The following is a 57,671-nucleotide window of genomic DNA, read 5'->3' on the forward strand; positions in this document are numbered from 1 at the left end:
CGATAACAACCGTCTCCTGCAGCCACAGGCCGTCTTCTTTGGAGAACCAGATCGTAAACTGAAGCAAAAACAAGCCGCACAACAGCACCGTAACCCGATGCGGCCAATCGTGAAACAACAAGCGCTTCCACCAGGCAAGCGGTTTTTCGTTCATCATCTCCCACCTCCCAACTGGAAAGGCAGCTCCGACAAATGCTGCACCGCATAACAAACGATGCCGCGGGACTTGAGCTGCTTGACCCAAGCTTCCCTGCGGGCGGCATCCGGGTTGACCCACAGATGGCAGGGTTTCATTTGCTGCTGCTTGAGCCAGACAAGCAGCTCAAGCATGCCATCCCCCGAAACCGGACTGATCAGCTTAATGAAGCTGCCCGGCGCAAGCATATGGATTTTCTCCATCAGCACCTGCCGCGCGCCGTATACTCCGTCCGCCTCCACATCAATGAGATGCTGCATTACGGCATGGTACTGCGCCTGCCCCGGTCTCGGTTCAAAATACTTATCGTCCGCCCCGCAGGAAATAAGCCCAAGAGCCAGGCCGCGATGAGCGCCGTACTGGAACATCGAGGCGGCCGCCGAAACCGCCAGCTCGAACGGATCGGGATCCTGATAAGACCGCAGACTGCGGTCCAGAAACAAATAGGTCTTGGGAAGCGATTCCCGCTCAAACTCCTTCGATTTCCAGGTTCCGGTCTTGGCGGTCGCATTCCAGTGAATCCGCGAGAGCCGGTCTCCGTAAATGTATTCGCGGACACCGTTAATTTGTGTGGTTTCCCGCGCGGCACGTGTCGTCGAGGATTGGTGATTGGTTCCTTTAACCATCTGATGAAACTGCTGCCATTCCCGTATGGGCACGGTTTGCGGAAGAACAGAGATGCTTTGAGGCAGCTCAAGCTCTCCCTTATGCTCGAACAACCCAAACACGTCCTCGGTTACGCATTCCGTGGTCCCGAACACATAGTGCCCGCGGCGCATCGCCGGCGTTTTGTACTCCCATTGCGCGCGTCTTTTCCAATCGGGCACAACCGTCGCCTCAAACGTCAGCTCCCGGCCGCTTTTATGAACTAATCGATCCTTGACGAACAAGTAAGGCATCGGCCAAAATCCCGGGATTTGCAGCTGGATTGTCACTTCAAGGGTGCTGCCGGCTTCGATCGTCGTTCCGAATTCGTTGTGCTTCAGCGTCCGGATTCCTTTCGTGCGCTTGATCCCGCTCCACTGGCCGAGCAGCAAATAAACGCTGAGTATAAATATGACAACAAACAGCATCAAGGCCAGCTTTCCGCCCTGAAACAGCAAAAATCCCAGGCTGCCCAACAAAACCGAGAGCACGGCCCAGAGCTTGCGGCTGGACCCCGAGCGTCCCGCCAGCTTAAAAGCGAAAGAAGGTCTCAGCATATTCACTTCTCCAAACGTACCGGCACTTTCACCTGTTGAAACACCGATTGCAGCACCGACGATACGGTGACCCCTTCCATCCGTGCTTCCGCCTGCAGGATCATCCGGTGTCCAAGCACATAAGGCGCCAAAAATTTAATATCGTCCGGAAGGACGTAATCTCTTTGCTGAAGCAAAGCGAAGGCTTTGACCGCCTGCACCAGCGCCAGCGTCGCACGCGGGCTCGCTCCCAGATAGATGGACGGATGTTCGCGGGTCAGCCGGATAACGGATACCAGGTACCTTGCCACCGCTTCATCCAGATGAACCTGCTTCACTTGCTCTTGAATGGCCAAAATCTGCTCCACTTCCGCAACAGGCTCCAGAGCATCCAACGGGTGGGATATGCTTTGGGATACGATCATTTTCGTTTCCGTTTCCGCATCGGGATAGCCGAGACTGAATTTCATCATGAAACGGTCCAACTGGGCCTCCGGCAAAACATAAGTACCCTCGAAATCGATCGGATTCTGGGTTGCCAGCATCAGGAAGGGTTTTGGCAGATCATGGGACTCTCCATCCACCGTAATATGCCTCTCCTCCATCGCTTCCAGCAAGGCGGACTGCGTCTTGGTCGTTGCCCGGTTGATTTCATCGACAAGCAGGATGTTGGTCATGATCGGACCCGGACGGAACAAAAACACTTCCTCCTTGGGATGATAAATGGAAACGCCTGTAATATCGGTAGGAAGGAGGTCGGGGTTGCATTGGATGCGGCGATATTGGCCGCGGATCGATTTGGCGAGCGCTTTGATCAGCACGGTCTTGCCTGTGCCCGGCACATCCTCAAGCAGCACGTGGCCCCCTGCCAGCATCGCGGTTAAAAGCAGCTGAATTTCTTCTCTTTTTCCGAAAATGCAGGATTCCAAATTTGCCTGTATCCGCCTAATCGCCAGTATATCTTCTCTGATCATCGTCTCCATCGTCCGGCCTCCTTAATAAGTCTTAACTAAGCATGAATTAAATTTATTACGCAAATAAAGAGCCTAAGGTTCTACAAAATCGTGTCGATTTAACAAATGAAATCAAATTGTAATGCTATTGTAACAATTGTAACATGTGCACAAAATACAAGAGACTTACTTCCTATTGTACAGGAATCAGGAACCGGAGTACACGTATAAAAATGATTTTGAATGATGGCAAAAAAGCCCCGAAAACCTCAGGGCCGGGCGTTGGCGCCGCGCGCTTCCAAGGTTCTCGGAGCTTCCGTCTCCGCTGCCGCCGTTATCCTTGCGGCTTGAATACGAGGGCGGCCAGGAATGAAAAAATGATGGCCGCAGAAATCCCCGCGCTGGTTACTTCAAAGATGCCCGTGATGATTCCGACTGCGCCATGCGTTTTCAATTCGCTCAGCGCTCCGTGCACAAGGGAATTGCCAAAGCTGGTAATCGGCACGGTAGCCCCGGCGCCGGCAAACTCGATAAAGCGTTCATACAAGCTTTTGTCGCCGATCTGAATGCCGTCCACGATGGCTCCGGCTACCACCAAAGTGGTCATGGTATGCGCCGGCGTCAGCTTCATGATATCCATCATCAATTGCCCCAGCACACAGATCGCCCCGCCGATGAGAAAAGCCCAGACAAACTGCATCCAATTCATGCTAATTCACCTCGCTTTCAATCGCTACCGCGTGTGCAATGCAGGGAATGCTCTCCCCCTGCTGAAACGAAAGCGGGGAGAGCAGCGCTCCCGTCGCAACGATCAGCACCCTTTTCAGTTCTCCCTTTTGGATCCGTTTCAAGACGTGACCGTAGGTTACGGTAGCCGAGCAGGCGCAGCCGCTCCCTCCCGCTTGGACGCTTTGCTTTTCCAAATCGTACATCATCAGACCGCAGTCGTAGTAACGGGTCTGCTTGATCGGCACCTTATGCTTTTCCAGTAATTCGCATGCAATTTCATAGCCTACACTCGCCAGGTCGCCTGTTAAAATCAAGTCATAATAGCCCGGCTCCCGTTTGAAATCACGGAAATGTGACTGCAGCGTATCGACGGCCGCCGGGGCCATCGCCGCACCCATATTAAAAGGGTCCTTGATCCCCATATCAATGACGCGCCCGATCGTAGCTCCTGTTACGACCGGTCCCTTGCCCCGGTTCCCCACAACCGCACAAGCCGCTCCCGTAACCGTATATTGGGCGGTGGGAGGCTTCTGCGAGCCGTATTCCGTAGGGTAACGAAATTGCTTTTCCGCGGTACTGTTGTGACTGCACGTTCCCGTTAACACTTGATAGCCATAGCCCGAATCCACGATCATGGAAGCCAAAGCCAATCCCTCCATCGAAGTAGAGCAAGCGCCGAAAATACCGAGATAAGGAATTTGCATCGTCCGCACGGCAAAACTGTTGCTGATGATTTGGTTCAACAAGTCGCCGCCGACATAAAATTGAATATGCTCCTTGGTCACCCCCGCATTCTCCAATGCAAGCTGGGCAGCTTCTTCCAGCATTTTTTTCTCGGCTTTTTCCCAACTGTCTTGTCCGAGCTTGGTATCGGCATGCACAATGTCGAATTCGTTTCCCAGCGGTCCGTTGCCTTCATCCGGCCCTACGATGGTCGCCGTTCCCATGATGACCGGACGCTTCTTGAACTCCCAGCTCTGATATCCCTTTAGCATTTAACGGCCCTCCATTCCAAGAATCAAGTGAATAAGGCCGATGACGAAGGCCGACACGGTTCCGAATACGATAACAGAGCCGGCCAGCTTGAACATGTTTCCGCCGACACCGAGCACGTAGCCTTCGCTTTTATGCTCCAAAGCCGCAGAACATATCGAGTTGGCAAAGCCCGTCACAGGAACGGCGGACCCGGCGCCCGCCCATTGGGCGATTTTATCGTATACCCCAAAGCATGTCAGCAAAACCGAAATGAAGATGAGCACGGCGGCCGTCGGGTTGCCAGCTGTTTTCTCTGTGAACCCGAACCACCGGATGAACACTTCCATTATTCCTTGGCCGATCAAGCATATAAAGCCTCCGACCGCAAAGGCCCTCAGGCAATTTTTCAGCACCGGCCGGGCCGGCTCCCGCTTTTTGGCAAGCTCTTGGTATTCCTGCTGCGTCCAGGTCAATTTCTTCATTTTCGATTTGGTGGTCATTTTCGCATCCCCCTTTTCTGTTCAGCGTTTCAATAACGGTTCGACCTGCCCGATAATGTCTTTTATTTTCTCCATACCTTGTTCATACATTCGTTTTGCCTCTTCGTTTGTCGTAGACAGCCCGAACAACGCCAGATCCGCTTCGCACTTTTTTAAAGTAGCCAGCAGCAGCGGCTTTTGATTCATTGGCGGAACCTTCAGCATATCGTCGTATAAATCAACATACAGCTGACCATACGAATCCACTTGTCCGACAAACACATTTTCCAAGGTAACGCCTATTTTCTCCAATTCCGTTTGAAGCCATTCCCGGCTGAGCCCTGCCGTAGCCAAAGGCTCGTCCCTGATTTTCCCGTCAATAATGACCGTCTGGCTTTCCCGCTGCGGCGCAACCCGAATGCCCAAATGCTGCGGAGTCAAAGGCTGTTGTTCCTGCTTTAACAAAACGCTGAGATCCCCGCTTGGCTCAAGAACGGCAAACTCCGCATCAGCCACGTTAAAGACACCTTTGATCCGCAGCTGCTCCAAAAGCTCATCGGCGGTATAACGTTCTTTTTTCAAATTGTCTTCCATAATTTTTCCATCCTTGATCATCACGGTTCCGGTGCCGTCGAACCATTTCCGCAGCAGGTTACTTTTTAAGGCAAGGATTTCGAGGATATAAGGAATGGAAAACCAGACTAAAAGTCCCATCACGCCGTACATAAAAGGCGATTCGAGATCAATGGACATAAATCCGATCAGTTCACCAAGCGCAATACCGAGTATGTATTCGAAGTAGGTTAACTGAGAAATTTGCTTTTTGCCAAGTATACGGGTGATTAAAAATAAAATCGTAATGGCTCCTGCCGAACGGATCGCGATATGCGCCCAATCATGCAATGGATTCTCTCCCTTTCCGGTGGTTAAAACGTAACGTTTCAATTATTTGCCGAAATCCCTTTTGTTATTAATAGGAGTTTTTTTACATTCATAAATCCTCAAGACTGAGCCATATTATTTTTTGTGGAGGTGATATCAATGACCGTTGCATCCCAAGTAAAGACGACGCTGGCATCCCTCAAGAGCGCGCAAGCAAGCCTTGAAAGCTTTGCGTTAGAGACGCAAAATCAGGAAGCCAAGACGCTGTTTGAAAATTGCGCCCAGCAAACACAAGCGATTGTGGATCAAGTCAGCTCACGCGTGCAGCAGCTTGAAAATGAAGAGCCGCAATATAAAGGATTCTAAAATCATACAGCCCGGTCCACCCTAAAGCGGATCGGGCTGTTTCTTCGTCAGAGCGTCTTCTCTTTCCGGTCAATACAGCAGCAAAAGGGTGATCACCAGCAGTAAAAAAAGCAAGATAATCAGCAGCACGGGCATGGACTGATCCATAGTTGACGCCCCCCGTCCGTGAAAAATTTTGGAGGTTACTCTATGGTATGCCTTGCGGCAGCAATTGCGACATCATTCGCCCATCGCTTTGGCTGAAGAAAATTTAACCCCGTCCTTTTAGGTAAAAAAAGAACCCCTTTCGGAGTCCCTTTTCAATGGTTGCCCGGTATGACCCGCTGATTTGCCCGTCGCAGCCCTACCTGACCTTTTACCGTTAAGCCTGCTACTCCCGAATAATCACCACGGTGCCCAGCGGAATATGTCTGAACAGCCATTCGACATCTCTGTTATGCATCCGAATACAACCCGAAGATGCGCTGCTGCCGATCGAATACGGCCGGTTGGTTCCATGAATACCATAGGTATAGCCGCCCGTTCCCGGCACATTAATCCCCATCCACCGGCTGCCGAGCGGATTGCGCGGATCGCCGCCGGGGATTCGCTTGCGCACGTACCATGGCTTGACGATCTTGGTGACAATATGAAAGCGCCCTGTAGGAGTGAGCTGCTTTGTCCGGCCGGTAGCGACAGGAAAGGAATACGCAACCCGTCCGTTCAGAACTACGGTCAACCGGTTCGAGGTCTTATTGATGATCAAATAGACGCCTTCTTCTGCCAATCCATCCGTTATTTCGATTTTGGTCTTGTCCGATTTCGGAGCCGCGGCCAGCGGCTGTGCCAAGAGGGAGGCCGACAAGGTCAGCAGGAATAGCATGAAACAGAGTTTGAAGCCGCACGCTATCTTTCTCAAGCTGCTCATCCTTACGTTTAAAATATAATGCACGGGGTTCGTCTTATTATGCCTTATCCGAACCTGCCGCTATTCGCACGCACCGTTTTTTCTCCGAATCGACCGATGGGCAAGCAAAAAAACAAGCCGTCTTTGCGGCCAACCGCAAAGACGGCTTGTTTTACAACTTTGGAATGACGATGGATTATGCAAATTCATGCGGAACTTTGCGTGCTACCCCTGTATCCACTGCCGCCTGAATGACTTTTCTTCTGACAACCTCAACCACACGGTTATTGAACACGCTTGGGATAATATACTGCTCGTTCAGTTCGGCGTCCTCTACAATAGACGCGATCGCATAGGCGGCCGCCAGTTTCATTTCCTCGTTAATGATGGTAGCCTGGCAATCCAATGCACCTCTGAAAATCCCCGGGAAGCACAGCACATTATTCAACTGGTTCGGGTAATCGGATCTTCCCGTAGCCATGACGCGTACATATGGCTCCGCAATTTCCGGTAAAATCTCCGGAGTCGGATTGGCCATCGCAAAGACAATCGGGTCTTTGGCCATTTTTTTCAAATCGTCTACCGTAATCACGCCGGGACCGGACAAGCCGATAAATACATCCGCCCCTTGCATCGCGTCGGATAACGTTCCCGTCACATTGTCGGGATTCGTATTCTCCGCATACCATTGCAGCATGGGGTTTTCGTATGTAGCGTTGCGGTTGATAATACCTACGGATCTCGTCGCACCGACGATATGCTTGACTCCGGCCGCGATCAGCATTTTCGTGCAAGCCACGCCTGCCGCGCCGACTCCGCTGAACACCACTTTAATGTCAGAGATTTGCTTGTTCACAATTTTCAATGCGTTGATCAATCCCGCCAGCATCACCACGGCGGTTCCGTGCTGGTCATCATGAAAAACAGGAATATCCAGTTCTTTTTTTAATCTTTCTTCAATTTCAAAGCAGCGCGGCGAGGAAATGTCCTCCAGGTTAATGCCTCCGAACGCCGGTGCGATCGACTTCACAATCCTGATGATTTCTTCCGTATCCTTCGTATCCAAACAAATCGGAAAGGAATCGATATCCGCCATTTCTTTAAACAGCATCGCTTTACCTTCCATCACCGGCATCGCGGCAATCGGACCGATATCGCCCAACCCGAGTACAGCGGTACCATCGGAGACGACCGCCACCGTATTCCGCTTGATGGTTAACGAATAAGCCTTGGAAGGATCTTCATGAAGCGCCATGCATACACGGGCTACACCCGGTGTATATACATGGGACAGATCATCCCTGTTTTTAATCGGAACCTTCGAACGAACTTCAAGCTTTCCTCCCAAATGCATCAGGAAGGTACGGTCGGATATGTTGACGATTTTAATCCCCGGCACGTTGCGAACGTTTTCAATCAATTCAGCCTCGGTTTCTCTGTTTGAAACGGACACCGTGATATCTCTGATCGTTTTTTGTTTGCTTCGGTTCACAATATCTACGGCAACGATTTCGCCGCCTTTTTCATGAATTGCATTAGCGATTTGAATGAATGCTACGTTGGGTTCCAGCTCCATTCGCAAAATAATTGTATAACTTCCGCTTGTCTGACCACTCATTCTTCATTTCTCCTTTCGATATAGAAAATCCTAATGCAAACTATGAAATCAAAAATAGTTAAATTTATGCATTATTTCACAGTCTAATTACATAATGAATGTGTGTCAACGATATTTATATAAATGTTTTTTATAAATCTTTTTTTCATATGTGAAAACCAGTTTCGCATTTGTGCAAGAAGCATCGAAAAAGCTCTGCCGCAAGCAAATCCCCGCGCATCATCGGTAAGCTCAGGGCCCTCCCGTCTCTTAACCGAACCGTTCCACCTCTTCCAGAGACGGCAGCGCGGCAATCGCCCCCACTTTCGTACAAACCATGGCTCCCACTTTATTGGAGAAGGCAATGATGCTCTTCCACGCTTCAAAGTTGTCGCACAAAGCATGCGGGTCCTTCGCGGACGCCAGTTGAAACAAGGTTGCGCCCACAAACGAGTCTCCGGCACCGGTGGAATCGACAGACTTGATGGCGACGCTCGGAATCACGGCGTGCTGCCCGGCGGCGGAAAGCAGCGTCCCTTCCTTCCCCAGCGTGACGGCAATGACGCGCGCCCCCCATTGATGCATGTCCCGCACGCCCTCCAGCCTATCTTCTTGCCCGGTAATCAGACGCAGCTCCTCGTCGCTCACCTTAACGAAATCGGCTTGTCCGATCCCTTTGCGCGAACGCTCGATGAATTCGGCTTCTCTTCCCTGCCACAGATTGGTCCGGAAATTCGGGTCGAAAGAGACGAATATTCCGCCTGTTTTGGCCTGATCGATCAGTGCAAAATAGGTTTCGAGGGATTCGCCGCCAAGCAGGGCTGTTGCCGAACCAAAATGCATCACACGCGCTTTGGATATGTACTCCAGATCCACATCGGCTATGGTCAGCCGCTCATCGGCGCCGCGGTAAAAGACAAAGTCCCGCTCCCCGTTCTTCTGCAAAGAAACGAAAGCCATGGTCGTTTTCACCGTATCGTCTTTGGAAATCATCCGCGTAACGACGCCGGCCTGATCGAGCACCTCGATCAGAAACCCGCCGAACGGATCGCTGCCTACTTTGCCGACAAACGCCGCATTTCCCCCCAGCTTGGCGACGGCCGCCGACACATTCGCAGGGGCTCCGCCGGCTTGCTTGACAAAATTAGCGCCTTTCTTTAAATCGACATCAATGTCTGTACAAAAAAAATCGATTAAAAGCTCTCCTACACAAACGACAAGACCGGCTTGAACCATGATCACAACTCCCCTGTTTTCATCAGAATCATCTTCAAAGCATCCATGCTTTAAACCTTTTAAGGCGAACCTTTGACCTCATGCTATCACGCCAACCCTATTTTTGTAAAACCTCTTTGCTCCCGATAAGCGCACCGGACACGAGTTGTGCCCTGAAGCTGAACAGCCGAGGGGTCAGGCCACCCTTCGGCTGTTTGCTTTAACGCTGTACATCGGCCAAGCACACCGCACGTTTTACCATCCAAGCGCTTTCTTGCCGGCTTCGAGCAGCGTGATAATGCGGTCCACATCATACACGCTGCCGCGCCACGTTCCGCCGCTGGCCCCTTGGAGCGCCGCCCACAAGCGGGTATCGTCCGGCAGACCGGGGTCAGGGGCGAGACCGGGATGAGGCGATCGCCGGGCCAGCACCTCGGCTCCTTCCTCGGGCGTATAGAAGGTGTCCCCTTCGCCGACAAAATGCAGGCTGCCCTGCAGCCGTTCGCGGTCAATCACGACTTCAATCCAGTCGCCGTCCCGCAGCTTGCCGATCGGCCCGCCCGCAAGCGCTTCCGGACCTACATGGCCGATACAGGCGCCGGTGGATACACCTGAGAATCGCGCATCCGTAATCAGCGTCACATGCTTTCCGAACGGCAGATGCTTCAACGCGGAAGTCAACTGGTACGTCTCTTCCATTCCCGAGCCGATCGGGCCGCGGCCGATCAGCACCATAATATCGCCGGCCACAATGCCTCCGGTCTTGATGGCCCGGATGGCATCCCGTTCAGCAGTAAACACCTTCGCCCGCCCTTTATGGCGATAAACGCCGCCGGGTCCCACAACCGTCGGATCGATGGAGGTCGATTTAATGACGGAGCCCTCCGGCGCGATATTTCCGGTCGGGAACGTGACGGTGGACGTCATTCCGTGGGCCCGTGCCTGCTCCGGACTCATGATGACCTCATCGGGCCGGATCCCGTCCAATTGCTGCAGCGCCTCGCGCACCTTTGCCCTCCGCTCTGAGGTCTCCCACCAATCGAGCACAGTCCCCAGCGTCTCGCCCGTTACGGTAAGAACCGATTCGTCGAGCAAGCCGAGCTTGCGCAGATGCAGCATGACCTCAGGCACCCCTCCTGCCAGAAACACCCTGACCGTCGGATGGTACACGGGACCGTTCGGCAGAACGCTGACCAACCTCGGCACATCGCGGTTGACACGGTCCCAATCCTGAACGGCAGGGATAGTGCAGCCGGCCGCATGAGCGATGGCCGGAATATGCAGCAGCAGGTTCGTGGAGCCGCCGAAGGCCGCGTGGACAACCATCGCATTGCGAATGGCCGCATCCGTGACGATGTCGCGTGTGCGCAGCCCCTTCGACTCCAGCGTCATGACGGCGCGGGCCGACTGGCGGGCGAGCTCATGCCAGATCGGCTGACCGGACGGAGCAAGCGCCGCGTGCGGAACAGTCAGTCCGAGCGCTTCGGCGACGACTTGTGCCGTAGCGGCCGTACCCAGAAACTGACAGCCCCCGCCGGGCGTCGCACATGCCCGGCAGCCGAGATCCGCCGCATCCTCCAGTGACAGTTCTCCATTCGAGTATCGCGCCCCGATCGTTTGGATTTTACCGGCATCCTCCCCGTTTGAAGGAGGCAGTGTCACTCCCCCGGGGACAATGATACATGGCAGCTCGCGCATGGCTGCAAGAGCCGTCAGCATCGCCGGCAGGCCCTTATCGCAGGTAGCAATGCCGATGACCGCTTTGCGTGTGGGAAGCGAACGGATCAATCTGCGGAAGACCATAGCGGCGTCATTGCGATAAGGCAGCGAGTCGAACATCCCCTCGGTGCCCTGACTTCTTCCGTCGCACGGATCGCTGACATACCCTGCGAACGGCACTCCGCCGATCTTCCGGATTTCATTGGCCGCATCCTGCATCAGCAGCCCTACTTCCCAATGGCCGGTATGGTACCCGAGCGCAATCGGACGGCCGTCCTCCGCACGAATCCCTCCCTGGGTGCTGAGCAGCAGCACCTGCTTGCCGTTCAGTTCGGACGGCTTCCAGCCCATCCCTACGTTTTGCGTCAGCCCGAACAGATTCCCGCTCGGCTCATGGAGCAGCATGTCCGGCGTCAGTGGAAGCGTACCTTGAGGGCCTTGAGCATGTGTATGAAGCCGGTATAATTGTTCGCCTTGAGTTCCCATGATAGATGTCAATAATTCACTCATGTCATTCTCTCCCTTTTGCCACCGGACTTTTACCCGGTTATTGTTTTATATTATAAAACTTGGTTTTATAATATAACTAAAAAGAAACGGGTCAAGCTTATACAAGCTTGCCGCCCGCGTGTTCACTTGAGCATGACGCCGTATCCCATCCGCTCGGAAAGCTCTTCGACGGTCTGCAGCAGGAGCTTGACGTACTCCTCTTTATCCTCATCCGTCACTCTCGCTTTGAGCATCGATACGCTGATCGCCGCAATCACTTCCCCCGAATGGTCCCTGACCGCCGCGGCGATACAGAAAACCCCAGGCTCGTTCTCCTGATCATCCGTAGCATATCCCCGCTTTCTTACACGCTCCAGTTCCTGTAAAAAAGCCTCTTCGGTCCGGATTGTTTTCTCCGTGTGCTTTTGATATTCGTACCCTTTAAGAATGGAGCGGATCTGCTCCGGCGATTTAAAGGCAATAAGGGCTTTCCCTACGGCGCTGCAGTGCAGTGGAATGCGTCGGCCTATACGGGAATACCGTATGACGGCTTTATCGCCTTCCACCTTATCGATGTAAACGCCTTCTTTCCCGTCCAGAATAACCAGATGGGCGGTTTGCCCTGTCGTTTTGGAAAGCTTCTGCAAGAAAGGATTGGCCGCCTGCCGAATATCCAGGCTTTGGACCAGCCGGCTGCTTCGCTCCAGCAGCTTCATCCCTAACCGGTATTTGCCGTTATCCGGATTTTGTTCGATATAATGATATTCCTGTAATGTTTTTAACAAAGAATGAACCGTGCTTTTATGCAAGTCCATCCGGCTGCTGATTTCTGTGATCTTCAATTCTTTATGGTATTCGTCGAACAGATCCAGAATGCGCAGCGCTCTCTCGACCGACTGAATGATCGGCAAAGGATGGACACCCCCACTTCTTTGGAGTTGTAACTCAGGTTTATTCTACTATATCGGATGGAGCGTTCACCAGCAAGACTTATTTTTCAGTCCGCTCCGGAAACCGGGGCCGAAACGGGCCTGTCCTCCTCCTGCCGCGGTCTGCCCAATCGTGTACGAAAGGTATGCCAATGCCATGACAGCTTCTTCCCTCCGCTTTATGTTATTGTTTCACCGAATACCACCGTCTGTCAATAGATTATCGAAATGACCGCGGCACGGCGGATCCGATTTTTTCAGCCAACGTTCAATTATAATCGCCGCTGGGTATTGTCCAAATTGAAAAAAGCCGACAGTTCCGAAGTCCGTTCCGGAAATATCGGCTTCCAGGCGCTTCTCGCGGAATGGAAGACTCCTGTTAGGTATTGAAGGTCTTTTTATGGCATATCCGCTGCTGTCATCCGGGTTTGAACATAAGCATTCGATTTGGCTACGATATGACCCTTGGAATCCTCGACCACAATCTCCAGCTTCCAGGGAAACTCCGCCTCCGTCTCCGGCTCGACAATAGCCGTCAATTCATGTTTATCGGTCCATGCTGTCTTCACCGGTTTATCATTGATATGCAAGATACTATTATGCGGCAGATCTCTGCCGGTGATTTTGACAATCCGTTCCCGGCCGGTTTCATTCACATGAACATGATCAATCTGCAGATCGCCAAAGCCTAAAACATAAGCCGGGTCTTTAATGGTGTTTTTCCAATCGCCATAGCCGTATTGTTTTCCGAACAGAATATCGTACTGCAGCTTTTCATATTCCTTTAACGCCTCCTCGTCGATTCCCATTTGCGGATAGTAATTTTTGGGAGGAATCACGGGAGTGTGCTGAGCGAGCCGATACAAATAATCGGTATAATAGCTGCCGGGTCTTTGCGCCAGCTTCAGCACATAAGGCCCCAGAAATGATGGACTCATATTTAACTGTTCCTTGTGCTCCGGCAAATAATTGTTCCATACAAGAACCGGAACACGATACATTTTGTCAAGAAAATTCGGGTCGTTCTCCTGCAAATAGCCGCAGTCTTTATACGCTTTGTAGTTATCCCCGAGACTTGGCAGATGATCGCCGAAGAAAACAATGATCGTCGGCTCTCCCTTTTGCTCATAGTGCGTCACCAAACGCTTAAGCATATCGTCCGCACCCAAGAGCCCTTGCGCATACGTTTCAATAAGACCCTTGGACTCTCCGGTCACTCCGGTCACCTGAATCGTATTTTCCTTGAACTTCCCGGGGGAATAGTGGTAATGGTTCTCCATCGTATTGGCAAAAACAAAATCGGGTCCCGGCGTCTCATCGCTTGATTGAATGATATATTTGGCCACAGCCCGGTCGGCTATATAAGGTCCCTCGTAATCCGGTTCAAAAAATTCCTGCGAAATATATTTGGAGAAGCCGAAATGGTTGTATACGTTCTTGCTGTTGTAAAACCAGCTGTGAAACGGGTTGATCGCCGTAGCTTCATACCCCTGACGCCTCAAAATGCTCGCAAGCGAATCGGTTGCTTTATGGATATATTGGTTATACGGAATCGAGCCCTGCGGCAAAAAGCGCATCGAATTGCCCGTCAGCACTTCAAATTCCACATTTGCGGTCCCGCCGCCATACTGTGGGGACAGCAGGGTGCCGCTTGTATACTTTTCGACTAACGAATGGTAGAACGGCAGAGGATCCCGACTAAACTTCAATCCCTCAACCCGGGTGATGTCCCAGAACGATTCGCTCAAAACGATAATAATATTAGGCTTGACGTCCCCCGCCTGCGTTACCGCAGGAGTGACGCCCGAGGCAATCGACCGAATGGAGGACTCATCGTACCCCTTCGGCGCTTTCAGGAAAAGATATTTTAAATTCATCATGGTCGTTAACAAAAAGCCGTTGGTTTTTACATTCAGCGTTTGGTCGTATGCGATATTTTTGATCTTTGCCAGCCTGGTTAACGAGAGCTCTCCGTCGTTATAGATAGAAACCAGCAGCAAGGCGGAAATCAGCCCCATCGCAACCCGCTGCTTTCTGCCTATCTGAAGCGCTGTCTTCGAAAGCTTGTAAAGCAGCAGAATGCTGATCACAAAGAATAGAATGAACCCGGACATGACCGTAAAGCTCAGCAGACCGCCGAGATACGGTGTCATATCTTTCGTTTCGCTGGCCAACAGCAAATCCCATGGCAAAAAAGGCACGCCCAAAATTTCCAGTTTAATTCCGCTGATCAGCCCGAAAGCTAAGCATAATGCGGCTATGAGCCAAAACGAAAGACGTATGCTGCCCGTGAGCGCCGTTAGAAATAGCAATAAGCCTAAAACAATCAAGGTATTGAGAAGCAGCTCCGGGACCGCATCGAAAGTCCATCCGAAGGCATCCAGCCATTGGCCGCGGCTTAATAGCTCTACCAAAAATACAATCCAAAGAGAACATAAAAGCAGGGGCAGACGGCGCACCGTAACAAGCCCGTATCGACGAAGTGAAAGTTGCAGTTCTCCCATGTTTTCCCCACTCTTTTGGAAATATTAATGTTTTGTAAATTCCATGCAATAGTATAGCACAATTTATTCTTTTTGGAGCTTGCTCCGGCTTAATTTTTTTGGTTGCGATGAAGTCATTTGGTATAATGGGGGGGAGCCAGGAAATGGTTTGATCCTGCTATCCAAAATTCTAATCAATCGGAGGAAACTTATGGATACGTTTATGTACTATAATCCGACCCGACTTTATTTCGGTAAAGATACAATGGAGCATCTCGGTACGCAAATCCCGCCCATCGGCAGGAAGATTCTGCTTGTTTACGGGGGAGGCAGCATCAAGAAAAACGGGGTTTACGATGAAGTCATGCGCCGGTTGAACGGTTTTGATGCTCACGTGCATGAATTAAGCGGCGTCGAACCAAATCCCCGATTGACCACTGTACAAAGAGGGATCGACCTCTGCCGAAAAGAAGGGATTGATTTCATTCTCGCCGTTGGCGGGGGCAGCGTCATCGATTGTGCTAAAGCCATTGCCATTGGCGCCAAGTTTAAAGGCGATGTATGGGATATTATTACACGCAAGGCGACGGCTGAAGAAGCCCTGCCTCTCGGTACGGTGCTTACTTTGGCGGCCACCGGATCGGAGATGAATTCGGGTTCCGTTATCACCAATTGGGAAACGCAGGAAAAGTACGGTTGGAGCAGTCCGCTGGTGTTCCCCAAATTCTCCATCCTCAATCCCGAGTTTACTTATACGGTGCCCAAAGACCAAACGGTTTACGGGATCGTCGATATCATGTCGCATGTGATAGAACAGTATTTCAACCATACCGGAAATACCCCGGTCCAGGACGGGTTTTGTGAAACCATTCTCCGTACCGTGATCGCCACAGCGCCCAAGCTGCTGGAAAATCTGAAGCAGTACGAACACCGCGAAACGATTCTGTACTGCGGGACGATGGCTTTAAACGGCACGCTTGCCATGGGAATCCGCGGTGACTGGGCTACCCATAACATTGAGCACGCCGTGAGCGCCGTCTACGACATTCCGCACGGCGGAGGATTGGCGATTCTTTTCCCTAACTGGATGGAACATGTGCTGGATGAAGGCGTCTCACGGTTCAAGCAATTCGCCGTTAATGTATTCGGGATTGATCCCCAGGGCAAGAGCGACCGCGAAACGGCTTTGGAAGGCATTCGGGCACTTCGTTCCTTCTGGTCCTCCATCGGCGCACCCAGTCGGCTGGCGGACTATGGCATCAACGCAGAGAAGTTGGAGCTGATGGCGGACAAAGCGATGGCCAGGGGCGTGTTCGGACACTTCAAATCCCTCGACCGTGAAGATGTCCTTGCGATTTACCGCAAATCGTTATAAAACAAACGAGAAGGCTGCTAACCGGCTTGGGCAAGTGCGGTGCAGCCTTCTTCTTTGATTGACTCCATTGGCTCGGGTGCCGAATCGCTTTAAACTATCTGAATTATCCGGGATATACGCTCAGGCCGAGCAGCGGCCAATAGAAGAAAGCGGCAAGCATCGTAATCAGGAAAAGAAGCAGGGTGATCCAACTGCCGACGACCAGATAATCCTTCCCCGTGTAATATCCCATAGCAAAGGTAGTCATGCTGCCGGCAGATTGGGTCGGGATAAAATAACCGATGCTGCTGGCCGCTACGCAGAGCATCCCGAGCCAGAGCGGATTCAGTTCGCTTCCGGCGGCGAACGTCAATGCCACGGGAAGCAAGGAAGCCACCATGGCGGTATAGTTGGTAAATCCGATTCGAATAAGAATAAAGGCCGTCATCATGGCAGCGGCGAGAATGGCTGCCGGCAGATCCGCCAATAAGCTCGTGGCCAAACCGGAGGCCCATCTTACCACGCCGCTTTCATTGAGAGCATCCGCCAGCGCAAAGCCGGCGGCAAACAACAGCGGAACTCCCCAATCCACCTTGCCCATCGCTTCTTTCCAGGTTAATAATTGAATGCCTGGAATGAACAACAGCGTGACCACCAGAACGCCGGTCAGGGCTATCGGAAGATGGTGCAAACTGCCGGTCATCCAAAGAAGCGCAAGCAGCAGATAGAGTGCAATCAGTTTCTTCTCCGCTGCAGTCATAGGGCCGAGCTTCTCTTTTTCCTGTCTGAAAAACCGATCGCTCCCGGTCAATACGGCTGTTTCGGGCGGAAATAAATAAAGGAGCAGCATCCACATAGCGGCGAGAACAACGACGACAATCGGCATCATCAACAGCATCCAGTCTACATAACTCCACCGATGACCTAACATGGAGTCAAATAATCCTACGGCATAAATGGAGCCCCCGGCTCCCGTAAGCAGACCGATCGTGCTGACATAGGGTACGAAAGTGACGGTGAGGAGCACTAATTTCCCGAAATGGGCGCCACCTTGTTCTTTCATGGTTTCAATCATCCCTATGCTTACCGGCAAAAGCACAGTTAACCGGCCCAATGCGTTCGGCATGAAAAACGTAAGCAAAAATGCGATCACAATCAGGTACAAGATAATCGATTTGACGCTGCCTCCCGCCAACAGCAGCATATTATAGGCAAGACGCTTGTCTAAAGCATACTTCTCCACCGCCACTCCCATGATGAGCATGGATAAGATCAGCCATATTTCTTCTTCGCCCAGCGCCTGCGCAGCCTGTTCGAACGGCAGGATGCCCAGCAGCGAGACGAGAACGACGACCATCATACTGGTGACGGAGGCTGGAATGACGTTGGTTAACCAAAGGACGACCGCCAAGACCAGAATCGCTATAGCGCTCCAGCCCTCGCTGCCCATCGTTGAAGATTGCGGTAATACCGGCGACAACAATACAAACAGAAAACAAACCGCGACCGCTGCCTGTTTTAACATGATGTACCACCTCATCAAGTCATGCTGCAAATTTTATTTCATACGATACGTCTTAACATACGAGGCAAATCCGCATGCCGTGCCTGCGTCTACTTTAATTTGGAAAGGGTTTGCCGGTATTGTCCCGGCGTCATCCCCGTCAGCTTCCGGAATGTCCGGATAAAGCCGGTTGAATTCGTATAATTGAGACGGTCCGCGATTTCCGTAATCTTCAGATCGGTATGTTCTAACATCATTTTTGCCATCGTCATCCGGTAATCCGTCAAATATTCAATGAACGTAACGCCGATCTCCTTCTTGAACACCCGGCTTAAATACACCGGATGAAATTTGAGCGCCGCTGCGCACGACTCGAGCGATATATCCTCATCATATTGCTCATGAATCATTTGAACCATTTGATGTGCGGTATTAATATATTCTGAATCCGTACGTTTTTTAAAAAACGCAATGGTCGGCGGCAGCAGTTCCGTCTTAAACCATACCGACACCTCTTGCACCGTATTCAACTTCACGAATTGCGTTACGGCGGAATTGGAACCGATCAGTCCGTCCAGCCTCCCTCCTTCATTCCGAACCAATTGATAGATGCGTGCAACCAATTGAAGCATGAAAACCTGATAGTCGTTAAACTGGATGTCTCTCTCCGTGATCGAGGCCACATAATGATCAAAATGCTCCATCGCCGATTCGGCATCTCCGGATGTAAACGCATTCACGATGTAGTCTTCCAGATGATGTAATGGAGGAATCAGGCTTTTGACATCTCCATGCGCCGGGACGAAATCGTCATAATGGAGAATGATATCGCTTCCAAGTCTAATTCTTCGTTTCAGCGCATCCAAGGCTTCGGAGTAAGCGTTCATTGCATCGGTGTACCGGAAAAACGAACGGCTGATCCCGATGCTTGTTTTAAGCTGCAGCAGCTCATGAACCTTCGATTTAATCTGTTCGGCCGTTTGATGAAAATACGCCTTGTTCTCAGCGGGCTCGTCCGTGTCCCCGGTCAACAGCGATACCTGAGACTGGTCGAAAAGCAAGGCGCCAACCAAACGATGGCCGGGCAGCAGTTCGCCTACGATATTATTGATCGCAAAAAGAAGCAGTTCCTTATCGCTTTCCATATATCGGGTTTCCTGCAGGGAATCGATTTGCAGCGCCAGCACCCCCAAAGCCTTCCCCTTGCCGGCGAAACCATAAGTCTCGCTTTTAAACAAAAATTCACTTTCCGTAATTTGCCCCATAAACAGCTTAAGCAAAAAAAACTCTTTCATCTGCGAAAGCTGCCCATGAAGCTGCTGCTGCAGCTGTTTTCGCGTACTGAATAAAGCATGGAACCGGTCCTCGATAAAAGCGAACTCATCTTTCTTCTTTGAATCGGCGGGTTCTCCTCCGATCTGTTCCATAATGACAAACAGTCTTCGGATAGGCGAATACATTCGCCGGCTCCCGTAAAAAGCAATGGCGGCGATCACGACAAAGATAACCAAACATACGTTTAACGTTAACATAGCAATTTTTTTGGACTCCCTGGTCATTCCCTCAATGGATACGACGGAAGCATATGTCCAATTATTATAGGGAGACACCTTATAGTTAACCGCCATAGCGTCTCCTTCAAAATAACCGCTGGCATCGGTCACGGTCCTCAGCTTCTCCATGACCACATCCTGTATAGGAACAGAACCCGGATTGGACAAAAAAGGAACCCGTTCGCGATTCAAAATATAAATATCTCCCAAGGTTTTGTCCTGTGCCAAATCTTGTTCCAGCTCGCTATGGGACATATCTATGAGCAGCAAGGCCTTGGGTGCCGTCGACGTGGCAATCATCGGCAGCTTGACGATCAGGCGTATCCGGTCCCCCTCCTTTTCTCGAACGCCGTTATCCTGCTTTCCTTGACCGGAACCGGAAGCAAGCCAAAACAAATTTTGCGGATAATCCGCATATTCATCCAGGACATTCCGGTCAGAAAATTCCTTGATCGTTGTAAACCCGAGTTTGCTGATCATCCAATCCATTTCCATATTCACCAGATAGGTGTCGGCTACCCCCGATAACGAATGCAGATTGTACAGACCTCTGCCCAGATTCGCTATCGTCTGAAAATCCTCAGGCGTCAAAGGATCGTGAATCGAATCCATCACCAGAGACGAATTTAAATATTGTACCGCCGCCATCTCTACATTTTTTAATACTTCCTCGATTCGCATTTGGTTTTGCAACAGAATTTGCGCATTGCCCTCATTGACCTTTCTTTCGATATCCTGAGAAGCGATGTGATAGGAAATCATCCCGATGGATACAACGGGTGCGGCTACCAACAACAACGTGAACAGAATCAATCGATAGAAGTACTTAGGCAATAGATAATCTCTCCTACCCTATAGAAAGTATCAAAATACAAGAAAACGGGGAAAGGATAAACAGCCCAACCAGATTTTTGATTATCATTATATCAGAAAGCATGTCTACCCGTGATAGAAAAGGGTTATCACACGTTAATTTCAATTTTATAAGCGTTTTCAACCAATAAAAACGATGGCGCCGGATTTCCCGCGCACCATCGTTTTGGTTTCCGTCTATTTCTACTTCCTGGCTTGAGAGGTTCGATCCTGGAGCTGGTGAGCTGAAACATTCCCCCAGCTTAAATCATCCGCTTTATATTTCTCTATTTGTTCCCAATCCAATTCGACCCCCAGACCATGCCGTTCACGGCCGGGCACAAGGAGATATCCGTTCTCATAGATGACCGGATTTTTAACAATGTCTCCTGCATACAACTCAGGGCCTATCGGATCCGATGTATGATTTAAATTGGCCAGGGAGCTGCCTAAGTGCGCCATGGCGGCCGTTCCGACCGACAGCTCTTGCGTCGTGCCGATCAGGCAGGATTTCCCCGCAACCTCCGCTGCCGCCGCCGCCTTCCTGGCGTTCGTTAGACCGCCGATAAAGATGGGAGAAATATTAAAGATATCGACCGAATCATGCTTGATCATTTCGTACTGCTGACGATAGCTCCATACGTGTTCGCTTACCGGATGATCCACTTTCATACGGAAATGGCGCAGCCCTTCAAAATCGTTCTGTACGGCAGGACTTTCAATCAGCTGAACATCATATGACGAGAAACGTTGTGTCACCTGTACAGCGGATTTCCAGTCCAAGAGGTGGCTAAAATCCAGCGACTTGATGGTGACCTTCGAGCCGAATTCCGTTCTTACCCCATCGAGGAACGCTTCATCCGCATCCAGATTTTTTCCGGCATACAACCGGAACACATCGAAGCCCTGCCGAAACCGCTCGCGGACCACCTTCAGATTCTCTTCCACCTCTTCCATGAAACGGTGTCTGAAAATCGGATAGCAGACTTTTATTTTTTCCTTCATTCTTCCGCCGATGAAATCGGCCACGGAAATCTGAAGCGCTTTGGCGCAAAGATCATGCAATGCCGCGTCAACCCCGTTGCGGATAAAATTGCCCTTCTCATAATAAAACATCGTTTCCGGGAAATGACTAAGGAGCTCTTGATTGATCAAAGTGATATCAAACGGATTTTGACCTACTAATATGGACTTCAATACAGCCTTCATATCCCGAATATCGAGCGAATACTGAGGCAGGTGGGAAAAATCCGACATCTCACCAATTCCTGTCAGACCCTCGTCCGTTTCGATCTCGACGATCACATGCTTGCTGACAAAGCCCGTATGTCTGGGCATTCCGACGACAGTTAACCTAATATCCGAAATTTTCATGGGCTACTCTCCTCGTACGGCTTCGCATAAAGCCAGCAAAGCCAATCCTTGGGTAAATGGGGTAATATCAAATGCAATACGGTTATATTCCAAAGCGTTCGCTTTCACCGGCGTTCCCGTAGAACCTCCCGTTACATAGCCTTCTTGATCGATGTTGTCCGCCACAGCCGATAAAGCCCGCTCGCCCATGCCACGGAATTTCGGATCGATCAGGCCAAGCCGGATTCCCTTCATCACGCCATATGCGACCCCTGCCGTTACCGAGGTCTCCAGATAGGTTTCTTCGTGATTCAATACCGTCCTCCATAATCCGGACGGATCCTGCAGCCCGGACAAAGCCTGCAGCTGCTTGTGCAGGGTATCCGTCAGCTCCCGGCGTTGGGGCAAATCTTCAGGTGCGATCTCCAGCAGTTCGACAATCCCCGCCGTCATCCAGGCATTACCGCGCCCCCAATGCACACCGATCGGTTTACGCTCCACGTCGTGCCAGCCATGCACAAATAAATTCACCTGCGGATCAAACAACAGCTTGCAATGAATGTCAAGCTGCTTATACGCTTCCCGCCTGTACTCTTCATTGCGCAAAGCCAGTCCTCTCTGCGCCAAATAAAGCAAGCTCATAAATATCGTGTCCGCCCATACCTGATGAGCCCAGTTGTTATCCAATACCGTATGCTCCAATGCACCGGATGGGGTACGTCGGCCCTCTATCATCAGATAGCGATCAAACGTCTGGAACACTTTTTCATATTTTTCATCCGGATCACGTTCGTTCAGCTCTAACATGGTCATTAAAAGAGAATTCGAATTTACGCATATTTTCTCAATGGCGTCGATCCGCTGATCGATCCACTGCTTCATCTTAATGGGAATCTCCTCATCCTTGGTCATTTCATACGTTTTCCATAGTCCATAAAAAGCGACGCCGATGGACCAATCCCACCTGCGCCAGCGAATGCCTCCGGGCTGATCCGAGTGTTCAAAGGTCAAATCCAGTGTGCGGGCTGCCGTGAGCTTTAACAAATCCAAATGGTTCATCGTTTGATCTCCTTTACTAGAGGAAGCAGGCCCCATTGATGAAGGATGGCCGTCACTTCTTTCTTATCCGCTTCATTCAGCGGATCGACAGGCTCGCGCGTGATGCCCGCACGAAGTCCCCGCTGTTCCATGGCTTCTTTCACGACAGCCACGTTGTTTCCTGCATGATATTTAGCCCGCAAGTTTTCAAAAGGCAACGCCTCCTCCCACAGCTTCCATACGGTTTCCCAATCATGGGTTTGCAGAGCCTTCAGCATCCCTTTGGACAGGTCCGGGTGTACGTTGATTAATCCCGAGGTAAAGCCTTTGGCGCCTGCGTTGTAGAAATACGGCGCCCATTTCTCCGCCGTGCCGCAAATCCAGGTCACATGGTGCTTCGCCGAAACCTGGCGAACCGTCCGGGTAAACCGCGGTAAATCGTTGATGGCGTATTTCACGCCGACGCATTTGTCCAGCGGGGCCAGCTCCAATAGGATATCGTCCGAAAGATGCGCATCCTTAAAATAAAGAACCGACGGGATATCAAGGCTTTCGATCACCTTACGGTAATAAGAGACCGCGCCGGGAGTTGTGATGTAAGGATGAACCGGCTGGTGAATCATGACGCAATCGGCGCCCGCTTCCTGGGCATACCTGCCCAATTCGACCGCCGTATCCGCCGCATACCCGATTCCTGCCATGACGATTGCCCGTTTGTTTACCGTATCGATCACACGCTTCATGACCGCCTTCGCTTCTTCGAGGGTGAGCGCATAAAATTCGCCGGTATTCCCGCACGGGACAATGACTTCCGTGCCGTTGGCCATCAAAAACTCAATGTTGGCCTCCAAGCCTTCCCAGTCGATTTGGCGTGTCTCCTCGTCAAAAGGCGTAATATGGATCGCCGTAATCGTTTCAAGCTTCTTGCCGAATGCTGCGTAATCCATCTTATTCCTCCTCCCTTTATGAAGGGCTCTCCTACTTTTTCTGTTTGCCGTACTCCGCCGTAAATTCTTCCATGACCTGATCGCCGCCCGCTTTTTTCCATCGTTCGAGTTCAGCTTCCCAACCGGCGTCGTCGATTTTGCCCATAATATATTTGGTCTGGGCGTCGCGAATCAGGGTATCCAGCTCTGCGCCCTTTTCCATATAGGTCTTCGATGTAAGCGTCAACGCCACATTCGGAACCGCATTTTGCAGGTTATCCGCAACCACCTTCCAGCCTTTGGCCTGCAGTTCGTTTAATTGCAATGGAAGACCGGTGCCTGTAACCTCAAACGACGGAAGGCTGTCGCGGTACGGCTTCACCTCGAGGTTAAACAGTGTCAAATCTTTAAACTTGGCTTTGCCGTCAGGCGTCTTCTCAAAGTGCTTCCCTTCAAATCCTCTGGTCAGCAGCGTGGACATTTCCGGCTCCAGAAGTTGATCGAAGAAGCCCAGCAGACGTTTCAACTCCATTTCATCCTTTACGCTGGATTTCGGGAATACGAAAAACCCGTTGTTCCCCGGCTCGGCAGGCACGCGATTGCCGGAAGGCCCCATATAAGGCGCGATATCTACGGCAGCATTCGGAACGGATTTGGACACGTTGTCATAAGAGGTGGCTGCCGCCGAAGCCACCGTATTAATACGGATGCCGGCTTTTCCCGAATTCCATTTGTTATCGGCATCCGCTGTCTGAACAACGGAGAAATCCTGATTGATTAATTTTTCGGCATACAATCTTCTGAGCAGCTTCATCGAATCCTGATACGGTTTCGTCATAAATTCAGCTACGACTTTCCCGTTTTCGATCCCCCATTTATTGGGAGCCCCTTGCGAAACCGAGAGACGAGTCAAGAAGCTGCTGCTAAGGGCCGTGTCGTTATACGATCTGTCCATAAACAAACCGTACGTATCATTTTGACCGTTTTGGTCAGGATCCTTTTCAGCAATCGTTTTTGCAATGTTATACCAATCATCCAGCGTTACCGGCGGTTTCAGGCCTAAGGCGTCAAACCAATCCTTCCGGTAAACGATTCCGGCTCGTCCGATATCCCGGTACAACGGCAATCCGTACAGTTTTCCTTCCACCTTGATATTGTCGTAATACATCGGATTGGCATCCGATAAATTCTTGTATTCATTTAAGTAGGGTCCGATCTCCCAAAACAATCCGGATTGAATGGCATTGAGAGTTGTGGCGTTATACGTCAATTTAAACGCTTTCGGCATTTCGTCAGACGCAATCATAATATTCTTTTTATCTTCAAATGCAGCCGCCGGAATCCATTGAATGTCTACTTTGGCATTCGTATATTTCTCGATAGCCAGCTCGACTTCACTGTCTTTTTTGGGCGCTTCCCCTACTTGCGGCGTGGCGATGGTCACCTCAAGAGGTGTGCTGTCGGGCTGTCCTTCCGCCCCTTGCCGCGGTTCACTTTTTTCTGCGCACGCTGCAAGCGTTCCTGCGGTTAACGCCAACGACAAAAGCAAAGCTGCACAACGTTTTCTTTCCATGTTTACCCCTCCCGGATATAAAGTAGCATAACTTTTAGAAGAAAAACTTCTTATCGAAGTCATTCTGCGGAGTCAGACCTGCAGATCTTTCAGATCATCCTTTGACCGAGCCTAACAGGACGCCTTTGGCAAAATACTTTTGCAAAAACGGATAGACCATGACAATGGGAAACGTCGCGACGACAATAGAAGCCATCCGTACCGTTTGCGGCAAATAATCCATCGGATCCTGCTGGGCAGTGGAATCTCCAATGCGGTCCTGGGACATCAAAACGATCTGCCTTAATACGATTTGCACCGGCCATTTCTCGGAATCGTTGATATACATGACCGCATTAAAAAACGTATTCCAGTGCCCCACAGCATAAAATAATCCGAAGGTCGCCATAGCCGGCATCGATAAGGGGATGACGATCCGAAACAAGATCCCCAAATCATTGCAGCCGTCCATTTTCGCCGAGTCTTCCAAGCCGTCGGGAATCTGTTGAAAAAAGTTTTTGAGAACGATTAAGTTAAACGCACTGATAGCCGTCGGGATCATAAGAGACCAGTAGGTGTCGATCATTCCTAAAGATCTGACGACGAAATAGGTCGGAATCATGCCCCCGCTGAACAGCATCGTAAGCAGCACCATCAAAAGAATCGGACGGCGTCCCCGCAACGTCGTACGAGCTAACGGATAGGCCATAAACGAAGTGAACAGCAGATTGATGAACGTTCCGAATACGGCTACATAAATCGATACAACAATGCTGCGAGCCATGGTGTCGGTGGAAAATATGTATTTATAGGCGGACAAGGTGAATTCGGAAGGAAACAACAGCAGCCCTCCCTTGGATACCTCCTCCGGTGCGGCAAATGAAACGGCCACAATATAAACGAACGGAATGACGGCAGCGATAGAAACGATAAACAGGAGCGAATAGTTCACCGCATTGAATACCCTGCTGCTTAAAGATTTGTCTTCCATGGCATTGAGCCTCCCCGATGTTTTAGTAGACGCCCTCTTCGCCGAATTTCTTCGCCAGCCAGTTGGCCCCGACCACCAGCACTAGTCCGACAAGCGATTTGAACATACCGACAGCCGCACTGTAGCTGTACTGAGCCTGCGTCAAGCCCTTCACATACACATAGGTGTCGAACACTTCCCCAACTTCCCGGTTCATCGAATTCAGCATCAGGAAAATGTGCTCAAAACCGGTATCCAAAAAGCTTCCCAGCCGCAGGATAAACAAGATGACGATGGTACTCCGTATAGCGGGCAGCGTAATATGCCAGAGCTGCCGCCAACGGCCGGCTCCGTCGATACGTGCCGCTTCGTACAGCTGCAGATCGACTCCCGAGAGAGCGGCGAGAAAAATGATCGTCCCCCAGCCTGCCTCTTTCCAAATGGATTGGCTGATGATCATCGTCCGAAACCATTCTTCGCTGAGCAGGAACGGTATTTTCTCCATACCCATCTGTGCGATCATCTCGTTAATGATTCCGCCCTCTGTTGTAAACAGCACATAGAATATGCCTACGGCAACGACCCACGAAACAAAGTGCGGCAAATACAGCAGCGTCTGCGCAAACCGTTTAAACATTTCCTTGCGTACCTCATTTAACATCAGGGCCAAAACAATCGGAAGCGGAAAAAAGAACACCAGATTGTAAATCGCGAGCAGCAGCGTATTTCGAAGCAGCATCCAAAACTGCGGTTCCGAGAAAAATCGTTCGAAATGCTTCAGTCCTACCCACGGGCTCCCCAGGAAGCCCAAATGAGGCTTGTAGTCCTGAAACGCCATGATCAGGCCCCACATCGGCACATATTTAAATACCAGAAAATACAGCACCCCCGGGAATAAAAGAAAATACAGCCATCGGTCTCTGATGATGTCCCGCATAAGCGGCGACCGTTTGGCCCTGTCGGCCAATATCATGGATGGCTGTGCATCATATCCCTGCTTCATCCGACGACCTCCTGACTGGATTAGTACGCAAGTCCGCATTTGTAATAGCGCTTACATTTCATATCATAGGTTCGGGTATCATGACTGGCAATAGTACTGTTTCAACCATTTCGCTTTAGAGGTAAACATGCCGCCGGAGCAAGGGTTTCCGGCTGTTGAGCCTGGTGTATTATCATTTTTTTCAACCGCATCGTACCGGTTTAACCTGCCGGTTCGGCAGCAAAAAAGCCAGCTTAAACAGCTGGCTTGTAGCGTTCAATATCATCCCCACAGATCCCTGTGAACCTTTACCACAATCTTTTTGATGCTATGCTTCTCCCCATTGACATGACAGCACGGACGGTGAACATCCTCCGGGAAAAACACGGCGAACATGCCGGGCTTAAGCACAATCTCGGACTCATCATGACTATACTTGTAATAAGCGACATCACGTGCAGCAAGCTGGTTGTCCGCCATCTCCAGTTCCGCCGATAACCGGCTGAATCCGATTTTTTCTTCCCCGCTGACTAACAATTGGATATCTGCGTACGTCATATGGGATTCCGCCCGCTGCTCCTCCGCAGGCTTCGTTGACATTTCCTGCACCAACGCATACATCATTTGCCCGTCGAGCTCATATCTCCCCGGTTTCTGTGCGGCAAGGTTTCGGCTTACAATCTGTTCCAGCCCTTGTTGAATCGCTGGGGGGTATAAATGCTTTTCTTCATTATACTTATGCATGTCGCCAATCATCATAAGGATATCCCATCGTCAGCCCGCTTTACTGCAGCGGATGGTTTGGCATAGGCTTTGGTCAGCCGATACAGCTGTTCTACTTCCAGCCGGTTGGTGGCCGTGAACTCCAGATGATTTTTAGACCGGCAGTTGTAATTGGTAAAGATGCCTTCCAGCATAAGATAGTATTTGGCGTTCACCGGATAAAGCTGCTTTTCAATCAAAGAGGCGATGCTCAAAAAATTGCTCAGTTCGTCGGCTTCCTCCGGTTTATCGGACCAGTTGCGCATCAACCAAACATACAAATCCGGATGGAAATTGGCCATGACACCGCTGTAGCCTGTAATGCCGAGCTTCATGGTTTCAAGCAGCGTCGCCGAGTTCGCGTTGTATATATTCAAGCCGGTGCCTTGAACGGCTTCCATTTTCGCTTTCATATTATCCAAATCGCAGCTGGTATCTTTGAGGAACAGGAACCGTCCCGTATCCGCACACCATTTTAACAATTCAGGTGAAATCAGGCGTTTGTACGGAAAAGGACATTCATAAAACCCAAGCGCGATATCCTCCGGTATTTCGTTCAGCAGTTTTTCCAGATTGGTTTTCCAGACCTCGTCTGATTCATCCTGCCGAGCCAGCCGATTCGTAATCAAAACCAGCGCATCAATGCCTGTTGCAGCCATCGCGTTGAGTTCGGTTACCTGATCTTCGTAACGGTCCGAAATATGGCCTGAAGCAATGACAGGCACGCGCCCCGCTGCCTTTTCTTTGACGAACGCCGCGAGCTTCACTCTTTCCTCCAGGCTTAAAAAAAACATTTCACTGGATTGGCAAACGGCAAAGAGACCGTCCACCCCGTTTTGGATATACCATTCGATCGCCCGTTCCAGAGCATGGTAGTCAATTTCGTTGGATGTTGTAAAAGGGGTGACCATCGTCGGCCAAACGCCCGCGGAAATTTGTTTCTTCATAGGTTTCTCCCTCACTGTCCGATATTTAGGAAGGTTATCTGTACGTGTGCCGCTATAAGGATACCGATATTTTCCTGAATGCGATGCTTTCTCTTTTCCAAGTGTACGTCAGGTACAGATGGTTCCCCTGCGCAATCATGGCAGGATAAGAAAATTCCCCCTCTTCATCTTCCAGAATGAATTCGCAGCTCCAGGAGCGGCCGTTATCCTTAGATACCATGAATACAAGCGGTGTCCTTGGACCCCAGTTGACCCCAACCGGGTTGCATACCAATACGAGCATCCCATTATCCAGCTTTACTAGATCGATTCCACTGTTATTATTCGGCAGCGAAGTGGGATAAGCATCGCACCAGGTTCGTCCACCATCTGCGGAATCGCTGCGATAGATAAAGCCTTCCGTACTGCGGAGCAGCATATGAACTTTGCCCGGTTCGGACTCCCATAGCGCCGGCTGAATCACGCCTCTGCCCGCAAACGATTGCTCCGAAACCGGAATATCGCTGTCTGTGACGGCTTGGATGCTGCTGTAATCGATATCCGGTATCCGAATGCCGCCGCTCTTCGTCCAATGGCCTCCCTGATCCTCAGACCGGTCGACAAAAGCCTGCCAAATCCCGTCTTCCGTGGACCCCGGCGCAAGCCATGTTCCGTCCGCCAATACGATCAGCTTGTTGCGGACCGGCCCCCGGCCGCCCCGGTCCCCCGCAACCAGCTCAACCGGCTCCGACCAGGTCCGTCCTTGATCCTGAGAAACCTTGAACAGGGTGTACCAGTCTTTCAATAACCGTCCCACTTTGTAAAAAAGGATGAGTTCCCCGTTGTCCTTCATGTGAAAAACAGGATTCCAATGAGGCAGTCCTTCCTCATCGGCCAGTTGAAACGGAGCCGACCAGCTTTCTCCCTGCCGGCGAGAGCACCAGATGGCCACATCGTCAGCGCCTTCCCTGCTTCCGCCAAACCATGCGGCCAGCACGTCTCCATTAGGAAGCAATGCCAAATGAGAGGCATGACAGCTGACAAAAGGACGATCGTGATCAAAAATGAGCTCATGGACTAAGGATGTGAACATCCCCTATTCCTCCTTTTCAAGATTCTATCCCTTGATCCCGGTATTGGATATGCCTTCTACGAAGTACCGCTGCAGCGACAGGAATACGATGACGGAAGGAATAATCGCCATGCAGGCTCCCGCAAGAGAAGTACCGTATTGAAACTGGGCGGTGGAATTGGCGCCGCCCATAAACTGGGCGATCCCGACGGTTAACGGCTTCAGGCTGTTTTCCCTGATGGCAATCAACGGCCACAGGAAGTTATTCCAGTTCGTAATAAACATCAGAATCGTAACCGTAGATATGGCAGGTTTACAGAGCGGCAGCATGATTCTTGCAAAAATGCCGAAATCTTGACAGCCGTCGATGCGCGCCGCTTCTTCAAGCTCGTTCGGGATGCTTTTGAAGAAGCTCGTTAAAATAAACACGCTGGTTACGTTTGCGCCGGCTACCAGGATAATGGAAGAATAGGTATTCAAAATACCCAGCTTGGATACAAGCAGAAACAGTGGAACAATATACGCTTGAATCGGAATGAGCAGCATCGAAACGACCAGGGTAAAGAGAATTTTTTTGCCTCTGAAATGCAGCCGCCCGAAAGCATACGCCGCCGGTGTGGTCAAAACCAGAACAAATATCGTAGAGGCGACAGTCATATATACGCTGTTCTTCATCCAGCTTAAATAAGGATAATTTTGCAATACCATTAAATAATTATCCAGCGTCATTTTATCGGGTATCCATTTGGGAGGATAGCTTACGATATTGGCTTCCGGCTTCAGTGATGAGATCAATGACCAGAGCAAAGGAAACAAGAATACGACGCTGGCAAGCAACATGATGATGTATACGGGAATCTTTTTTACATTCATGCTTTCATTCACTCCTAGTCATCCAGCTTCAGCAATTTCGATTGCAATTGAACCATCAGGACCAACATCGCAAGAATGGCGATGCCGATGGCGGAACCGTAGCCAAGGTTATAGTTCTGGAATGCGGTTCCATACAAATACTGAACAAGCGTAAGCGTTGCCGTTCCAGGTCCGCCGTTGGTCATGACAAAAATCTGGTCAAAGATTTGAATGGTGTTAATCAACGTTAAAGTAATGATCATCGAGGTAATCGGCTTTAAAAGCGGCAGTGTAATTTTCATAAACGTCTGGTATTTGTTGGCCCCGTCAATGGTGGATGCCTCATACAAATCCTTTGAAATGTCCTGCAGGCCCGCCAAGTACAAGATCATATTGTAGCCGAGATAAGACCATACGGTAACAATCGCTACGGAGAAAAGCGCATATTTTTCATTCGTTAACCATTCTACCGGCGCCATGCCCAACCATTTCAAATAATAATTCAAAATCCCGAAATTGTTATCGTACAACCAGTTCCAGATAATCCCCACCACCGCCGGGATCAGAATATACGGAACAATGGATATGGTTCTGACGGCATTGCGGAACCGCAGCTTTTGGTTAAGCAGCACGGCCAGCAGCAGACTGAAGATCACCAGCGGAGGCAAAGTCATGAGCAAAAAAAACAAGGTGTTCTTTAAAGCAACATAAAAAATAGGGTCACGAAAAAGCTTCGTGAAATTGTCCAAACCGGCAAACGTCGCGTCGCCTACGATATTCCATTTCAGAAAACCGACAAACAGCCCGGCTACGCTCGGTCCGAAACGAAAGACAACGAATATCAACAAGTAAGGCAATAAAAACAACGCGGCAACCTTTCCTTGTCTTCTCATAAAGTCTACAACCCTTCCGCAAATAATATCAGCTTACGTAGAAGGGATACAGCCGGCATACTGCCGGCCGCATCCATGTAACCAGGTTTACCTGTCAGCCAAAATGGCATTCATGTCTGCTTGCAGCTTTCTCGCAATTTCAAGCGGATCTTTGTTATTCAGTACGGCGTCTTGAGCTGCAGTCAAAATCGGGCTCGGTGCCGTGCTGGAGAACAATTGGGTTGCCTTAGGATGGGACGGCAGGAGCACCGAATGATCCAAGCTTTGTACGAAGGCCTCTCTTCCAGGGAGCTTCTTGGCCGCTTCCATTCCATTGTTATTGGAAGGCAGCTGACCCGATTTAGCCCAATCATTGATGTTTTTATCCAACCACTGGACGAATTCGACAGCGGCTGCTTTTTGGCTTGGATCGGCTTTGTCGTTAACCGGGAAGGTCAGAATCTCTGCTGCCCCCCACGCCGCCGGTTTCTCGAAGACTTGCGGATACGGAGCGCTGCCCCATTTGATGTTAGAGGCTTCCAGCTTAGGCATTTGCCAAGGACCGTCTATGAACATCGCGACTTTCCCCGTAGTGAAATCGTCTACAGGAGACTTTTGCCCCTTCGGAACGATTTTGTGCTTGAAGATCAGATCCTGCAGGAAGCCGAAGGCTTTAGCGGCTTTCTGTTCATCCAGCTCCAATTTCGTCATGCTCTCCGTAAACGGGTTGCCGCCCTGTTGGTTAATCAGAGCATACACCTGGTAGAAAGAATGATGATTCATGCCAAAACCCAAACCGTACTGCACAATATTATTTTCATCGAAACCGCTTTCGTTAGGATGCTTGCCGTTTTTGTCCACGGTCAGCTTCTGGCCGATGGCAATCAGCTCTTCCCCTGTTTTCGGCGGAGCCGTAATTCCGGCTTTGGCTAACAATTCCGTGTTATAGAAAAGACCGTGCATGTGAACATCCAAAGGTACGGCGTATTGCTTCTCTTTATAGAACGTTCCTTCCCATGCGAACTCCGAATAATCCGATTTGTTCAGCTTCGCCGTTTCCACGGGCTTGGGATCCAAGACGCCCATCTCCACAAATTGTCCGAGCTCGAACGGGTGCATAGCCAGTACATCCGGAGGATGTCCGCCTCTCATCTCCGTCAAAAATTTTGTAAACAGCGGAGTCCATTGCATGGATGAAAATTCAACATGAATTTTATTCTGTTCAGCATTAAATTTTTCGACCAGACCCTTCATCGTCTCCAGGTCGGGACCGGTCCAACCGCCCCAATAATCGATCCTGATCGGACCGCTTTGCTGCGAGGTACCGCCTGCTGCGTTATTTTCCCCCGCTGGCTGCCCGCCATTGCTTTGGCATGCCGTAAATACGGTCGTCATCAATGCGGCTGAGGCAAGAACTAAAGACACCCTTTTGAGCTTCATACAAGTTCCTCCAGTCATGAATTTATATATCTTAAAGAGCTTTGATCCGGAAATGAGAATATGAAATCAAAGCTGCTTTTAAGCCCTGTATGATAAAGCGTTTACTTCAAAATGCGAGAAGGCGGGTTCACCTTCTCAACAGAACATTAGCGTTTTCCATTCCCTCCGCAAGACTTGCGGATCACCAAATGTGATTCGAACAATTTGTGAACCGATTCATGGGATTTATACTGCATCAAATCGGTCAGCACCTTGACACACTCCGCCGCCATCTCTTCAACAGGCAAATGGACCGTGGACAGCGTCGGAATCGTAAACCGCGTCACTTCGTCATCGTCATGGCCTACAATCTCCATGTCTTCGGGAATTCTCTTGCCGGCTTCCGTTAATGCCATCAAAGCTCCGACGGACATTTGATCGCTGATGGAAAACAGCGCCGTAGGCAGGTCTCCGCTTGCCAGCATCTGCCGGATCGCTTGATAACCGCCTTTTTCCGAGAAATCCGAATACACGATATGCCGGTCTGCAATCTCCATACCCAGCTCGCGGGCCTTCGACAAAAAGCCTTCCATTCGGAGGCGAATCGCCGAAGAGGACACATCCGGAACAATAAGCCCAACTTGTCGATGATCACGACTAGCAAACAGCATGGCCACTTCCTCGCCCGTCTTTTGGCTGTCGACATTCACCCAGGAATACTTGCTTGAGCTTCGCTGATAAAGCACGATGGGAACCATAGGGTTTGCTTGCTCCAAATATTCTTCATCATCCTCGGTGGCATTGGCAATAATCGCTCCGTTAAACCGGGTTCCTGTAATCAGGCTGCGTACTTCATGCAGTCTTGTGCCTACAAACGGTTGGATCAGTAGTTCATACTCTTGGTCCAAAAGGGCAAATGAATGTTGAAGCCCTTTCAAAAACCGGTTGATCAGGGCTGCACGGGTGTCGATCGACCAAAACAAAGCGATGATCGGCAGAACGGTTTCACCGCCACTGCGCAGCCGTCTTGCGGAAATATTCGGCTGGTAATTCAAGCTTTTGGCAGCCTCCCACACTTTTTGCTGCGTAAGGGCCGAGATCCGGTATTGATCGCCTTTGCCGTTAAGCACCATGGAAGCGGTGCCTTGGGACACATTCGCAAGCTGTGCAATTTCCTTTATGCTGGCTATACCTCTCACCTCGTTGCCGTAGTATCCACAAACTGCTAATACGTTTTGCTAATACGTTTTGCTAATACGTTTTTAGTATATTTAATAAGCGTTTTCATGTCAACGACTTTTTCGATTGGCAAGTCCCTAAAATAAAAAAAACTCCGATCGGAGAATTTCTCAGTTCCCTTTAACGTTTTAGTGAACTTAGTACCGTTAAAAAAAGCTTTCCCTCATGTCTTAACGACTTGAGCGAAAGCCCTTTCCCCGCTTCTTTAATTAAACCCGCCGCAGGAGCTGCGGATAACCATGTGCGTTTCAAAAATTTTCGTTAACGGCCCGACCGCTTTGTGGTGCATCAAATCCGTCAGCATGCTCACACACTCGCCCGCCATCTCTTCAACCGGCAAATGGACCGTGGATAACGCCGGGATCGTATATTGCGTCACCTCATCATTGTCATAACCGACGATTTCGATCTCTTCCGGTACTCTCCTGCCGAATTCGTTCAATGCCGATAACGTGCCGACGGCCATCTGGTCGCTAATCACAAACAAGGCCGTTGGCGGCTCTTTACCTGAGGACAGAAGCCGCCGGACCGCCTCGTATCCTCCATGCTCGGAAAATTCCGAGAATACGATATGCTCCGGCGCTGCCTCCAAACCTAATTCGGAAGCCTTCGCCAAAAAACCTTCCTTGCGTAGCCGGATGGCTTTGGAAGAGACATCGGGCACAATAGCCCCGACGGTCCGGTGTCCCCGGCCGGCAAACAGGCGGGCGACTTCCTCTCCGGATTTATAGCTGTCGACATAAACCGAGGAATACCGGGTGGAGCTTCTTTGGTATAAGACAATCGGGACGTTGAACTGTGTCTGCTCCAGAAATGCCTCGTCTTGCTCCGTCGGGTTTGCGATGATCGCGCCGTTGAACCGTGTGCCTGTGGCCAGACTTTGCACTTCGTGCAGCTTTGTTCCCACATAAGGCTGAATCAGCATTTCGTATTCACCTTCAATATCCAAAAGCTTTTGCTGAAACCCCTTCAAAAAGCGGCTGATCAACACCGTCCGGGTATCCAGCGCCCAAAACAAGGCAATGATCGGCAGTACAGTTTCGCCTCCGCTGCGCAGACGTCTTGCGGAAATATTCGGCTGGTAATTCAATTGTCTGGCCGCTTCCCAAATTCTTTGCTGCGTTACTGCAGAAATCCGATACTGCTCTCCCTTGCCGTTGAGCACCATGGAAGCCGTGCTCTGCGATACGTTAGCCAACCGGGCGATTTCTCTTATGCTGGCCATTCGGTTAACACCCCGTTACCTGTATATTAGCGGTTATTGCCGATGAACCTAATACGTTTTACTAATATTACTCGTCAAATCCATTTCATGTCAATAATAGGGTGAAGGAAGGGAACTGGGGATAAAATTACATGATCTGAATGTTTCCGTTCATTTTTTGAATGAAACCGCAAACAATCATAAGCACGAAAAAAGAGCAGCACGGCATGATACTCCGCACTGCTCCGATTTTGTGTTTTTTAACAACAGCGATTGACTTTCCCGCTTTCGTATCGCTCCTTCAGGGACAGCATATAGAACTCTTTTTCCGTCAAGGGCGTTTGATCCGGGTGGTGGTCCTGTTGATGCTTTATATATTTCTCATAATCCGGAATGTTGAAAATAACCTTGATCGTCGCCTTGGCTTTGTTCGCAAATCCCGTTAGGTTTACCATCGGCATCACGCTCCAAATGTAGATTTGACATACGGTGCTTCCTGCAGCTTCAGCTCTTGTTTTTGAACCAGAATTTTGTACCATACCCGCAAAGATTCGATAATCATCAGAATGACCACGATACCGAAAAAGAGAGTAAGAATCGCATCGACATAGTTATTGGTCACAATTTGCTGCATGACTTCCATATTTTTGGCCGGAGCGATCACTTGCCCGCTGTTGATCCCCTCTTGATATTTTTTCGCCGCCGCCAAAAATCCGATGCTCGCCTGTTCGGAGAACACTTTTTGGAATCCGGCAGTCAATGTCGTCACCGACAGAAAAACAAACGGAACGATGCCTACCCAGGCGTAACGGGCCTTGCCCATTTTAATCATAATCGTTGCCGCTAAAGCCAAAGCGATGGCCGCCAGCATTTGATTCGCGATTCCGAATAGAGCCCACAAGGAGTTGATGCCTCCAAACGGATCGACGGCTCCCTGATACAAGAAATATCCCCAGGCGACGCAAACCACAAAAGAGGCGAGAACATTGTATTTAAACACCTGGGTTTGAGCGAACGGCTTATAGAAGTTGCCGACCAAATCCTGCAGCATAAACCGGCCCACCCGGGTACCCGCGTCAACCGCCGTCAAAATAAATACGGCTTCAAACAAAATCGCAAAATGATACCAGAACGCTTTGGCGCCGGCCAGGAACGTGGAGAAGATTTCGGCCATCCCGACGGCGAGCGTCGGCGCTCCGCCCGTTCTGGAAAGAATGGTGTTCTCCCCGATTTCCTTCGCGGTACTCGTAATTTGCTCCGGTGTTACCGTGAAGCCCCATGACGAAATTTTGGCCGCCGCTGCTGCCGCGTCCGTGCCGATTATGGCCGGGGAGGAGTTCATTGCGAAATAAATGCCCGGCTCCAGGGCGCATGCCGCAATCAATGCCATAACGGCAACGAAGGACTCTGCAGCCATCCCTGCATATCCGATAAAAGGCGCATGGCTTTCTCTTTCGATCAGCTTCGGGGTCGTACCGGACGATATCAGGGAGTGGAATCCGGATACGGCACCGCAAGCAATGGTGATGAATAAGAACGGGAATAAATTGCCGGAGAATACGGGTCCGGTACCGTCGATAAATTGGGTTACCGCCGGCATTTGCAGTTCCGGCAGGGTGACCAGGATCCCGCCGGCAAGCAGAATGATCACGCCGATTTTCAAGAAAGAGCTTAAGTAATCCCGCGGCGCAAGAAGCACCCACACCGGCAGAACCGAGGCAATCAATCCGTACACCACCATCATGATGGCGATTTGCGGAGCGGTGAAGGTAAACATTTGGGACAGCGTCTCGCTTTGCGCTACATACTGTCCTGCCCATAAAGCGAACATTAATAAAACAAACCCGATAATCGACCCTTCGATCACTTTTCCCGGCCGAATAAAGCGCATATAGAAGCCCATAAAAATGGCGATCGGCATCGTCATGGCAATCGTAAACATTCCCCACGGAGACTCCGCCAATGCTTTGACGACGACAAGTCCGAGCACGGCGACAATAATGATCAGGATCGCGAGGGTGGCGATGGAGGCCAGGGTTCCGGCGAATCGCCCCACTTCGTCTTTGGCCATTTGACCGAGCGACTTCCCGTCTCTGCGCATGGAGCCGACAAGCGTCACAAAGTCTTGTACGCATCCCGCAAGAACGGCCCCGATGATAATCCACAAAATGCTGGGCAGATAACCCATTTGTGCGGCCAGAATCGGACCGACTAACGGTCCCGCGCCTGCAATGGCCGCAAAATGGTGGCCGAAGAGTACATATTTATTCGTCGGGACAAAGTCTTTGCCATCGTTATGAACTTGAGCGGGCGTTGCCCGATCGTCGTTTAATTCATAAATCTTCTTGGCGATAAAACGGCTGTAAAAGCGATAACCGAACGCATAGGTACAAATCGCCGCTATGATCAACCACGCCGCCGAAATGCTCTCGCCGCTCGCCAGCGCGATCATGGCAAAGCCCGCCGCACCTAACACCGCAATAGCTGCCCATACAACATACGAAACGAATTTGTTTTTCATCATGTCATCACTCCATTGTAAGCGTTTTCTTATTATGCGCAAACCATCATATGCGATGCGGAAGCCATCATCTCTCAGCTTATCGTACCCATGTGATACCCCCCAAACGGCTTAAGATTGGCAACGCTTGCAATCAGTATAAACCGTTTGGAATTTGCGCGAAACGCCTGGAACGCAACATGCATGATTACCGAAGCATGATGTTAAATTTCAAGCTTCAAACGTAAGCCCTTCACATAATTCCGGCTGACCGGTATACGGCTCCCCGCCGCGTCGTCCATCAGCAGATCGTAGGCGCCGTTAACCCACGTCTTCATTTCGACAATCGAAGCCAGGTTTACGAGAAAGCTTTTGTGGCAGCGAAAGAAGCCGAACGGCTCCAGCTTTTGTTCCAGCTCCGACAAGGTATAGGCCCCCCCGTAAGCCTTGTCATGCGTGTGAACCTGTACATATTTCCCCTCTTTGCTGATAAACACAATATCTTTGGGAAATACATACTTGATGCCTTCATCCACTTCAAGCGCCAGCTTAACGGGGGCAGGGGCGGCCAGGCTTGGCGATCCGATCTCCGTGCGTTTTTTGCCCAGCTCCCGGAAAACCATGTTCACATCTTCTTCGTCATAGGGCTTGAGCATATAATGGAAAGCCCTCAGCTTGAATGCATCGACCGCATATTGATCATAAGCGGTAGAAAAGACGATCTTCATCTGCGGATTCATCCCGCCGACGATTTCGGCCACTTGAAGCCCGTTCAAATCGGGCATGTTCATATCCAGAAACAGCACATCCGGGGCATGTTCTTTTACCTTTTTGATGGCATCCATACCGCAGTTGGCCTGTATCACACTTTCCACATCATCGATCTGCTCCAATAAATAGACAAGCTCTTCCCTTGCCGGAGCCTCATCGTCCGCAATCACGATATTCCAACCCATCTGCCTTCACCTCACCCAAAAGCTGATTTTTGTGCCTTCTCCCGGTTTGCTGTCAATTTCAAGAGGACGTTCATTTCCGTAATGGTAGCTTAGACGCTGCTCAATATTGCGCAGCGCCATACCCGCGTGTTCCTCCTGACGTTTTAATCCGCCGGCTTTCAGACCTACCCCGTCATCTTCAACGGAAATTCTCGTCTGCAGCTCCTCGCCGTTCTGCTCTTCCTTGACCCGAACTTGAATCACTCCCGGTCTGCCTGCGTTGGCAATCCCGTGAACGATGGCGTTTTCTACGAGAGGCTGAATCGTAAAAGGAGGAATCTGACGATCTAAAACATGTTCATCGATATCGATAAAAAAATCCAGTTGATCTCCCAGCCGCGCTTTGATTAAGTTCAGGTAGGACATCACCAGCTCGATTTCATCACGGATCGGAACCAGCCTTTGATTGCCGTTGCTCATATTTTTGCGCAAAAATCGGGACAAATGCATGACCATCTGGCGAGCTTCTTCCGGCTTCGTTCGAATAAACGATTTGACCGTATTGAGTACGTTAAACAAAAAATGCGGATTCATCTGCGCCTGCAGAGAACGGATTTCGGCGTCTGCAAGAAGCTGTGCCTGCCTCTGGGTTTCCACAAAGGCATACTGCTGGGAAAGCAGCCCCGCCAGAGAGGCCAGCATTCTCCTCCGGGAAGGATGATCATCCTGGTCCAAACGTTCGAAAAACAAACGAAATTGTCCTATCGGTTTCTTATTCTGGATTTCAATATTCATATCTATCCAAAAGCCGGTTTTTCTTCCCTCCGCAATCCATTCCGAACCGTTTTTGCTGAAAAACACACCTACAGCCTTCGTCTCCTCGTTAAGCACCTTGGCGATTTCACGAACCGCCTGATCGAATTCCAGCCGCCACAGCGGCATCGTCATGTCGGCGATTTGCAAAGCTTTATGGGCATGCTCCATACCGATTCGTTCTTCCTCGCGCACCATGGAGTTATACAAGACAAAATAAAGAGCGACGCCAACGCTGTTAGCGAATACCTGAGGAAAGCCGATGAGCGATACTAACTCTACTGCTTCATCCCATGGCTTGGCCAGCATCAGAATGAGCGCCATTTGCAGTAGCTCGGCAAAAAAACCGACGACAAACGCAAGCTGCATCGATGAAAATTTACGGAAACGCCTTTTCAACGCATTTCTGCAAAGTCCGGCCAAGATGCCTTGAAGGATAGGGGCAACCATACAAGCCACCGCTACAAAGCCGCCCAAGCTGTATCTGTGCAAACCGGCCACCGTTCCGACCACCAGCCCGCTTTTCACTCCGCCAAGCAAACCGGCAATAACAACGCCAACGGTTCTGGAATTCGCTATGGCTGCCGTCGGGGTTACCTCACCGATCCACGGGGCCGGCTGGTAGGTGTAATTTGAAACGCTTACACCGGAATACGTGCCAAGCATCGCATAGGCGCTAAAAAAGACAAGGAACCGCCATTGATACGACTTGTCCCCCTGATAATTCATATAGCTTCTCATCCAACGGCTGCGTGAGAAAACAAAAGCCAATGCGATCAAAAATCCAACTCTTTCCAGCATGTCGACGGACAACTGCAGCATCGGTTCACGCACCTTCGAACATCTTCATCCTGTAGTCCAACATAGGCCACACACTTCACACGGCACCCGGCCCATCTAAAAAACATTGGCTGAGGTACGCCGCGGCGCAGAGCCAATGTTTTAACCGGGAGCAAGATCAACGACGAATCATCGTTATTGCAGTATTCGCGCCGTTACCATGGATCTCGCCACACGAACGCCATTGCACATCATTTCCAAATCGATCTTGCAAAATCTTCGGCTTAATTCAATAATCGTGGGCACGATTTCGATCACATCGTCGATTTGCAGCGCCACGAGAAAATAACTGGAGCAGCTGTCTATGATCAAATCGCCTTTCTTATGCTCCTGTACCGTACGGTACGCGGCTCGAATCATCAGGGTCGATAAGACTCCCTCCGACACCATGCCTTCATAATTGGTCATTTGGGGTGTCACCGAGCCTCTGAAATACAGCTTCCCTTCCGAGTTCCGCAGCTCTTCAAATCCCGCGCTGATTTGAACTTCAAAGGTTTCCGCATTTTGAGGCTGTTTTTGCATGTATTGCATCGCTTTCATGACGTCTTTACGGCTGATGACTCCAACCATTTTCCGATCCTGGTCAATGACCGGAAGCAGCTCGATGCCTTCCCAAACCATCGTATGGCCTGCGGAAGCTACAGACGCTTTGCTGCTGATCACGAGCGGATTCAACGTCATCAATTCTCCGATCGGCTGGTCAGGTTTGGCGCCGATAATGTCTTTGGTCGTAATAATGCCGATCGGCTTTTGGTCTTCATCCACCACAGGATAACGGGTATGTGACGTTTGCTCCACCAGTTTTTCCATTTCTTTCACCGTATTTGTCGGCAGTAAGGAATAAACCGGCGTGTCTTTGCGAATGATATCTTCCACGATCAGGATCTGCTTCTTGATTAATCGATCCTCAATGGCCCGGTTAATCATGGCGGCAACGGTAAACGTATCATAGCTGCTTCCGATAATCGGCAGCTCCAGATCGTCAGCAAGCTTCTTGACCTCGGGGGTTGTGTCAAAACCTCCCGTAATCAATACGCCCGAGCCTTGGCTGAGCGCACACATATGGGCTTGTACACGATTTCCGACAATAAGGAGATTTCCCGGCTCAATATACTTCAGCATCGCTTCAAGCTGCATCGCGCCGATAACAAATTTGTTCAACGTTTTATGGATTCCCGCGGATCCGCCAAGCACAACCCCTTCCACCACTTTGACGATTTCCGCAAAGGTAAGCTTATCAATCTGGTGCTCCTCTTTCTTCTCCACCCGGATGGTGCCGATTCGTCTTTTGGTGCTGACCAGTCCGCTATTTTCAGCTTCCTTAATAGCACGGTACGCGGTGCCTTCACTAACGTCCAGCTCTTGAGCGATTTTCCGAACGGACAGCTTCGTCCCTACGCTTAATGACTCAATGTATTTGGTTATTTGTTCATGCTTTGTATTGAGTTCCGAATTGTCCGAGCTCATCTTCCGCACCTCGCTGAACTGTTCTATAATATTTAGACAATTATATAATAGCTCAGCAAAAAAAAACAGCACCCGATTTGAACAGCACCTCCAATGGCTAGTCATGTCTAACCATTGGGGTGCAGTTCAATGAAGGTGCTGTCCGCTTTTTATTTAATGAGCGAACTGCTCTTCCTCGGTCGAGCCTGTCAGTGCCGTAGTGGAAGAGGTCCCGCCCGAAATGACCTGTGATACTTCATCGAAGTATCCCGTACCAACCTCGCGCTGATGGCGAGTCGCCTCATAGCCCTTGGACTCGCTGGCAAATTCACGCTGCTGGAATTCGGAATAAGCGGCCATGCCACGGTCTTTGTAGTCGTAAGCCAGTTCAAACATGCTGTGATTGAGCGCATGGAACCCGGCTAAAGTGACAAACTGGAATTTGTATCCTAATTTTCCAAGCTCTCTCTGGAATTCAGCTGTTGTTTTGTCATCCAATTTCTTTTTCCAGTTGAAGGACGGGGAGCAGTTATAGGCAAGTAATTTCCCCGGAAATTTCGCATGGATAGCTTCCGCGAACCGCCGAGCCTCATCGAGGTTCGGCTCGGATGTCTCGCACCAGATCATATCGGCGTATGGAGCATATGCAAGACCACGGGCAATCGCTTGATCCAGCCCTTCCTTGACGTAGTAGAAGCCCTCCGGTGAACGTTCCCCTGTAAAGAAGGGACGGTCGTACTCATCGATGTCGCTCGTGATCAAACGGGCGGCATTCGCATCTGTTCTTGCGATCAGGACCGTCTCCACACCCAGGACATCGGCAGCAAGTCTGGCTGCGATTAAGTTCTTGACCGCTTGCTGTGTAGGAAGCAGCACCTTCCCGCCCAAATGGCCGCATTTCTTCTCCGAGGAGAGCTGATCTTCAAAGTGGACAGCCGCAGCTCCTGCTTCGATCATAGCCTTCATTAATTCGAATACGTTCAAAGGTCCGCCAAAGCCGGCTTCCGCATCGGCCACGATAGGCAAAAAGAAATCAATGTCTTCTTTGCCCTCCGAGTACTGGATCTGATCCGCCCGCTGAAGCGCCTGATTAATCCGTTTTACCACGTGGGGAACGCTGTTGGCCGGATATAAGCTTTGATCGGGATACATATGACCTGATAAGTTCGCATCGGCGGCCACCTGCCAACCGCTTAAATAAATGGCTTTAAGTCCTGCTTTGGCTTGTTGGACAGCCTGATTTCCGGTAAGCGCTCCGAGTGCCGGGACGAAATCTTCCGTATTGACCAGTTCCCACAGCTTCTTTGCTCCCCGGGCGGCCAGCGTATGTTCAATTTGCACGGAACCGCGAAGGCGAATAACGTCCTCTGCGGTATACGGCCGCTTAACTCCTTCAAATCTCTTCGAATTCCAACTGGATTGCAATTGCTCCTCTTGAAGCCGGCGGTTACTCATTTGTATCAGCTCTCCCTATTTTAAAATAAAATACACGGTTGCTAGCCTTGCGAATGGAAATTAAATCGATTCTTCCAAATACCCGCTGCCTCCGCAAATCGGGCAAGTGTACGGCAAGGACGTTCTATCCCGATTAGTTCCAGCATGCTGATCTTCTTTCGAATGCTGTTCCTCATCGCTGTAGTTTATCCCTTCCCATTCCCCTGTTCCATAACACTTGGGGCAGTCCATCACAACCAGCTCCTTTTCATTTGTTATAATACAGTTTATTTTTTATATTTATTTTATAACATATAAAATAAAATTGTTCAATACTGTTTTTTAATTTTTTTATTTGTTATATAATATTTAGACCATTAAAAAGTCCGCCATTGGTTTGGCGGACTGCAGAGCCGTGTATTCGTTCTTTATGAAATATCCATATCAGGATCAAATGCTGCATAATACAAGGACATATGAACAGGAGATAAATCATAAAAAACCGTTTCTCCCAGTTCATCATGTTCCGTGCGCGCCACCGCTCTTGTTTCTTCCTTGCTCGCTTCCAGCACATGTATTTTCCCAATCCTGCCAGTATTACATTCAGCCGACAATGCCGTGCTATTCATCATTACCGCTCCCTTCGAATGTAATATTATAATACTACAGCATATATAATTTTAATTTATTATATAACAGAAATTAATTATATGCAACAGATAAAAAAAAGATGGTTTTTTATATAACAAAATATTTCCCCGCCTTGGATCATGTCGGGCGTACACAAAAAAGGGGCCGTCCCATAAGTGGGACACCCCCTTTGTTTGTTCTTTTAATAAGCATGTTTCTCTTGATTAAAAACGGCTTGCTCCTTCAGCTTGCGGATGTCTCTGCGAATCAACAAGGAAACAATAAGTGCGATAACGAACAGGCCGGCAAAGAAGCTCAAGCTGTTCGCATAGCTTCCTGTTGTATCTTTGATCCATGCGGCAAACATTGGACCGGCCAAGCCGGCGGCCGCCCAGGCGGTTAAAATATACCCATGAATCGCACCAAGCTGCTTGGTTCCGAATAGGTCGCCGATATACGCGGGGATGGCCGCAAAGCCTCCTCCATAACAAGTGTATATCACGGCAAGCATAATTTGGAATAATATAACCGTTGTTGTATAGGGCAGAAGTGCAAACAGGATGATCTGAAGCACAAAGAACGTCGTGTAAGTGTTGGGACGGCCAATGTAATCCGAGACGGATGCCCAACCGATACGTCCGAGACCGTTGAACAGCCCCAGTACGCCAACCAGGGCGGCGGCTTCCGTCACAGACAGCCCGATGCTCTCCTGAGCAAGCGGCTTTGCCGCCGACAGGATGGCAATCCCGCAAGTGATATTAATGAACAGCATAATCCAAAGGTAATAAAAGCGGGATGTCTTGATCGCTTCATTGGCCGTAAGCTGAGAGAGATCGGTATACCGCGATTTGGAAGCCTTGACTTTCTCCTGAAATCCAGCAGGCATCCAACCGGCAGGCGGCTTCTCAAGGTACAAGGACGACACCAGCATCAATAGAAAGTAAGCCGCGCCCAGAATATAAAACGTCTTGGCTGTTCCCACCGACTGGATTAAGGAATTCATAATCGGACTGCTGATCGCGGCGGCAAATCCAAAGCCCATAATCGCAAGACCCGTAGCCAACCCGCGGCGATCCGGGAACCACTTGACCAATGTGGACACGGGCGCAATATAACCAACACCCAGGCCAATTCCGCCAAGCACTCCATAACACAGGTAAAGCAGATTGAGCGATTCCAGGTTCACCGCAAAACCGGAGCCGAATGTCCCTATACCGAAAAAGACGGCGGCAACCAAACCGGACTTGCGGGGACCGTGTTTTTCCACAAAATGACCCATGAAAGCCGCTGACAACCCTAGAAACAGAATGGCCAAACTAAACGTAAACTGAACTTGACTTGCTGTCCAGCCGAACTGTTGGATCAGCGGGTTGGTAAAATTGCTCCATGCATAAACAGATCCGATAGAAATATGGATCCCTACTGCTGATGCAGCAATCAACCAACGGTTTTTAATTTTCTCCATACATTACACCTCTTCATCAAAATTCTCTTATGCAGAGAAATAAAAAGCATCACAAACGCCTGTCCTTGGATCGCATGAGAGCAGTGGACAGGATTTGTGACGCTAGTATACCCGCAGGAGCGCTACGTCAAACCAGCATATTGTGATTATTTCGTATGTTTCCGGGAACAGCTTAACGTGGAACAGGATCGCTGCTCACGAATCAAGCGCTTCCGGAATAAATTCCGATTACCATTTCGTTAATATTCTCGTTAATATTCTCGTTAATTATTTCGTTAACATGTTAACAATTTCGACAAATATTAGACTTCCTCATTCTACCATGCAACCGTATTCATGGCAATAGATTTGTTCTGTGTTACAAATCGCAAATTAACGTTCTACAACGAATCGTTGAATCGGTTTCGTATGGACATGAATCCCTTTTCAGCTTTTGGTTGCATACGTTTACAGTGATTTGCTATTCTTGGGATAGGGAGTGGGACTGCGATGGATGAAGATTTTCAAATTCATTTTGCAAAAGGCGAAAATTTCGCTATGCGAAAATTTCACTATCATGATCATTATGAAATTTACTACTTGTTCGCGGGAGAACGTTATTATTACATTGAGAACCGGACTTACTATGTACAAAAGGGCTCGATGATTTTCATTAAGAAGAATGAAATCCATAAGACCATAGCGGGCGGCAAGCTGCATGAGAGGGCGGTCGTTTATTTTACCGACCGCTTTGTCGACCAGTATCACGGGCAGCATATGGATATGCTGCTGTCCTCTTTCATGAGCGCCAACAGAATCGTTGAACTAAACAACCTCGAGCAAAACTATATCGAAAATCTGATCTTCCAAATGAATAACGAATACTCCGATCGCGGCCGTCAAGGACGCTCCTTATACTGCGAAACGCTGCTCGTTCAATTGCTGTTGTTCGCTTCCCGCAAAATGAAAGAAACCGCGGAGGCGGCCCATATTCCAATGCATCCTAAAATTTCGGAGGTCATTGAATACTGCAACGCCAATTTTGTGAAATCGCTTACGATGGAAGGGGTAGCCGCCCGCTTTTTTATCAGTCCGTTTCATTTCAGCCGTTTATTCAAGCGGTATACCGGCTTTAATTTTACGCAATACATTCATACGCTGCGCATCCGCGAGGCCCAGAAGCTGCTCCGGGAAACACCGCATAAAGTGATTGAAATCGCCGGGCAGGTTGGATACGTCAATATCGCCCACTTCAATCGCAAATTTAAACAAATCGCCATGATGTCGCCGATGGAGTACAAAAAAATGATTAAATCCTCGGGTATATTTACGACCGATGCTGCAGCTGCGTCCGGGACTCCGTCTCCCGCAGCCTATGAATCTCCACACCGGCCAATATGAACGGGGCAAGCCCCATCATCGCATCCCGGACAACCTTTTCACCGATATAGTATGAATAGCTTCCGTCACGATAAGGAGTTCCGCCCAGCCCCGCGCCATGGCAGATCTGATTCAAGTGAACGCCGGTTTCATCCGTCTCTACGAGCCGTTCAAGCATTCCCTGATAGCTTTTGACAGCGGCGGGCTTGAATTTAGGCGACAAATATCCTAAACGCACCCCTTTGGCGATCGCATAGGTGAACATCCCTGTACCGGAGGCCTCCAGGTAATTTCCTTCCTTTTGCCCCATATCCAGCACTTGATACCATAAACCGCTCTCCGCTTCCTGCACCCGCACCAAGGCACCGGCCATACGTTCAAAAATGCCGACAATCGTTCCTCTCTTGGGATGATCCGCCGGAAAATGCTCCAGCGCATCCACGATCGCCATCGTATACCAGCCCATAGCCCGGCTCCAAAAATGCAAGGACTTTCCCGTGTCTGGATTACACCAGCGCTGTTCCCTGCTTTCATCCCAGGCATGAACCAGCAGCCCGGTTACGGGATCTCGCGTTTGTTTCTCCACCAGCAGGAGCTGCCGGGAAACTTCGTCAAGCCATTCCGGCTGTCCGAACGTTTGGGCATACTGCGCAAGGAAGGGGGAAGACATATACAGTCCATCGAGCCACATTTGGAACGGATAAATCTTTTTGTGCCAAAATCCGCCCTCGCTTGTTCTCGGGTGTCCCCTCAGCTGGGCCGCAAGCAAATGCGCCGCCTTCTCATACCGCGTCTCCCCGGTTTGACGAAGCAGCGGGAAAAGCACCTTGCCTTGATTAATTTGATCGAGATTATACTCTTCCAGCACATACGTTCTGATGGCTCCGCCAGGCTCTACGAACAAATCCATATGTTTCTTCATGTAGTCAAAATATTTTGCCTCGCCGGTTTGTTCCCACACCCTCCCGATCGACAAAAGCATCATCCCCGGCACATAAGCCCATCGCTTGGCCAACTCCGGATGATAGCCTTGCAAATCGGAGGCGGACATGAACGTTTCCGCCGTTTGGACTGCCCATTGTAATCCATCCATCGGGTTCACTCCCTTTGCGAACCTTTTATCGGCTTGCCGATTCCTGGTATAACAACTCTTGAATACGCACCGGCGCACCGGATTTAACCGATTTCCAAATGGCCTCGCCGGCCAATACGGAATTCGCTCCCGCTCGGGCTCCCGTTAAGATTTCGTACGGTCTGCGGGGATCGGGGCCAAGAAACAAGTCCTCCAGAATGAGCGGGTCTCCTCCCCCGTGTCCTCCCTCGGTAAACACAACATGAATGGTTTCCTTCGAGCCGAATAAAGGGAAATAATCGATCGTCTGTACAGGTACGGGAAAAGGAATGCGGCCGGGCGCATGGAATTCCTGAGTCTCCAAACGGCCCCTTGTCCCGTTAATGGCCAACCGATAGCCTTCATAAGGTACGGAGAAATTGACCGAGTAGCTGAGCAGCGCACCTTTGTCAAATTTGACGGCTGCCGTATAGGTATCCTCGATATCGATCTCCGAATCGAAAATACAGGCGTCCGGACGGTAATTCGTGTAGCTGCCCGGACCCTTGCCGAACGCAGCCTCGCCGATATGGTCGTCTTTCGGAACCGCCTCCCTGCTTCTGCCGAACCATCTCATGTAATAAGCGCAATCCTGTTTCACATTACAGGTCCCGCAATATCTCCTATCCTCCTTCCTCGGATTCAGCTCTCCTTCAGGACCGTAATAATTCAATGCCCCGTAAGCAAAGGCTTCTACAGGAGTCTGATCGATCCACCAGCTCACCAAATCGAAGTGATGCGTGCTTTTGTGAATGGACAAGCCTCCCGAGTTGCTTCTTTTCCGGTTCCAGCGTTTGAAATAGCTGGCACCATGGTAGGTGTCGATGTACCAGTTCAAATCAACGGAAGTCACACGCCCGATTTTCCCTTCCAGAATAAGCTCTTTGATCCTGGCATGAATCGGCATATACCGGTAATTGAACGTTACGCTCACCCTGCCTTTGGACTTTGCTTCAGCCTCCAGAATTTTCCGGCATTCTTCGCCGGTCACTGCCATAGGCTTTTCCGTAATCACATCCAGATCATGCTCGAGCGCTTTGACAATGTAAGTTTCATGCGTATGGTCCGCTCCGGCAACGATGACCGCATCCGGCCCGGTCCCGCGAACCATGTCTTCGAATTGTTCCGGGCTGTACACGGGAACGCCTTTGAGCTGGGGATATTTCTCAAAGCATACTTCAAACCGCCTTGGATCCACATCAAGCAGTCCCGCAATTTCCGCATGCGTTGAGAATGTTTGAAGCATAGGACCGATAAACATATTCATCGCTCTGCCGCTTACTCCACAAATGACATACTTTTTCACCTGGCTCATCCCCCGTCAGTCTTTTTTTCATTTCCATTGCATTGTAGAACAAATCGAAGATGAAATCTTGGACGGATTTTGTCATGATCCATAAAACTTTGCTATTTATGCTCTTTTTCACAAAACAAAAACCGTCCTCTCTCTAGTGAAAGGACGGCTAATCTTTGCTCACATGATTTCGTTTGCTTCGGCTTTCAAAGCTTTGTACTTTGGAGATGATGGCAGAAGGCTGTACAGAAAGCAGCCCTGAAAGGCTTGCGTTACTTACTACTTTCCAATCGACCATAGCTTCCCGGTTATGAAAGAAGCTGTTCGTCCTTTAATTTTTTCAATACCACGCGGTCTGTCGGGAACGCCAAAACCGGCAGTTCCTCATAAGAGAAGAATCCCACTTCCTCTAGATCATCGCCCGCGGCAAGCTCGCCCTCTATCTCATTGGCCAAAAACCAGATGCCAACGGTTTGTTGTTCAGGATTGTGGAAGTTTGAAAGAACGGTATATACCGCTGTAATCTCTATCTTTAACCCCGTTTCTTCAATAAATTCCCGTCGGGCCGCCTCATACACATCCTCATCCCACTCGACGTAACCACACGGAATACACCATTGTCCCTCATAGCTTCCCTTTCTTTTGCCCAGCAATACCTTTTTATCCCTGATGATGATCGCCGCTACACCTACCACCGGATTTTGATAGAAGACAAAGCCGCATGAAATACAGTAGGGTCTGGAGATTTCCTTTTTTTCATTTAAACTTAGCCTTCCTCCACACTTAGGACAGAAATGATATCTCATTTCCTCAATCACTCCAAATCTATAAGCCGCTTTTGTTTATCTTAACAGAAAACGCTTGGAAAATGATAGAAAAAATGAATTTTTTCCATGACGGGGAACCTGCACTGAAAAGGAGGCATGTATAAATATGATATACTACTGGAAAGAACCTTACGAGCACTGCAAGGAGATGGTTTTCAATGAAGCTGGTATCGTGGAATGTTAACGGCTTAAGGTCATGTGTGAATAAAGGATTTTACGATTACTTTAAAACAGCTGACGCAGACATTTTCTGCATTCAAGAAACGAAGCTGCAGGAAGGACAGATTCGTCTGGAATTGGATGCGGAATATGTTCAATATTGGAATTATGCAGAGAAGAAAGGGTACTCGGGAACCGCAGTATTTACAAGGATCGAACCGGTTTCCGTACGATACGGCATGGAGGAGGAGCAGGAGCCGGAGGGACGGATCATCACTCTGGAGTACGACGCCTTCTATCTTGTTAATGTATACACCCCGAATGCGCGGCGTGATCTGTCAAGGCTGGAATTTAGACTGGCATGGGAAGATCGGTTCCGAAGCTTTCTTCAGCGGCTGGACGCCCATAAACCCGTTATTGTTTGCGGCGATCTCAATGTGGCGCACCAAGAGATCGACCTCAAAAATGCGAAATCCAACCGTAACAACTCCGGATTCACCCCGGAAGAACGATACCAAATGACCCAATTATTAGAAGCCGGTTTTATCGACACCTTCAGACATTTCTACCCCGACCGGACTGATGCCTATACCTGGTGGTCCCTTATGCCCAAGGTGAGAGAGCGGAACATCGGATGGCGAATCGATTATTTTCTTGCCTCATCAAGACTTGCTCCCTTTTTATTGGACGCACAGATCGATGCCCATGTTACAGGCAGCGATCATTGCCCTGTGATCCTGAAAATCGCAGATATAAGCTTGGACGACGGCGCCGGTCCGGTCGACCGGCATGCGGCGGCGGACTCTGCCGATGAGTTCAGGACGCCTCTTCGCATCTACTGTTGAAACATATCTGATATCATGCTTGGCAATGCAACCCCCCCGAGAACGGTGTCCCGGGGGGTCAGCATCAAGTTACTGCGCTTGGTCTTATTCCACTATTTCCCAATGTATGCTGATCATCTTGTCTGCCCAGCTGCGGATATTGATTTCGATCGCTTGTTCGATCTCTTCATCTGTAAGTTCCCCGAGCTTGCTTTCCTCGATCACGAGCTCGTCTTCCTTTACCGCTTGGCCACCCAAAGACAATTGGACTTTAATTCGCATCCACAGCCCTCTTTTCGTCTTCCACGTCGGTCCAAGTCCATCTCACGCGCTGCAGCCTTCACATTCATAATACTGGTTTCCGGTCGTTTCCTTTATTTCAATCAGTTTGCCTACCACAACATCTTCCGCTGCAATAAACTCGAAATCGGCTATTTTAGCTTGAACGCCTTTCCTTGCCTCATCCTCCGAGTTAGCTACCCAACTGAATGTGCCTGTTTTTTGGGCTGAGGGAATCTCATATTCAAAATGATATCGTTTCATATATTCAGTCTCCCTTCGATTCGTCTGTGATCGTAATGCTTGAATGTAAAGTATAACTATACCACAGACCGGTCTTTTTTTCACCTCATTTCATTTATCTTTTGGGGCTTATATGGACATAAAGCTGTAGATTCCAATCCCAAGCATAGCCACAGAAACAGTACAGCACAGGTAAGTATGCAGGCCGCCCTTTCGCTTTTTCCATGCCATGGCAAGCTGCCTGACGGCAAAGTACATGCCCGTTCCGTTGATGATGAGAAGTACCCAGGTTAACAGTTCCATCGATGCGGAAGCGTCATGCATCATCCCGTGATGGTTCTGCCCATGCATCTCCATCGCACCCATGAGCAGCGGTGCGGAGAACCAATGAATCAGATGCAGAAGCAGGACCAGGAGTACCGAAAGACCGGACACCGTGGTATATTTCATCTCCGCACCCATTTGTCTTCGTTTCTGCATCAATTGCGTTCACCCCTTAACTCTGGCAACCGTTCGCTGTAACCGCGCTGCTGCAGTAATTTTTCTTTGGGGACGGCGGGAGATTGATCGCCGGGCTCTGGTTGAAAAAGCTGACCGGCTTTAATGAGAAGCCGATGTAGGCTGCCGGCATAACCGGCCAATCCTCGGGCCGGGGCACATGCGTATGCCCCATCGTGTACCATACGACGATATCTTTATTGCTGATCTCCCGGTTCTGACTCGTCCAAAATTCAAGGCCGTCTCCGCCGGCGTGCTGGTTCGGATAATTTCCGGACGCATAGATTTCGTCCTCATGATAAGGCGTCACCCACAAGTGCTGTTTGATGAAACCTGCGCGCTTCATCAGGCTGGAGTTTTCCGAGGCGAACGGGAAGCAGTTTTCTCCAGTTACCATCTTATAGCCTACGGACTGCCCGTACTCGTTTTTCACATTGTCGTTCACGATTTTCCAGTATCTCGCCGTCTCCAGGCAAATATTTCTTCTGGCCTCAAGTTCCGTCGCAAGCAGCGTAGACTTCGCATAGAAGGCGTTCTCTCTCGGGTTATGCTCTCCCGGTTCCTCGGCCACGACATTGACTTCATATACGGAGTTCTCATTTCCGTCAATCTGCATATCCATCCTTACGTTGAAGAAGTGCTGATGGTTCGGAGCATACAAATCAGGGCCTATCATCGTACCGTATTTCGGCGTATCGCCCGGATGCAGGCCGGCTGTAGACAGAATGCCGGTCAGTTTCACTTCGAACTGAATGTTGCCATCCTGATAGAAGTACCAGAAGAAACCATACTCATAGTTGGCAACCGTTGATATCGAGGATATCACAAGTCGGCGGGAGCGTCTTACTTCCACGTCATTGGTCCGCCAATCCGTATGCTTCCAAAGAATGCCGTAGTCCTCCTCATGCATACAAATCGCATTCTTAATAACGACCAATTCGCCCTTGCTGTTCGTCATCGGAGCATCAAAGTACTTGATATAGCCCACGCAGTCGCAGCCAAGCTCCAGAGAATTCGCCAACTGCCCGATTCCGTATTCCCCGCTGTCGAACGCGTTCTTGCGATTCTGAATCGCTCCCGGATCGCCATATGGAACCACCATCTCCGACAATGCGGCACGGTACAGGATCGGACGCTTACGCCCCCCATCCTCGTATGTCACTGTGTGAAGCGTCAGCCCTTCTCGCGGGTTAAAGCCGATGCGGAAATTCCAATTTTGCCATTCGACTTCATGGCCATTTACTGTAAAACTCGGTCCTTCAGGCTGGATAATCTCTATCGGCTTGATCCCTGTACGAAGCGGCCCCACCCGATCAGGCGTGTAATTCGCTTCTTGAGCCGGGATCTTCGTATATTCGTATTCTTCTACCCGGAGAATTTCCATCTTATTGAGATCTACGATCGGAATCAAAGGAAGCGGCCGGGCATATCCGTTATCCTTCTCATCACTGCGCAGGAAGCAGAGCGGACGCGCCAGGCGTACCAAGGAATCCTCCTCCGCCCCGAAATGTCCCGCCGACCACAAATCCACCATAACCAGACTCGGGTCATCAATCCCAAGACGCTTCAGCGCCTCTTGGAATAACGGGCTTCTTTGCACCACCTTCTCGCACTCCAGGTGTTCATCCAGCATGATCATCGGATGTACGCCCGGGATAAGTTTCCAGGAGGTTACTTGATGCTTCGTCAAGGATACTACCGCCTCGTAGCAGGCATTGTCCAAATTGTTAAGAATAATGATCAATGCTTCCCTCTCTATCGGATTGCTTCCGTCATAAGCCTGCACCAGTTCTTTTTTCGGTTCCTTCAATTGAACCGACACGAATCGGTGGTATGCTCCAAGTCCTTTTTGTCCTTTCAGGATGGAGACGGCGATCCCGATCTCCTCCTTGCTCAACGGCTCCAACGGATGATTCTCAACTTGTACGGTATTTTCGGCCATTCCGATCTTCCTCTCTGTAAGGTTATTGTACTGCATCTTTGCCGGTTGGTTTTGTATTCACCAAACCGTGTTACGTTATATCACAATCATATGACGCAATTTTATTTTCTTAAAGCGATGATTACCGAATATTGAGATGCTTAGAAAGAACTTTTGGTTCTTTTGGGAAACAAACCTTTATTTAAATCGATAAAGATTACGGAAACCGAGCTCCCTGGAGATGTAATAAGCATATTTTTTGGTATAAGAACTGTACTTCTCGATATGTTGAGGTGTAAAGCGGGTTGACGGTCCGGCGCAATTCAGCGAGCCGATCACCGTATTCTCACGGGAGAAAATCGGAGCTCCAATGCCTGTTGTTCCGTCCGTAACTTCTCCAACTGACACCGCAAAGCCTTTTTCACGAATCTTCTCAAGTTCGTATTCTACGGATTCTTGAGTCAACCGTCTCAAAGACGGAACGGAAGACCAGTCCACATTTTTCAACATGTTATCCCTTGTTTTTTGCGATAGGTAAGCGAGCATGGCGCGGTTTGAGGCACCGATATATAGGGGCAGCCTTAATCCGATCGGTTCGGAAATGTTGAGGATCTGTGAAGAATCAATCCTATCGATGTAAACACCTTCCATATTTTCTCTCATGGTCAGATATACCGTTTCTTTCGTTTGCCTTGAAAGCTCCTCCATATAGGATCTGGCGACTGACCGGAGCATTAAACTATCCCACATCAGAAAGCTGTATTTCATGATGGTAAAGCCCAATTTATATTTTCTCGTCTTGCTGTTCTGCGAGACAAAGCCGTGCTGCGACAAACAGCCTAAAATCCGATGAACGCTTTGAACCGGCATTTCCAGTTCTCTGCTGATTTCGGTCACACTTACCTCCTTTTCATTTCCCTGCGGCACAAGAATGTTTAAGATACTGATCGCTTTGGATATCACAGACATGAATCCCACCATCCTTGTAATATGAATTTATATTAACAATTTTGCCGGATAATCTGTTTATAATTGACAATCGCCCGAATGGGTGAAAAGGTGTCCAGTATCTGCATTCCGTATTATTGACTCCGTTTCATTCGGTTTCTGTATCCCAACTCCTTCGAGATCATATTTGCATACTTCTTGGCTTGCTGGCTGAAGATTTCTATTTTTTCGGGGGTAAAACGAATAGAGGGGCCGGCGACGTTAAGGGAGCCGATAACAGTGTTGTCAAACGAAAAAATAGGGGCACCGATGCCGGTAGTGCCATCTGTCGCCTCCCCTGACGTCACCGCATATCCTCTGGAGCGAATGATTTCAATATCTTTTTGTATGTATTCCTTTGTGAGTGGAATTAAGGATGGAATGGAATCCCAATTTACGTTTGTCAGGATGGCCTCCTGCACTTTTTGCGGCAGATAGGCAAGTATGGCACGATTGGAAGCCCCTATATAAAGCGGAAGTCTTAATCCGATCGGTTCGGAAATTTTGAGAATCTGCGGGGAGTCTATGGCATCAATATAAACCCCTTCCCGGTTTTCCCTGGTTGCCAGATAAACGGTTTCCTTCGTTTTTTGCGAAAGCTCCGCCATGATCGGACGAGCCAAGGATCTCAACATAAGACTGTCCCACATCAAAAAGCCATATTTCATGACCGATAATCCCAGTTTGTACTTTTTCGACTTTTTATCTTGCGATACAAATCCGTGTTCGGATAAGGAGTGAAGAATCCGATGAACGCTCTGAACGGGCATGGCGAGCTCCCTGCTGATTTCAGTTGCGCTCATTTCCTTTTCACTGCCTTGCGGCACAAGCAGATTTAGAATATAAATAGCTTTTGAAATAACTCCAGACATTGATTGCACCTCCAAGTCGAACATTTGTTATATTATATGACGTGATCATACCATATAAACTACAGCTTTGAAATACAGTTTCCCACGATTCGGGAAAGAGGTTAAAAAGCTTGAAGTGTCGCTTGAATCACTGTCTTTCGTTATATATTCCCGCTTCTTCTCTTCCTTGCGGCATTTATTTTTTTTCGTTTTATCACCATGCGGGATAATTGTCTATGAACTCCTCTTCATCTTATGTGAATATATCGTTAAATTATTTAACATTAGGAGGCTCATCCATGCTATCGAAATCGCGATTCGTTTTGTTCTGTTTCAGCCTGCTGTCCATGCTGTGTCTCGTATTCCCTCTCGGCGCCTTCGCCGCAGACACCGCTGTGCCACAAATTGACACCGGCGACACCGCCTGGCTTTTGGTCTCGACGGCTATCGTTTTGTTTATGTTCGTCCCCGGTCTCGCCTTGTTCTATGGAGGAATGGTCAGCCGGAAGAACATTCTTTCCATCCTTATGCTTAATATGAGCAGCCTGGTCGTGGTCAGCATCGTTTGGGTCCTTTGGGGTCACACCCTTACCTTCGGAACGGATCTTTTTGGAATCATTGGCGGTATGGATTACTTGGGCTTTGCCGGCATAGGCCAGGAGCCGCTCGGAACACTCACGATTCCCCATGTACTTTTCGCTGTTTTCCAGGCCTTGTTTGCAGCCATTACTGTTGCTCTGATTGCGGGCGCTGTCGCCGAAAGAATCCGTTTCTCCGTCTGGATCTTGTTTTCCGCCGCCTGGGCAACCTTCGTGTACGCGCCTATGGCCCACTGGGTTTGGGGTGGAGGCTGGCTGTCCAAATTGGGCGGCCTCGATTTTGCGGGAGGCACCGTAGTTCACATCCTCGCCGGCGTCGGAGCCCTCACGGCCGTCATCGTCCTCGGTCCGAGAAAAGGATTTCCAGGGCGAACCCTCCCCCCGCATAATCTTGTCTTCTTTTTTATTGGAGCCATGTCCCTCTGGTTCGGGTGGATGGGCTTCAACGGAGGAAGCGTATTGGCAGCCGGGGGGCTGACAGGCTTGGTATTTGCCACAACCCACGCAGCCGCCTGCTCGGGAGCGATCGCTTGGGCTGCCATAGAATGGCTCATTCACAAAAAACCGACCCTGGTCGGAACCGTTACAGGCATCATAGCCGGACTGATCGCCATTACACCAGCCGCAGGCTACGTATCCGTCCTGTCTTCAATTCTTATTGGAGGAAGCGCCAGCTTCGTCTGTTATTGGGGAGTCAACATCCTAAAAACGAAATTCAAATATGACGATACCCTCGATGTGTTCGGCCTGCATGGGATCGGGGGAATCTGGGGAGCTTTGCTCACCGGTATTTTCGCAGACATCCGTATCAACCCTGCCGGAAACAACGGATTGCTGCACGGCAATCCCAATCAATTGCTTGCACAGGTATTGGATGTCGCCATCGCCGTAGGCTGGGCCGCGGCCGGCACCTTCGTCGTCCTGAAGATCATTGCTCTTTTCACACCGCTTCGGGTTAGCTCCGAGGAAGAAAGCTTGGGGCTCGATCTGAGCTTCCACGGAGAGCAGGCCTACAACGAACAGGAATCCGGCACAAGCGAAATGCGCCCTCCCTCTTTCCCCGCGCTCGGAATAGAGACAACCAAGGTCACCCAATCGGCCCCATAACGGTATTTTTCACAAAATAATCAATCGCCTTAGTTAGCAT

Annotated in this window: 51 protein-coding genes (1 of these 51 only partly in view); 5 read left to right on the forward strand and 46 right to left on the reverse strand. The window is 49.8% G+C overall.

The genetic code is table 11. The features are described 5' to 3' along the window. The 7 genes from NR121_RS03315 to NR121_RS03345 all read right to left on the reverse strand — a co-directional run. Positions 1-157, reverse strand: partial view of a transglutaminase TgpA family protein gene (locus NR121_RS03315; protein WP_256830485.1) — the 5' portion only. 2,075 nt of this gene lie to the left of the window's left edge; 157 of the gene's 2,232 nt are visible here — the first part of the coding sequence; its start codon is at positions 155-157; its stop codon lies beyond the left edge, outside the window. Further along, positions 154-1,398, reverse strand: coding sequence for a DUF58 domain-containing protein (locus tag NR121_RS03320; protein WP_256830486.1), 1,245 nt, complete (start codon positions 1,396-1,398; stop codon positions 154-156). The genes NR121_RS03315 and NR121_RS03320 overlap by 4 nt, the downstream gene beginning before the upstream one ends. 2 nt (positions 1,399-1,400) lie before the next feature. Then, a complete protein-coding gene (locus tag NR121_RS03325) occupies positions 1,401-2,360 on the reverse strand; it encodes an AAA family ATPase (RefSeq protein ID WP_054818528.1) in 960 nt (319 codons plus the stop codon). A gap of 304 nt (positions 2,361-2,664) precedes the next feature. Beyond that, on the reverse strand, positions 2,665-3,030 hold the full coding sequence (gene spoVAE / locus NR121_RS03330) for a stage V sporulation protein AE (protein WP_062410852.1): 366 nt from the start codon (positions 3,028-3,030) through the stop codon (positions 2,665-2,667). Positions 3,031-3,040: 10 nt separating this feature from the next. Next, the gene (gene spoVAD / locus NR121_RS03335; RefSeq protein WP_062407471.1) at positions 3,041-4,054 is read right to left on the reverse strand and encodes a stage V sporulation protein AD; all 1,014 of its coding nucleotides are present in this window, start codon (positions 4,052-4,054) and stop codon (positions 3,041-3,043) included. Continuing rightward, positions 4,055-4,534 (reverse strand): stage V sporulation protein AC, encoded by a 480-nt coding sequence (gene spoVAC / locus NR121_RS03340; protein WP_062407469.1) that lies wholly within the window; start codon positions 4,532-4,534, stop codon positions 4,055-4,057. 21 nt (positions 4,535-4,555) lie between these two features. Beyond that, a complete protein-coding gene (locus tag NR121_RS03345) occupies positions 4,556-5,416 on the reverse strand; it encodes a DUF421 domain-containing protein (protein ID WP_062407467.1) in 861 nt (286 codons plus the stop codon). A gap of 138 nt (positions 5,417-5,554) precedes the next feature. Between NR121_RS03345 and NR121_RS03350 the strand changes: the two genes are divergently transcribed. Beyond that, positions 5,555-5,761, forward strand: coding sequence for a DUF1657 domain-containing protein (locus tag NR121_RS03350; protein ID WP_054818526.1), 207 nt, complete (start codon positions 5,555-5,557; stop codon positions 5,759-5,761). Between the two features lie 370 nt (positions 5,762-6,131). Here the strand turns inward: NR121_RS03350 and NR121_RS03355 are convergent, their stop codons facing one another. From NR121_RS03355 to NR121_RS03380, 6 genes are all read right to left on the reverse strand, one after another. Beyond that, the gene (locus NR121_RS03355) at positions 6,132-6,659 is read right to left on the reverse strand and encodes a L,D-transpeptidase (protein ID WP_235594251.1); all 528 of its coding nucleotides are present in this window, start codon (positions 6,657-6,659) and stop codon (positions 6,132-6,134) included. A 184-nt stretch (positions 6,660-6,843) separates the two neighbouring features. Further along, positions 6,844-8,265, reverse strand: coding sequence for an NAD-dependent malic enzyme (locus NR121_RS03360; protein WP_062407465.1), 1,422 nt, complete (start codon positions 8,263-8,265; stop codon positions 6,844-6,846). Between the two features lie 249 nt (positions 8,266-8,514). Then, positions 8,515-9,480, reverse strand: coding sequence for a carbohydrate kinase family protein (locus tag NR121_RS03365; RefSeq protein ID WP_256830489.1), 966 nt, complete (start codon positions 9,478-9,480; stop codon positions 8,515-8,517). A gap of 234 nt (positions 9,481-9,714) precedes the next feature. After that, positions 9,715-11,688, reverse strand: a complete 1,974-nt coding sequence (locus NR121_RS03370; RefSeq protein ID WP_062407461.1) for a YjhG/YagF family D-xylonate dehydratase — start codon at positions 11,686-11,688, stop codon at positions 9,715-9,717. Between the two features lie 122 nt (positions 11,689-11,810). Continuing rightward, positions 11,811-12,578, reverse strand: a complete 768-nt coding sequence (locus NR121_RS03375; protein WP_062407459.1) for an IclR family transcriptional regulator — start codon at positions 12,576-12,578, stop codon at positions 11,811-11,813. Positions 12,579-12,994: 416 nt separating this feature from the next. Further along, positions 12,995-15,100, reverse strand: coding sequence for an LTA synthase family protein (locus tag NR121_RS03380; protein ID WP_082660672.1), 2,106 nt, complete (start codon positions 15,098-15,100; stop codon positions 12,995-12,997). Between the two features lie 190 nt (positions 15,101-15,290). Between NR121_RS03380 and NR121_RS03385 the strand changes: the two genes are divergently transcribed. Then, positions 15,291-16,454 carry an iron-containing alcohol dehydrogenase gene (locus NR121_RS03385; protein ID WP_054820146.1) on the forward strand — a complete coding sequence of 388 codons (1,164 nt, stop codon included), beginning with the start codon at positions 15,291-15,293 and terminating at the stop codon, positions 16,452-16,454. 103 nt (positions 16,455-16,557) lie between these two features. On the opposite strand, the gene NR121_RS03390 is transcribed toward NR121_RS03385, so the two are convergent. From NR121_RS03390 to NR121_RS03505, 24 genes are all read right to left on the reverse strand, one after another. Next, complete coding sequence (locus tag NR121_RS03390; RefSeq protein WP_256830493.1) at positions 16,558-17,958, reverse strand: SLC13 family permease; 1,401 nt, start codon at positions 17,956-17,958, stop codon at positions 16,558-16,560. 89 nt (positions 17,959-18,047) lie between these two features. After that, complete coding sequence (locus NR121_RS03395) at positions 18,048-20,324, reverse strand: helix-turn-helix domain-containing protein (protein WP_256830494.1); 2,277 nt, start codon at positions 20,322-20,324, stop codon at positions 18,048-18,050. 222 nt (positions 20,325-20,546) lie between these two features. Further along, positions 20,547-21,716 carry a mandelate racemase/muconate lactonizing enzyme family protein gene (locus NR121_RS03400; RefSeq protein ID WP_256830496.1) on the reverse strand — a complete coding sequence of 390 codons (1,170 nt, stop codon included), beginning with the start codon at positions 21,714-21,716 and terminating at the stop codon, positions 20,547-20,549. 3 nt (positions 21,717-21,719) lie between these two features. Further along, positions 21,720-22,754: a glycoside hydrolase family 88/105 protein gene (locus tag NR121_RS03405; RefSeq protein ID WP_256830497.1), complete on the reverse strand. Its 1,035-nt coding sequence runs from the start codon at positions 22,752-22,754 to the stop codon at positions 21,720-21,722. After that, positions 22,751-23,680, reverse strand: a complete 930-nt coding sequence (locus NR121_RS03410) for a dihydrodipicolinate synthase family protein (RefSeq protein ID WP_074727001.1) — start codon at positions 23,678-23,680, stop codon at positions 22,751-22,753. The genes NR121_RS03405 and NR121_RS03410 overlap by 4 nt, the downstream gene beginning before the upstream one ends. Positions 23,681-23,711: 31 nt before the next feature. Further along, complete coding sequence (locus tag NR121_RS03415) at positions 23,712-25,232, reverse strand: extracellular solute-binding protein (protein WP_062407448.1); 1,521 nt, start codon at positions 25,230-25,232, stop codon at positions 23,712-23,714. 94 nt (positions 25,233-25,326) lie between these two features. Beyond that, on the reverse strand, positions 25,327-26,202 hold the full coding sequence (locus tag NR121_RS03420) for a carbohydrate ABC transporter permease (protein ID WP_074727002.1): 876 nt from the start codon (positions 26,200-26,202) through the stop codon (positions 25,327-25,329). Positions 26,203-26,224: 22 nt separating this feature from the next. Next, positions 26,225-27,154: an ABC transporter permease gene (locus NR121_RS03425; protein ID WP_235594329.1), complete on the reverse strand. Its 930-nt coding sequence runs from the start codon at positions 27,152-27,154 to the stop codon at positions 26,225-26,227. A 291-nt stretch (positions 27,155-27,445) separates the two neighbouring features. After that, complete coding sequence (locus tag NR121_RS03430) at positions 27,446-27,922, reverse strand: NanQ anomerase/TabA/YiaL family protein (protein ID WP_074727003.1); 477 nt, start codon at positions 27,920-27,922, stop codon at positions 27,446-27,448. After that, on the reverse strand, positions 27,919-28,872 hold the full coding sequence (locus NR121_RS03435; RefSeq protein ID WP_054818767.1) for a dihydrodipicolinate synthase family protein: 954 nt from the start codon (positions 28,870-28,872) through the stop codon (positions 27,919-27,921). Before NR121_RS03435 ends, NR121_RS03430 begins: the two co-directional genes overlap by 4 nt. A gap of 52 nt (positions 28,873-28,924) precedes the next feature. Then, a complete protein-coding gene (locus tag NR121_RS03440; RefSeq protein WP_074727004.1) occupies positions 28,925-29,944 on the reverse strand; it encodes a sialidase family protein in 1,020 nt (339 codons plus the stop codon). A 24-nt stretch (positions 29,945-29,968) separates the two neighbouring features. Next, positions 29,969-30,796, reverse strand: a complete 828-nt coding sequence (locus tag NR121_RS03445) for a carbohydrate ABC transporter permease (protein ID WP_062407436.1) — start codon at positions 30,794-30,796, stop codon at positions 29,969-29,971. A 14-nt stretch (positions 30,797-30,810) separates the two neighbouring features. Beyond that, the gene (locus NR121_RS03450) at positions 30,811-31,668 is read right to left on the reverse strand and encodes a carbohydrate ABC transporter permease (RefSeq protein ID WP_074727005.1); all 858 of its coding nucleotides are present in this window, start codon (positions 31,666-31,668) and stop codon (positions 30,811-30,813) included. An 87-nt stretch (positions 31,669-31,755) separates the two neighbouring features. After that, positions 31,756-33,087 carry an ABC transporter substrate-binding protein gene (locus NR121_RS03455; protein ID WP_062407432.1) on the reverse strand — a complete coding sequence of 444 codons (1,332 nt, stop codon included), beginning with the start codon at positions 33,085-33,087 and terminating at the stop codon, positions 31,756-31,758. 146 nt (positions 33,088-33,233) lie between these two features. Further along, the gene (locus NR121_RS03460; protein ID WP_235594250.1) at positions 33,234-34,265 is read right to left on the reverse strand and encodes a LacI family DNA-binding transcriptional regulator; all 1,032 of its coding nucleotides are present in this window, start codon (positions 34,263-34,265) and stop codon (positions 33,234-33,236) included. 245 nt (positions 34,266-34,510) lie between these two features. Further along, positions 34,511-35,530: a LacI family DNA-binding transcriptional regulator gene (locus NR121_RS03465; RefSeq protein WP_256830499.1), complete on the reverse strand. Its 1,020-nt coding sequence runs from the start codon at positions 35,528-35,530 to the stop codon at positions 34,511-34,513. A gap of 239 nt (positions 35,531-35,769) precedes the next feature. Beyond that, positions 35,770-35,964 (reverse strand): YbdD/YjiX family protein, encoded by a 195-nt coding sequence (locus tag NR121_RS03470; protein WP_054818771.1) that lies wholly within the window; start codon positions 35,962-35,964, stop codon positions 35,770-35,772. A 5-nt stretch (positions 35,965-35,969) separates the two neighbouring features. Next, positions 35,970-38,030: a carbon starvation CstA family protein gene (locus tag NR121_RS03475; RefSeq protein WP_256830627.1), complete on the reverse strand. Its 2,061-nt coding sequence runs from the start codon at positions 38,028-38,030 to the stop codon at positions 35,970-35,972. A 203-nt stretch (positions 38,031-38,233) separates the two neighbouring features. Continuing rightward, positions 38,234-38,965, reverse strand: a complete 732-nt coding sequence (locus NR121_RS03480) for a LytR/AlgR family response regulator transcription factor (RefSeq protein ID WP_256830500.1) — start codon at positions 38,963-38,965, stop codon at positions 38,234-38,236. A 6-nt stretch (positions 38,966-38,971) separates the two neighbouring features. Beyond that, complete coding sequence (locus tag NR121_RS03485; RefSeq protein WP_235594249.1) at positions 38,972-40,591, reverse strand: LytS/YhcK type 5TM receptor domain-containing protein; 1,620 nt, start codon at positions 40,589-40,591, stop codon at positions 38,972-38,974. Positions 40,592-40,732: 141 nt separating this feature from the next. Continuing rightward, on the reverse strand, positions 40,733-42,064 hold the full coding sequence (locus NR121_RS03490) for a DRTGG domain-containing protein (RefSeq protein ID WP_062410847.1): 1,332 nt from the start codon (positions 42,062-42,064) through the stop codon (positions 40,733-40,735). A gap of 153 nt (positions 42,065-42,217) precedes the next feature. Continuing rightward, positions 42,218-43,498: an isocitrate lyase gene (gene aceA, locus NR121_RS03495; protein WP_062407426.1), complete on the reverse strand. Its 1,281-nt coding sequence runs from the start codon at positions 43,496-43,498 to the stop codon at positions 42,218-42,220. Positions 43,499-43,905: 407 nt separating this feature from the next. Continuing rightward, the gene (locus NR121_RS03500; protein WP_137670466.1) at positions 43,906-44,109 is read right to left on the reverse strand and encodes a hypothetical protein; all 204 of its coding nucleotides are present in this window, start codon (positions 44,107-44,109) and stop codon (positions 43,906-43,908) included. Positions 44,110-44,309: 200 nt separating this feature from the next. Next, positions 44,310-45,572 carry an L-lactate MFS transporter gene (locus NR121_RS03505; protein ID WP_062407422.1) on the reverse strand — a complete coding sequence of 421 codons (1,263 nt, stop codon included), beginning with the start codon at positions 45,570-45,572 and terminating at the stop codon, positions 44,310-44,312. 489 nt (positions 45,573-46,061) lie between these two features. On the opposite strand from NR121_RS03505, the gene NR121_RS03510 reads away from it, so the two are divergent. Continuing rightward, entirely contained in the window at positions 46,062-46,952 is an 891-nt protein-coding gene (locus NR121_RS03510; protein WP_062407420.1) for an AraC family transcriptional regulator, read from the forward strand. Here NR121_RS03510 and NR121_RS03515 read toward each other — a convergent pair. From NR121_RS03515 to NR121_RS03525, 3 genes are all read right to left on the reverse strand, one after another. Beyond that, on the reverse strand, positions 46,879-48,024 hold the full coding sequence (locus NR121_RS03515) for a glycoside hydrolase family 88/105 protein (RefSeq protein ID WP_062407418.1): 1,146 nt from the start codon (positions 48,022-48,024) through the stop codon (positions 46,879-46,881). The two genes, NR121_RS03510 and NR121_RS03515, sit on opposite strands and share 74 nt — an antisense overlap. 25 nt (positions 48,025-48,049) lie before the next feature. Then, positions 48,050-49,357 (reverse strand): Gfo/Idh/MocA family protein, encoded by a 1,308-nt coding sequence (locus NR121_RS03520; protein ID WP_137670463.1) that lies wholly within the window; start codon positions 49,355-49,357, stop codon positions 48,050-48,052. Positions 49,358-49,644: 287 nt separating this feature from the next. Further along, positions 49,645-50,142, reverse strand: a complete 498-nt coding sequence (locus NR121_RS03525; RefSeq protein ID WP_062407415.1) for a nucleotide triphosphate diphosphatase NUDT15 — start codon at positions 50,140-50,142, stop codon at positions 49,645-49,647. Positions 50,143-50,321: 179 nt separating this feature from the next. On the opposite strand from NR121_RS03525, the gene NR121_RS03530 reads away from it, so the two are divergent. Next, positions 50,322-51,167 carry an exodeoxyribonuclease III gene (locus NR121_RS03530; RefSeq protein ID WP_256830505.1) on the forward strand — a complete coding sequence of 282 codons (846 nt, stop codon included), beginning with the start codon at positions 50,322-50,324 and terminating at the stop codon, positions 51,165-51,167. Positions 51,168-51,251: 84 nt separating this feature from the next. Here the strand turns inward: NR121_RS03530 and NR121_RS03535 are convergent, their stop codons facing one another. From NR121_RS03535 to NR121_RS03560, 6 genes are all read right to left on the reverse strand, one after another. Further along, positions 51,252-51,428, reverse strand: coding sequence for a hypothetical protein (locus NR121_RS03535; protein WP_256830506.1), 177 nt, complete (start codon positions 51,426-51,428; stop codon positions 51,252-51,254). Positions 51,429-51,470: 42 nt separating this feature from the next. Continuing rightward, positions 51,471-51,689 (reverse strand): hypothetical protein, encoded by a 219-nt coding sequence (locus NR121_RS03540; RefSeq protein WP_054818760.1) that lies wholly within the window; start codon positions 51,687-51,689, stop codon positions 51,471-51,473. 108 nt (positions 51,690-51,797) lie between these two features. Next, the gene (locus NR121_RS03545; RefSeq protein WP_054818759.1) at positions 51,798-52,148 is read right to left on the reverse strand and encodes a hypothetical protein; all 351 of its coding nucleotides are present in this window, start codon (positions 52,146-52,148) and stop codon (positions 51,798-51,800) included. A gap of 16 nt (positions 52,149-52,164) precedes the next feature. Beyond that, positions 52,165-54,108: a primary-amine oxidase gene (locus tag NR121_RS03550; RefSeq protein WP_054818758.1), complete on the reverse strand. Its 1,944-nt coding sequence runs from the start codon at positions 54,106-54,108 to the stop codon at positions 52,165-52,167. Between the two features lie 177 nt (positions 54,109-54,285). Further along, positions 54,286-55,056 (reverse strand): IclR family transcriptional regulator, encoded by a 771-nt coding sequence (locus tag NR121_RS03555; RefSeq protein ID WP_054818757.1) that lies wholly within the window; start codon positions 55,054-55,056, stop codon positions 54,286-54,288. 113 nt (positions 55,057-55,169) lie between these two features. After that, a complete protein-coding gene (locus tag NR121_RS03560; RefSeq protein WP_062407407.1) occupies positions 55,170-55,946 on the reverse strand; it encodes an IclR family transcriptional regulator in 777 nt (258 codons plus the stop codon). A 383-nt stretch (positions 55,947-56,329) separates the two neighbouring features. Here NR121_RS03560 and NR121_RS03565 point away from each other — a divergent pair, with 383 nt between their 5' ends. Then, a complete protein-coding gene (locus NR121_RS03565; protein WP_217634696.1) occupies positions 56,330-57,631 on the forward strand; it encodes an ammonium transporter in 1,302 nt (433 codons plus the stop codon). Positions 57,632-57,671 lie beyond the last annotated feature (40 nt).

Source organism: Paenibacillus sp. Pae15, from assembly GCF_024519685.1.
GTDB lineage: Bacteria > Bacillota > Bacilli > Paenibacillales > NBRC-103111 > Paenibacillus_G > Paenibacillus_G naphthalenovorans.

Excerpts from the sequence above, each read along its gene's own strand:
- NR121_RS03320 (WP_256830486.1), bottom strand. The coding sequence starts at position 1,398 with ATGCTGAGACCTTCTTTCGCTTTTAAGCTGGCGGGACGCTCGGGGTCC.
- NR121_RS03325 (WP_054818528.1), bottom strand. The coding sequence starts at position 2,360 with ATGGAGACGATGATCAGAGAAGATATACTGGCGATTAGGCGGATACAG.
- spoVAE (WP_062410852.1), bottom strand. The coding sequence starts at position 3,030 with ATGCAGTTTGTCTGGGCTTTTCTCATCGGCGGGGCGATCTGTGTGCTG.
- spoVAD (WP_062407471.1), bottom strand. The coding sequence starts at position 4,054 with ATGCTAAAGGGATATCAGAGCTGGGAGTTCAAGAAGCGTCCGGTCATC.
- spoVAC (WP_062407469.1), bottom strand. The coding sequence starts at position 4,534 with ATGACCACCAAATCGAAAATGAAGAAATTGACCTGGACGCAGCAGGAA.
- NR121_RS03350 (WP_054818526.1), top strand. The coding sequence starts at position 5,555 with ATGACCGTTGCATCCCAAGTAAAGACGACGCTGGCATCCCTCAAGAGC.
- NR121_RS03360 (WP_062407465.1), bottom strand. The coding sequence starts at position 8,265 with ATGAGTGGTCAGACAAGCGGAAGTTATACAATTATTTTGCGAATGGAG.
- NR121_RS03365 (WP_256830489.1), bottom strand. The coding sequence starts at position 9,480 with ATGGTTCAAGCCGGTCTTGTCGTTTGTGTAGGAGAGCTTTTAATCGAT.
- NR121_RS03370 (WP_062407461.1), bottom strand. The coding sequence starts at position 11,688 with ATGAGTGAATTATTGACATCTATCATGGGAACTCAAGGCGAACAATTA.
- NR121_RS03380 (WP_082660672.1), bottom strand. The coding sequence starts at position 15,100 with ATGGGAGAACTGCAACTTTCACTTCGTCGATACGGGCTTGTTACGGTG.
- NR121_RS03385 (WP_054820146.1), top strand. The coding sequence starts at position 15,291 with ATGGATACGTTTATGTACTATAATCCGACCCGACTTTATTTCGGTAAA.
- NR121_RS03390 (WP_256830493.1), bottom strand. The coding sequence starts at position 17,958 with ATGTTAAAACAGGCAGCGGTCGCGGTTTGTTTTCTGTTTGTATTGTTG.
- NR121_RS03400 (WP_256830496.1), bottom strand. The coding sequence starts at position 21,716 with ATGAAAATTTCGGATATTAGGTTAACTGTCGTCGGAATGCCCAGACAT.
- NR121_RS03405 (WP_256830497.1), bottom strand. The coding sequence starts at position 22,754 with ATGAACCATTTGGATTTGTTAAAGCTCACGGCAGCCCGCACACTGGAT.
- NR121_RS03410 (WP_074727001.1), bottom strand. The coding sequence starts at position 23,680 with ATGGATTACGCAGCATTCGGCAAGAAGCTTGAAACGATTACGGCGATC.
- NR121_RS03415 (WP_062407448.1), bottom strand. The coding sequence starts at position 25,232 with ATGGAAAGAAAACGTTGTGCAGCTTTGCTTTTGTCGTTGGCGTTAACC.
- NR121_RS03420 (WP_074727002.1), bottom strand. The coding sequence starts at position 26,202 with ATGGAAGACAAATCTTTAAGCAGCAGGGTATTCAATGCGGTGAACTAT.
- NR121_RS03425 (WP_235594329.1), bottom strand. The coding sequence starts at position 27,154 with ATGATATTGGCCGACAGGGCCAAACGGTCGCCGCTTATGCGGGACATC.
- NR121_RS03430 (WP_074727003.1), bottom strand. The coding sequence starts at position 27,922 with ATGATGATTGGCGACATGCATAAGTATAATGAAGAAAAGCATTTATAC.
- NR121_RS03435 (WP_054818767.1), bottom strand. The coding sequence starts at position 28,872 with ATGAAGAAACAAATTTCCGCGGGCGTTTGGCCGACGATGGTCACCCCT.
- NR121_RS03440 (WP_074727004.1), bottom strand. The coding sequence starts at position 29,944 with ATGTTCACATCCTTAGTCCATGAGCTCATTTTTGATCACGATCGTCCT.
- NR121_RS03445 (WP_062407436.1), bottom strand. The coding sequence starts at position 30,796 with ATGAATGTAAAAAAGATTCCCGTATACATCATCATGTTGCTTGCCAGC.
- NR121_RS03450 (WP_074727005.1), bottom strand. The coding sequence starts at position 31,668 with ATGAGAAGACAAGGAAAGGTTGCCGCGTTGTTTTTATTGCCTTACTTG.
- NR121_RS03455 (WP_062407432.1), bottom strand. The coding sequence starts at position 33,087 with ATGAAGCTCAAAAGGGTGTCTTTAGTTCTTGCCTCAGCCGCATTGATG.
- NR121_RS03465 (WP_256830499.1), bottom strand. The coding sequence starts at position 35,530 with ATGGCCAGCATAAGAGAAATCGCCCGGTTGGCTAACGTATCGCAGAGC.
- NR121_RS03470 (WP_054818771.1), bottom strand. The coding sequence starts at position 35,964 with ATGGTAAACCTAACGGGATTTGCGAACAAAGCCAAGGCGACGATCAAG.
- NR121_RS03475 (WP_256830627.1), bottom strand. The coding sequence starts at position 38,030 with ATGAAAAACAAATTCGTTTCGTATGTTGTATGGGCAGCTATTGCGGTG.
- NR121_RS03480 (WP_256830500.1), bottom strand. The coding sequence starts at position 38,965 with ATGGGTTGGAATATCGTGATTGCGGACGATGAGGCTCCGGCAAGGGAA.
- NR121_RS03490 (WP_062410847.1), bottom strand. The coding sequence starts at position 42,064 with ATGAGCTCGGACAATTCGGAACTCAATACAAAGCATGAACAAATAACC.
- aceA (WP_062407426.1), bottom strand. The coding sequence starts at position 43,498 with ATGAGTAACCGCCGGCTTCAAGAGGAGCAATTGCAATCCAGTTGGAAT.
- NR121_RS03500 (WP_137670466.1), bottom strand. The coding sequence starts at position 44,109 with ATGATGAATAGCACGGCATTGTCGGCTGAATGTAATACTGGCAGGATT.
- NR121_RS03505 (WP_062407422.1), bottom strand. The coding sequence starts at position 45,572 with ATGGAGAAAATTAAAAACCGTTGGTTGATTGCTGCATCAGCAGTAGGG.
- NR121_RS03510 (WP_062407420.1), top strand. The coding sequence starts at position 46,062 with ATGGATGAAGATTTTCAAATTCATTTTGCAAAAGGCGAAAATTTCGCT.
- NR121_RS03515 (WP_062407418.1), bottom strand. The coding sequence starts at position 48,024 with ATGGATGGATTACAATGGGCAGTCCAAACGGCGGAAACGTTCATGTCC.
- NR121_RS03520 (WP_137670463.1), bottom strand. The coding sequence starts at position 49,357 with ATGAGCCAGGTGAAAAAGTATGTCATTTGTGGAGTAAGCGGCAGAGCG.
- NR121_RS03525 (WP_062407415.1), bottom strand. The coding sequence starts at position 50,142 with ATGAGATATCATTTCTGTCCTAAGTGTGGAGGAAGGCTAAGTTTAAAT.
- NR121_RS03530 (WP_256830505.1), top strand. The coding sequence starts at position 50,322 with ATGAAGCTGGTATCGTGGAATGTTAACGGCTTAAGGTCATGTGTGAAT.
- NR121_RS03535 (WP_256830506.1), bottom strand. The coding sequence starts at position 51,428 with ATGCGAATTAAAGTCCAATTGTCTTTGGGTGGCCAAGCGGTAAAGGAA.
- NR121_RS03540 (WP_054818760.1), bottom strand. The coding sequence starts at position 51,689 with ATGAAACGATATCATTTTGAATATGAGATTCCCTCAGCCCAAAAAACA.
- NR121_RS03545 (WP_054818759.1), bottom strand. The coding sequence starts at position 52,148 with ATGCAGAAACGAAGACAAATGGGTGCGGAGATGAAATATACCACGGTG.
- NR121_RS03550 (WP_054818758.1), bottom strand. The coding sequence starts at position 54,108 with ATGGCCGAAAATACCGTACAAGTTGAGAATCATCCGTTGGAGCCGTTG.
- NR121_RS03555 (WP_054818757.1), bottom strand. The coding sequence starts at position 55,056 with ATGTCTGTGATATCCAAAGCGATCAGTATCTTAAACATTCTTGTGCCG.
- NR121_RS03560 (WP_062407407.1), bottom strand. The coding sequence starts at position 55,946 with ATGTCTGGAGTTATTTCAAAAGCTATTTATATTCTAAATCTGCTTGTG.